At 42.3% G+C, this 57,671-nt stretch carries 48 protein-coding genes, 1 tRNA gene, 1 pseudogene and 1 riboswitch (2 of these 51 cut by a window edge); of the genes and pseudogenes, 27 read left to right on the forward strand and 23 right to left on the reverse strand.

The annotated features are described in order from the left end of the window. Both metH and W03_RS03155 read left to right on the forward strand, forming a co-directional pair. Window positions 1-792, forward strand: the end of a protein-coding gene (gene metH / locus W03_RS03150; RefSeq protein ID WP_244071323.1) for a methionine synthase. 2,919 nt of this gene lie to the left of the window's left edge; only the last 792 of its 3,711 coding nucleotides appear in the window; its start codon lies beyond the left edge, outside the window; its stop codon occupies window positions 790-792. Window positions 793-1,003: 211 nt separating this feature from the next. Then, the gene (locus tag W03_RS03155) at window positions 1,004-4,759 is read left to right on the forward strand and encodes an ATP-binding protein (RefSeq protein WP_244071325.1); all 3,756 of its coding nucleotides are present in this window, start codon (window positions 1,004-1,006) and stop codon (window positions 4,757-4,759) included. Between the two features lie 98 nt (window positions 4,760-4,857). Here W03_RS03155 and W03_RS03160 read toward each other — a convergent pair whose 3' ends face one another. Next, the gene (locus tag W03_RS03160; RefSeq protein WP_244071327.1) at window positions 4,858-6,093 is read right to left on the reverse strand and encodes an EAL domain-containing protein; all 1,236 of its coding nucleotides are present in this window, start codon (window positions 6,091-6,093) and stop codon (window positions 4,858-4,860) included. Between the two features lie 527 nt (window positions 6,094-6,620). Next, window positions 6,621-6,735, forward strand: a riboswitch (guanidine-I (ykkC/yxkD leader). A gap of 63 nt (window positions 6,736-6,798) precedes the next feature. On the opposite strand from W03_RS03160, the gene W03_RS03165 reads away from it, so the two are divergent. From W03_RS03165 to W03_RS03200, 8 genes are all read left to right on the forward strand, one after another. Then, window positions 6,799-8,235, forward strand: a complete 1,437-nt coding sequence (locus W03_RS03165; RefSeq protein ID WP_244071328.1) for an APC family permease — start codon at window positions 6,799-6,801, stop codon at window positions 8,233-8,235. A gap of 22 nt (window positions 8,236-8,257) precedes the next feature. Continuing rightward, a complete protein-coding gene (locus W03_RS03170) occupies window positions 8,258-8,983 on the forward strand; it encodes an urea amidolyase associated protein UAAP1 (RefSeq protein WP_244071330.1) in 726 nt (241 codons plus the stop codon). Continuing rightward, the gene (locus W03_RS03175; RefSeq protein WP_244071332.1) at window positions 8,980-9,648 is read left to right on the forward strand and encodes an urea amidolyase associated protein UAAP2; all 669 of its coding nucleotides are present in this window, start codon (window positions 8,980-8,982) and stop codon (window positions 9,646-9,648) included. Before W03_RS03170 ends, W03_RS03175 begins: the two co-directional genes overlap by 4 nt. Window positions 9,649-9,708: 60 nt before the next feature. Next, the gene (gene uca / locus W03_RS03180; RefSeq protein ID WP_244071334.1) at window positions 9,709-13,332 is read left to right on the forward strand and encodes an urea carboxylase; all 3,624 of its coding nucleotides are present in this window, start codon (window positions 9,709-9,711) and stop codon (window positions 13,330-13,332) included. Window positions 13,333-13,821: 489 nt separating this feature from the next. After that, window positions 13,822-14,553: a response regulator transcription factor gene (locus W03_RS03185; RefSeq protein ID WP_244071335.1), complete on the forward strand. Its 732-nt coding sequence runs from the start codon at window positions 13,822-13,824 to the stop codon at window positions 14,551-14,553. A 411-nt stretch (window positions 14,554-14,964) separates the two neighbouring features. Then, window positions 14,965-15,897, forward strand: coding sequence for a multicopper oxidase domain-containing protein (locus W03_RS03190; protein WP_244071336.1), 933 nt, complete (start codon window positions 14,965-14,967; stop codon window positions 15,895-15,897). Window positions 15,898-15,934: 37 nt separating this feature from the next. Beyond that, window positions 15,935-18,682: a multicopper oxidase domain-containing protein gene (locus W03_RS03195; RefSeq protein WP_244071338.1), complete on the forward strand. Its 2,748-nt coding sequence runs from the start codon at window positions 15,935-15,937 to the stop codon at window positions 18,680-18,682. A gap of 240 nt (window positions 18,683-18,922) precedes the next feature. Next, a tRNA-Lys gene (locus W03_RS03200) sits at window positions 18,923-18,998 on the forward strand. Between the two features lie 25 nt (window positions 18,999-19,023). Here W03_RS03200 and W03_RS13445 read toward each other — a convergent pair. Then, window positions 19,024-19,236, reverse strand: a pseudogene (locus W03_RS13445) (site-specific integrase); the annotation flags it as partial. Between the two features lie 76 nt (window positions 19,237-19,312). Then, a complete protein-coding gene (locus tag W03_RS03205; protein WP_244071340.1) occupies window positions 19,313-19,453 on the reverse strand; it encodes a hypothetical protein in 141 nt (46 codons plus the stop codon). Between the two features lie 214 nt (window positions 19,454-19,667). Here W03_RS03205 and W03_RS03210 point away from each other — a divergent pair, with 214 nt between their 5' ends. Beyond that, window positions 19,668-20,147, forward strand: coding sequence for a prepilin-type N-terminal cleavage/methylation domain-containing protein (locus W03_RS03210; protein ID WP_244071342.1), 480 nt, complete (start codon window positions 19,668-19,670; stop codon window positions 20,145-20,147). Window positions 20,148-20,167: 20 nt separating this feature from the next. Continuing rightward, window positions 20,168-23,008: an EAL domain-containing protein gene (locus W03_RS03215; protein WP_244071344.1), complete on the forward strand. Its 2,841-nt coding sequence runs from the start codon at window positions 20,168-20,170 to the stop codon at window positions 23,006-23,008. A gap of 48 nt (window positions 23,009-23,056) precedes the next feature. On the opposite strand, the gene ubiB is transcribed toward W03_RS03215, so the two are convergent. The 8 genes from ubiB to W03_RS03255 all read right to left on the reverse strand — a co-directional run bounded on the left by ubiB (window position 23,057) and on the right by W03_RS03255 (window position 32,428). After that, complete coding sequence (gene ubiB, locus W03_RS03220) at window positions 23,057-24,571, reverse strand: ubiquinone biosynthesis regulatory protein kinase UbiB (RefSeq protein WP_244071348.1); 1,515 nt, start codon at window positions 24,569-24,571, stop codon at window positions 23,057-23,059. Window positions 24,572-24,591: 20 nt separating this feature from the next. Continuing rightward, complete coding sequence (locus tag W03_RS03225; protein ID WP_244071349.1) at window positions 24,592-25,179, reverse strand: SCP2 domain-containing protein; 588 nt, start codon at window positions 25,177-25,179, stop codon at window positions 24,592-24,594. 528 nt (window positions 25,180-25,707) lie between these two features. Continuing rightward, on the reverse strand, window positions 25,708-26,646 hold the full coding sequence (locus tag W03_RS03230; RefSeq protein ID WP_244071351.1) for a septal ring lytic transglycosylase RlpA family protein: 939 nt from the start codon (window positions 26,644-26,646) through the stop codon (window positions 25,708-25,710). Window positions 26,647-26,677: 31 nt separating this feature from the next. Then, window positions 26,678-27,805, reverse strand: coding sequence for a rod shape-determining protein RodA (gene rodA / locus W03_RS03235; RefSeq protein WP_244071353.1), 1,128 nt, complete (start codon window positions 27,803-27,805; stop codon window positions 26,678-26,680). 39 nt (window positions 27,806-27,844) lie between these two features. After that, complete coding sequence (mrdA, locus tag W03_RS03240) at window positions 27,845-29,743, reverse strand: penicillin-binding protein 2 (RefSeq protein ID WP_375792708.1); 1,899 nt, start codon at window positions 29,741-29,743, stop codon at window positions 27,845-27,847. Between the two features lie 9 nt (window positions 29,744-29,752). Beyond that, the gene (gene mreD / locus W03_RS03245; protein WP_244071355.1) at window positions 29,753-30,304 is read right to left on the reverse strand and encodes a rod shape-determining protein MreD; all 552 of its coding nucleotides are present in this window, start codon (window positions 30,302-30,304) and stop codon (window positions 29,753-29,755) included. After that, on the reverse strand, window positions 30,301-31,173 hold the full coding sequence (gene mreC, locus W03_RS03250) for a rod shape-determining protein MreC (RefSeq protein ID WP_244071357.1): 873 nt from the start codon (window positions 31,171-31,173) through the stop codon (window positions 30,301-30,303). The genes mreD and mreC overlap by 4 nt, the downstream gene beginning before the upstream one ends. A gap of 196 nt (window positions 31,174-31,369) precedes the next feature. Beyond that, complete coding sequence (locus tag W03_RS03255; protein WP_244071359.1) at window positions 31,370-32,428, reverse strand: rod shape-determining protein; 1,059 nt, start codon at window positions 32,426-32,428, stop codon at window positions 31,370-31,372. Window positions 32,429-32,568: 140 nt separating this feature from the next. On the opposite strand from W03_RS03255, the gene gatC reads away from it, so the two are divergent. Genes gatC through gatB form a run of 3 tightly spaced genes read left to right on the forward strand, consistent with a single transcriptional unit; the run spans window position 32,569 to window position 35,799 of the window. Further along, entirely contained in the window at window positions 32,569-32,856 is a 288-nt protein-coding gene (gatC, locus tag W03_RS03260) for an Asp-tRNA(Asn)/Glu-tRNA(Gln) amidotransferase subunit GatC (protein ID WP_244071361.1), read from the forward strand. A 14-nt stretch (window positions 32,857-32,870) separates the two neighbouring features. Further along, the gene (gene gatA / locus W03_RS03265; protein WP_244071363.1) at window positions 32,871-34,319 is read left to right on the forward strand and encodes an Asp-tRNA(Asn)/Glu-tRNA(Gln) amidotransferase subunit GatA; all 1,449 of its coding nucleotides are present in this window, start codon (window positions 32,871-32,873) and stop codon (window positions 34,317-34,319) included. Between the two features lie 37 nt (window positions 34,320-34,356). Continuing rightward, entirely contained in the window at window positions 34,357-35,799 is a 1,443-nt protein-coding gene (gatB, locus tag W03_RS03270; protein ID WP_244073684.1) for an Asp-tRNA(Asn)/Glu-tRNA(Gln) amidotransferase subunit GatB, read from the forward strand. A 27-nt stretch (window positions 35,800-35,826) separates the two neighbouring features. On the opposite strand, the gene W03_RS03275 is transcribed toward gatB, so the two are convergent. Together W03_RS03275 and W03_RS03280 are read right to left on the reverse strand one after the other, a co-directional pair. Further along, window positions 35,827-36,936, reverse strand: coding sequence for an acyltransferase (locus tag W03_RS03275; protein ID WP_244071365.1), 1,110 nt, complete (start codon window positions 36,934-36,936; stop codon window positions 35,827-35,829). Window positions 36,937-37,130: 194 nt separating this feature from the next. Next, window positions 37,131-38,330, reverse strand: a complete 1,200-nt coding sequence (locus W03_RS03280; RefSeq protein ID WP_244071367.1) for a hypothetical protein — start codon at window positions 38,328-38,330, stop codon at window positions 37,131-37,133. A gap of 263 nt (window positions 38,331-38,593) precedes the next feature. Here W03_RS03280 and sucC point away from each other — a divergent pair, with 263 nt between their 5' ends. The 5 genes from sucC to W03_RS03305 all read left to right on the forward strand — a co-directional run bounded on the left by sucC (window position 38,594) and on the right by W03_RS03305 (window position 43,744). Continuing rightward, window positions 38,594-39,757 carry an ADP-forming succinate--CoA ligase subunit beta gene (gene sucC, locus W03_RS03285; protein WP_244071369.1) on the forward strand — a complete coding sequence of 388 codons (1,164 nt, stop codon included), beginning with the start codon at window positions 38,594-38,596 and terminating at the stop codon, window positions 39,755-39,757. A gap of 40 nt (window positions 39,758-39,797) precedes the next feature. Then, complete coding sequence (sucD, locus tag W03_RS03290; protein WP_244071372.1) at window positions 39,798-40,673, forward strand: succinate--CoA ligase subunit alpha; 876 nt, start codon at window positions 39,798-39,800, stop codon at window positions 40,671-40,673. A gap of 87 nt (window positions 40,674-40,760) precedes the next feature. Beyond that, complete coding sequence (locus W03_RS03295) at window positions 40,761-41,045, forward strand: hypothetical protein (RefSeq protein ID WP_244071374.1); 285 nt, start codon at window positions 40,761-40,763, stop codon at window positions 41,043-41,045. Window positions 41,046-41,055: 10 nt separating this feature from the next. Beyond that, on the forward strand, window positions 41,056-42,519 hold the full coding sequence (gene dacB / locus W03_RS03300) for a D-alanyl-D-alanine carboxypeptidase/D-alanyl-D-alanine-endopeptidase (protein ID WP_244071376.1): 1,464 nt from the start codon (window positions 41,056-41,058) through the stop codon (window positions 42,517-42,519). Window positions 42,520-42,574: 55 nt separating this feature from the next. Continuing rightward, window positions 42,575-43,744, forward strand: coding sequence for an NnrS family protein (locus W03_RS03305; RefSeq protein WP_244071377.1), 1,170 nt, complete (start codon window positions 42,575-42,577; stop codon window positions 43,742-43,744). 81 nt (window positions 43,745-43,825) lie between these two features. Here the strand turns inward: W03_RS03305 and W03_RS03310 are convergent, their stop codons facing one another. Beyond that, on the reverse strand, window positions 43,826-44,146 hold the full coding sequence (locus W03_RS03310) for a hypothetical protein (protein WP_244071379.1): 321 nt from the start codon (window positions 44,144-44,146) through the stop codon (window positions 43,826-43,828). Next, window positions 44,143-44,703, reverse strand: coding sequence for an EndoU domain-containing protein (locus W03_RS03315; protein WP_244071381.1), 561 nt, complete (start codon window positions 44,701-44,703; stop codon window positions 44,143-44,145). The genes W03_RS03310 and W03_RS03315 overlap by 4 nt, the downstream gene beginning before the upstream one ends. Window positions 44,704-44,729: 26 nt before the next feature. Here W03_RS03315 and rimO point away from each other — a divergent pair, with 26 nt between their 5' ends. The 3 genes from rimO to W03_RS03330 all read left to right on the forward strand — a co-directional run bounded on the left by rimO (window position 44,730) and on the right by W03_RS03330 (window position 47,889). Next, window positions 44,730-46,067: a 30S ribosomal protein S12 methylthiotransferase RimO gene (gene rimO / locus W03_RS03320; protein WP_244071382.1), complete on the forward strand. Its 1,338-nt coding sequence runs from the start codon at window positions 44,730-44,732 to the stop codon at window positions 46,065-46,067. 40 nt (window positions 46,068-46,107) lie between these two features. Further along, window positions 46,108-47,238, forward strand: coding sequence for an elongation factor P maturation arginine rhamnosyltransferase EarP (gene earP / locus W03_RS03325; RefSeq protein ID WP_244071385.1), 1,131 nt, complete (start codon window positions 46,108-46,110; stop codon window positions 47,236-47,238). A gap of 87 nt (window positions 47,239-47,325) precedes the next feature. Continuing rightward, complete coding sequence (locus W03_RS03330; RefSeq protein ID WP_244071387.1) at window positions 47,326-47,889, forward strand: elongation factor P; 564 nt, start codon at window positions 47,326-47,328, stop codon at window positions 47,887-47,889. Window positions 47,890-47,908: 19 nt separating this feature from the next. On the opposite strand, the gene W03_RS03335 is transcribed toward W03_RS03330, so the two are convergent. The 8 genes from W03_RS03335 to iscR all read right to left on the reverse strand — a co-directional run bounded on the left by W03_RS03335 (window position 47,909) and on the right by iscR (window position 54,774). Further along, window positions 47,909-48,469: a NifU family protein gene (locus tag W03_RS03335; protein WP_244071389.1), complete on the reverse strand. Its 561-nt coding sequence runs from the start codon at window positions 48,467-48,469 to the stop codon at window positions 47,909-47,911. A 56-nt stretch (window positions 48,470-48,525) separates the two neighbouring features. Further along, window positions 48,526-49,014 (reverse strand): Fe-S cluster assembly sulfur transfer protein SufU, encoded by a 489-nt coding sequence (gene sufU / locus W03_RS03340; RefSeq protein WP_244071391.1) that lies wholly within the window; start codon window positions 49,012-49,014, stop codon window positions 48,526-48,528. Next, a complete protein-coding gene (locus W03_RS03345; protein ID WP_244073685.1) occupies window positions 49,011-50,273 on the reverse strand; it encodes an aminotransferase class V-fold PLP-dependent enzyme in 1,263 nt (420 codons plus the stop codon). The genes sufU and W03_RS03345 overlap by 4 nt, the downstream gene beginning before the upstream one ends. Continuing rightward, complete coding sequence (gene sufD, locus W03_RS03350) at window positions 50,273-51,583, reverse strand: Fe-S cluster assembly protein SufD (protein WP_244071393.1); 1,311 nt, start codon at window positions 51,581-51,583, stop codon at window positions 50,273-50,275. The genes W03_RS03345 and sufD overlap by 1 nt, the downstream gene beginning before the upstream one ends. Further along, complete coding sequence (gene sufC / locus W03_RS03355) at window positions 51,580-52,374, reverse strand: Fe-S cluster assembly ATPase SufC (RefSeq protein WP_244071395.1); 795 nt, start codon at window positions 52,372-52,374, stop codon at window positions 51,580-51,582. The genes sufD and sufC overlap by 4 nt, the downstream gene beginning before the upstream one ends. After that, on the reverse strand, window positions 52,371-53,807 hold the full coding sequence (gene sufB / locus W03_RS03360; protein ID WP_244071397.1) for a Fe-S cluster assembly protein SufB: 1,437 nt from the start codon (window positions 53,805-53,807) through the stop codon (window positions 52,371-52,373). The genes sufC and sufB overlap by 4 nt, the downstream gene beginning before the upstream one ends. A 131-nt stretch (window positions 53,808-53,938) precedes the next feature. Then, on the reverse strand, window positions 53,939-54,286 hold the full coding sequence (locus tag W03_RS03365; RefSeq protein ID WP_244071399.1) for an iron-sulfur cluster assembly accessory protein: 348 nt from the start codon (window positions 54,284-54,286) through the stop codon (window positions 53,939-53,941). Window positions 54,287-54,312: 26 nt separating this feature from the next. Next, a complete protein-coding gene (gene iscR, locus W03_RS03370) occupies window positions 54,313-54,774 on the reverse strand; it encodes a Fe-S cluster assembly transcriptional regulator IscR (RefSeq protein WP_244071400.1) in 462 nt (153 codons plus the stop codon). 370 nt (window positions 54,775-55,144) lie between these two features. Here iscR and W03_RS03375 point away from each other — a divergent pair, with 370 nt between their 5' ends. The 4 genes from W03_RS03375 to recG form a co-directional block, all read left to right on the forward strand. Continuing rightward, a complete protein-coding gene (locus tag W03_RS03375) occupies window positions 55,145-55,645 on the forward strand; it encodes a hypothetical protein (protein ID WP_244071401.1) in 501 nt (166 codons plus the stop codon). A gap of 63 nt (window positions 55,646-55,708) precedes the next feature. Further along, complete coding sequence (locus W03_RS03380) at window positions 55,709-56,299, forward strand: response regulator transcription factor (protein WP_244071402.1); 591 nt, start codon at window positions 55,709-55,711, stop codon at window positions 56,297-56,299. A gap of 41 nt (window positions 56,300-56,340) precedes the next feature. After that, window positions 56,341-56,733 carry a RidA family protein gene (locus W03_RS03385; protein ID WP_244071403.1) on the forward strand — a complete coding sequence of 131 codons (393 nt, stop codon included), beginning with the start codon at window positions 56,341-56,343 and terminating at the stop codon, window positions 56,731-56,733. A 65-nt stretch (window positions 56,734-56,798) separates the two neighbouring features. Further along, window positions 56,799-57,671 carry the start of an ATP-dependent DNA helicase RecG gene (recG, locus tag W03_RS03390; RefSeq protein WP_244071404.1) on the forward strand. It continues 1,170 nt past the right edge of the window, so 873 of the gene's 2,043 nt are visible here — the first part of the coding sequence; it begins with the start codon at window positions 56,799-56,801; the stop codon falls past the right edge of the window.

Raw genomic sequence — 57,671 nt, forward strand, 5'->3', positions numbered from 1 at the left:
GACGAAGTTGTTGGTGAAACTGCTCGCCAGCTTTTTCACGATGCACAAACTATGTTGAAAAAAATCATTGAACAAAAATGGCTCAGCGCAAATGCAGTAATCGGCTTATTCCCAGCCAATGCAGTTGGTGATGATATCGAAATCTATACCGATTCAACACGCAGCAAGCTTGCCATGACTTATCACTGTTTGCGACAGCAAGATCAAAAACCTTCCGGCAAGCCTAACCGTTGTTTAGCTGACTATATTGCACCTAAAGATACTGGTATTCAGGATTATATCGGGATGTTTGCTGTGGGTGCGGGGTTTGGCATTGATGAGCGCATTCAGGCATTTGAAGCAAATAATGACGACTACAGTGCGATTGTGCTGAAAGCACTGGCAGATCGTCTAGCCGAAGGTTTTGCTGAACATATGCACGCACGTGTGCGACGGGAATTCTGGGGCTATGCCAAAGATGAGGATCTTACCAACGATCAACTGATTGATGAGCAGTATCTGGGTATCCGTCCAGCGCCAGGCTATCCAGCCTGCCCAGATCATACCGAAAAAGGCGAGCTATTCAGTGTGCTGAATGCAACTCAAAACGCCGGCATCGTCATCACCGAGTCATTTGCCATGGTACCCACTGCTGCTGTATCCGGATTTTATTTTTCGCATCCGCAATCCAGTTTCTTTGCAGTAGGAAAAATTGGCAAGGATCAAGTAGAAGATTATGCGCGCCGCAAAAACTGGACATTGGAGCACGCGGAACAATGGCTTTCGCCCGTACTGGCTTATGAAAGAGAATAAAAGGAAGCAATCATTATGCAGTCTAGAAATATGAGAATTATCCATGATTCCGCCCTTGATAGCGTGCATCATTTCTTTATGCTGTGAAGCTCCGGATTCCTTGAAAATCAGCCGGCATCGGCCGGGTGATTCTTCTGCCAGAAGTGCTTGTGGTAAGCTATTGCACAGGCGGCGTCGGTGGCGACCGTAAGTCGATCAAGGAGAAATTGTGATGAAATTCACTTCACTTACGCAGCGCTTTGCTGTTTGGTTTACATTGGTTTGCTTATTGCCAATATTGGTTATTGGCAATAGCCTGCTGCATACCTTCGAAAAAGAAATTAAAAACTCCACCATTCAAAATGTTTCTGCGATCGCTGATAAAAAGATTGAGCAAATCGATAGTTACTTAAAGGAACGCTTTCTTGATTCCAGCTTAGTGCGTGATTCCAGCACAACACACGAAGCTCTCATAAAATTTTCCAGAATCTATGAGCAAAGTGGCGTGGAATCGGATGAGTATCAGCAACTGGATGCCAGTTATCGCGAAAATTTTAAACGCTTTATTGAAGAAGCGAAATATTACGATATCTTTCTGATTTCTACTAAAGGCGATATCGTTTACACGCAAGCCCATGAATCAGATTTTGCAACTAATCTATTTACAGGCCCCTATCGTGATACCGGACTCGGCAAAGTTGCTCGCTATGCACTGAAAAATTTAAAAAGCAGTATTTCTGATTTTGAACGATACGGACCATCCCATAATGCAATTACCGCATTCGTTGCAACGCCGGTAATAATAAATGGCGAGATTAAAGGCGTATTAGCGTTACAAATTTATAGTGAACGCGTATTCGCAGTGATCGCGAATAACGTAGGACTTAGCGATAGTGGCGAAACCTTTGTGGCGCGTCGCGAGGATGACTTCTTCGCATTGGTAATGGCGCCGCTAAAATACGATCCCGATGCGGCTTTAAAGCGCAGGATTCCTCTTAATGAACTTTCCGCCGATAAGGCCGTGCAGAGTGCTTTGGATGGTAATTCTGGCGCCGCACTGACGTTAGATTATCGTGGCAAAGAGGTAGTAGCCGCATGGCGCTACTTGCCACTTATGAAGTGGGGCATCGTAGTGCACATTGATGCCGATGAAGCATTTGCCTCAGTGTACAAATTGCATTTTATTGGCTTGGTAATCTTGGTTTTGACATTAATAGCCGCTCTATTGGGGGCTGTTTTGTTTAATCGGCGTGTTGTGGATCCTCTGAAACATTTGAATCAAAGTGCTTTGGAAATCTCGGAAGGCAATTTACACCAACGTATTGCGATTGAAGGTTGGGACGAGATGAGGCAACTCGCAAATACTTTCAATAATATGATGGAACGGTTAAATGCCAGCGATCAGCAGCGCAGCAAAGCCGAAAAAAAGCTACTGCAACTTAATCAGGAATTGGAATGCAGGGTTACCGAGCGTACCCATGATTTGCAACGCGCAAACACAGCTTTAGCTATCAAAGAAGAAGAAATGCGTTCTGTTGTTGAGCATATGGTGGATTGCGTAGTTACTACCGATGAAGTAGGTACGATTCTTTCCGCTAACTTGGTGATGGGAAAACTATTCGGTTATAGCCATGATGAAATGATTGGGCAAAACATCGCTATCATCGTGCCGGAACCAGATCGTAGTAAGCATGCTAGTTATATGGAAAATTATTGTCGCACGGGACATGGCCAGGAATATATCGGACGACCTTATTTATCCAATTCCCACGGCATTGGTAAGGGACGGGAAGTAGAAGGTGTGCGCAAGAATGGTGACCGCATTGAATTGTATCTAGCGGTCAGTGAATATTTTGTTGGTGAGAAGCGGCACTTTACTGGAGTGATGCGTGATATTCGCGAGCATGTGCGTATTATGAAGGATCTAAAACAAGCCCGGATCGAAGCGGAGCAAGCAAGCAGAGCTAAATCTTCTTTTCTTGCCGCAATGAGTCATGAGATTCGCACACCGATGAATGGTGTGATTGGCATGATCGACGTACTCAGGCAAACCAGTTTAAGTGGCTATCAAATGGAAATGGCTAGTCTGATACGTGATTCCGCTTATGCGCTACTTGCAATTATTGAGGACATTCTCGATATTTCAAAAATTGAAGCAGGTAAGCTGGAAATCGAAAAAATCCCAATGCAACTTACTCGCGTAATCGAAAATGCTTGCGGTATGCTGGCGCATTTGGCACTGAGTAGTAAGGTGGAATTGACCTTGTTCATTGATCCTAAAATTCCGGAAAATGTTCTTGGTGATCCGCTGCGGCTTCGCCAGGTATTAGTGAATATCGTCAATAATGCCATTAAATTTTCGAGTAAACAGAAAAAGCAAGGTAAGGTATCGGTGCGCGTTCTATTAGCCGAGTCCAATTCTGAACAGGTACTGATTACTTTTCAGGTTGCTGATAATGGCATCGGTATGGATAAAGAGACCCAAGGAAAATTGTTCAAATCTTTTTCGCAGGGCGATCCTTCTACTACACGGCGTTTTGGTGGAACCGGGCTCGGCCTAGCGATTTCTCATTATTTGGTGGAATTGATGGATGCAGAAATGACGGTGCGAAGTGAGCCGCAACAAGGTTCGACTTTTACCATACAAATGCCTTTCAAGCCATTATCGCCCACTATCGATGGGAACCGCCAGATGGTCGAAGAGCTAGATCTGGATGGCATGAATTGCTTAATATTTGGTGACGACGATAGCTTAAGTGGTGACCTTGCCGCTTACTTGAAGAGTGCTGGTGCAAAGATTAAACAAGTATTTGATCTTGATGAGGCCGATCAATTTATTCAGGATATTGCTCCAGGTTTATGGCTTGTTGTTATTGATGCAGAACAGCATGCATCCCTAATTAAGGAATTACGTGCTGCATTTAATGCGCGCTCTAAAAAAACACAGAATACATTGCAACTTAACACTGAGCCGCGCTTTGTTGTGATCAAGCGTGGTCGCCGCCGGCAAGCGCGCATTGAGGATATTGATATCGTTACGTTGGATGGCGATGTTATGTACCGTCAATCTTTACTAAGAGCGATGGCGATTGCGGCTGGCAAGATGGAAGCCAGTACGGAAACTATGTCGCTTGACAATTCATTTAAGCCGACACCAGTGCCAATGTCGCGTGACGAGGCGTTGCGACAAGGAAAACTTATCTTGGTAGCAGAAGATAACGATATCAATCAGAAAGTCATTCGCCAGCAACTCAATCTGCTCGGTTATGCTGCAGATATTGCAAATGATGGTCGAGAAGCGCTGAATCGATTACAAAACTGTAATTATGCATTGCTACTAACCGATTTACATATGCCGGAAATGGATGGCTTTGAGCTTACAAAAGAGATTCGCTCTACCGAATCAGACCAGAAGCATATTCCAATTATCGCGTTGACTGCAAACGCGTTGAAAGGTGAAAAGGAGCACTGCCTTAGTGTTGGTATGGACAATTATTTGAGTAAGCCGGTGCAGCTTGAGGATTTGCGTCTTGCGTTAGAGCGGTATCTGTCTGTTGACAAGTCGGAAGATGAATTAGAATCAGCTACTCGTGCAACTACGAGCGGAGCAAAAGCAAATACAGTGGCGATCAACGTGCATGTATTGGAAGAACTGGTCGGTAACGATCCGGCGATGATTCAAGAAATGCTGCTGGATTTTCGTGCCAGTGCTGAAAAGATAGCGATAGAATTGCGTGCAGCATTTCAATCTGGTCAGTTTGCCACAGTCGGCGCGCTGGCGCATAAGTTGAAATCATCTTCGCGTTCGGTGGGTGCTTTGGCATTAGGTGAATTATGTGCGGCACTGGAACAAGCCGGAAAGAATAACGATGTGGAAGAATTGGCGGCACTGCTACCGAGATTTGACGCGCAGATGATTGAAGTCAAAACTTACCTGGATACTTTATACGCAAAAGATGGAAAGAATTCCCCGAGAAGCACTGAATAATCGTTTGCGCAAGCGATTTACCGCATTAAGTGATGGTTGGATTTAATTAATAGTAAAAGATATATTTGGTTTCCTGTGTTCTATCCAATGTGAATTGACTAAGATGCAGGAGAATCATCCCGTAGCTCGGTGCGTACCCTGCTTTGCCATTCCTCCATCCAGTGCGGCAAGTCGTCGGGTAAGAGCGGTTTGGATATAAAATCTCCTTGTGCCATATCGCACTCCGTTTGGCGTAAAAGCTCCCAGTCATTACGATCTTCAACTCCTTCCGCCACGATATCCATGCCCAGTTGTTTTCCCATTGCTAAACTGGCGTCGTAGATGACGCGTAGCGTATCATCGCTGTAGGCGCGATGCACAAAGCTCTGATCAATTTTGAGCTCATTAAATGGAATATCGCGTAGCTGCGCCAAGGATGAATGTCCAGTGCCGAAGTCATCAATGGATAAATGAAATCGTTTAAGGCGCAAGCGGGTTAGAATTTCCAGTGGAATTCGCGCATCCGGCCCCATAACCTGGCTTTCGGTAATTTCGATGACGATTTTTTGTGGTGGTAGATTGTTCTCATGGACGAGATTGACCACCATGTCTTGAAAATCGAGTGAAGCCAAATTATCCATGGTGACATTGATTGATACGCGCAATGTTTGTCCGCTTCGGTGCCATTCCCCTGCTTGGACAATTGCTTGCGTCAATACCGAGCGTGTCAAGTCATCGATCAAATGGTTTTTTTCCGCGATGTCGATAAACCGATCCGGCATAATCAGACCATCTTTCGGATGATGCCAGCGAACCAGCGTTTCAACACCAATTACTTCCCCGGTTGCTACCGATACTTTGGGCTGGTAATAATTTACCAATTCTTGATTAGCAATGGCCGATTTAATATCGTCCGCGCTATAGGATTTGTCGTTGACTGACAATGGATGAGCCAATCCATCAGCCTCCCATCCCAGTAAAATTTCTGATAACTTATCAGGATTCACTGGCTTGTGCAAATAACCGAGCATCGGTATTTTATGTGCATGAACCAATTTCTCAGCGGTTTTTAACATGCGTTCATCTTCGCCGCTCACTAAAATCAGCTTGCCATGGTACTTCCGATCCACCAGATAGCGCACAAATTCAATGCCGTCCATATCCGGCATATTCAGGTCAAGCAAGATCAAATCTGGACATGTGTCAGCGTGATCTACCTTCTGAAGAGCGTCTGAGCCATTGTCGCAGGTGGTGATAGTAGCATAGCCCAACTTCGCCAGCATTCGTGACAGAAGCTTGAGCATAAAGGTATCATCATCAAGGATCAGTATTTTAATTTTAGATGTGCTATCCACGGCTTTTTTATTTTAGGAACAGATCGGATATCAAATCGCGGTGATTTTATGAATATCTACACATGATCATACACTGTGTAGAATGAAGATGATAATAATTGTTCTTCTTGAATGAGGCCGCCCAAAGGAAGTGAGCATGATGTTTCATCAGTCAAGACTGAGAATTACAGAACTAAGTGCTAGTGTAACTCTATTTTAGAGATTTTCCGTTTCTTTGATATAACAAACTGAATAAATTAATGTTATTAGACTTATGATAGATGTAAAATAGAATGCCAGAGTGTAATGTTTATTTAGTTATAAATATCAATTACTAAAGTAAAATACTTCTGTAAGGTTGCCGTCATGGCAAGAAGCACGATGTTGTTTTTGTTGGTAGGCATATTCATGCAAACAGTCAAATCATTCTTAAACAAGCACTGAAAGCATTGCTTTTTTAAAAGAGTCCATTTAGAATTCAAGCCAGTATTTGCATTTTTATAAATCTTCGTTAATCGATTGAGAATTTAGGTGCGAGTCAAAGTAACATAATGGGAAACTAGGGTTCCGGTTTGTTTAGATGTGTAATGAACAAGCGACTGGTCCAAGAGTTTCCGGTCTCGTGATAACGAGACTCCACGGAGGGAGAAAAGCCCGGGAGGTCAGGGTGTAATGTGCCAGAGTACGTTACAATCTCGGTAATTTCTTTCTGTATGGAGACTTGTTATGTCAGGTTCTACAAAACCAATTGCTTCGTTGCAAGAAGCTCATGTAACGGGAGATATACTCAACCGCAGCATGAGCGTGTGGCATAGCTTTACGCTGGGTTTTGCAGTTGTCTCGCCGGTTGCCGGGCTGTATGCGATTATTGGTGTGCAAACTACCGTTGCCGGTGGTGGCTGGTTTGCTGCATTGGCTGTCTGTTTGGTGATGCAATTATTGGTGGCCACCGTGTATGCAGAATTGTCGTCGCAATTCCCGATCGCTGGCGGTGCTTATAAATGGGCACGGCAACTCGGAGGCATTATCGCCGGAAACTATGCAGGTGTGATTTATACCTGTTCCACTATTGCCATGGTCACGACAACGGCTTATACCGGTGGTTTCTGGCTTGCAACTTTCAGTGGGTTACCCAGCGAAGGCGGCGGAGTGATGGTGTTTTGGGGGGCATTATTCTTGCTCCTTTGCACATGGCTTAATTTGGCGCCTGTCAGTATTTTCAATTGGGTGATTAAACTGGGCGTCTATGCAGAAGTTGTCGGTTCATTCGGCGTGGCGCTCTTGTTGTTTTTTTTCTTTCGTCAGCATCCGTTCGCGGAATTATTCCAGCACATGGGCACTGGAACTGCCCCCAGTGAAATGGCTGCTTTTTTTGCAGCACTGGCGATTTCTGGTTGGGCTTTCATCGGTTTTGACGCGTGCTCCACGACTGCGGAAGAAACGCATCAACCTAAACGCATGGTACCACGTGCAATTTTTATGTCTTTAATGGTAGTTGGTACGGTGGTTTTGTTTAATTCGGCAGCACTGATTTTGGCTTTTGAGCATGACACATTGCGGCATTCCAGTCATACATCCGATCCGGTTACGCCTTTGATTGCTAGTAGCATTGGAGCGTGGTTTGAAATGCCCTTTCTGACGATTGTAATGACGGCTTTTCTGGCTTGCGGTGCATCAATGCTCAAATATACTTCGCGGATAGTATATTCAATGGCACGAGAAGGCAATATGCCAACGATATTAAGCAAAGTGACTGCCAGTAAAACACCGCGCAATGCGATTTTGTTTACCGCTCTGCTAGCAGGCTGCGGATTGATTTTTGGACTCAACGATGATGCCGTTGCCACTATTATTGCTTTTGGTACTGGCGGTTTATATGCCATGTTCTCATTCACAACGGGATTTGCATTGTTTGCTCGCCTGACAGGTCGATGGAATCCTCAACTCGGTGAGTTAAAACTCGGAGTATGTGGGTTGATCATCAATGTCTTGGCATTCCTTTGGTCGGTATTTGAACTCGTCAACATTGCCTGGCCGCGCCCGTATGCTATTTCGGTTGACGCTCCTTGGTGGCAGTTATGGGCTACACCACTGGTTCTGGGCAGTATTCTTACTGTTACGACTCTGTACATCCTTTGTAAAAAATGGATGAATGTTAAGTAACTTTCATATGGAGAAATTTATTATGAATCAGAAAAATGCATTGATTTGGAAGCAATCCTTGCCTGGCGGGTGCCATTGGTCAGGCGTCATTCGTCGTGATACAACATTGCGGTTGATAGATGTGAACGGTGGCGCCAATGCTGCAGTACTCTTCTACAATCAGGAGGAAAAACTCGAACGCTACAACATGGCGGATACGCTTAAATCGCAGCACACGTTTCGCCTGACCCAGGGACATGCTTGTCATTCCGATATGGGGCGTATTTTTTGCTGTATCACAGCCGACACGGCTGGTTGGAACGATACGGTATGCGGGTTAAGCGATAGTAATCTGATTCAGCAAAAATATGGCACCGCTCGTTATCAAGAACATCGTAACCAAATGTTTCGCAGCGGTTTGGATGGAGTGTTGATCGAATTGGGAAAATGGGGTTTGGGGATGCGCGATGTCGTCTCGAACATCAATTTTTTTAGCAAAGTTACTGCCGACAAAGCGGGTGAATTGATATTCCATCGCAATCATAGCAAAGCAGGCGATTATGTCGAGCTAAGTTTTGTAATGGATACGCTGATGGTATTGTCTACAGCTCCTCATCCTTTGGACCCTAGACAACCCTATCAGCCAGGGGCTGTTGACTTGGAGTTATTTAATACGCCAGCCGAAGCTGCTAATCAATGCTTGCAAATCGCCGAGAATATCCGCGCATTACAAAATGCTAAAAACTTCTATTGTGAGGGTAAGTCATGAAAACTATTGATCTTCATATTAGCCAATTAAACCCCGATCATGCGGTGATTAACGAAATCTGCGCAGCCGGGGAACCCTGGAGCAAAATCGTTAAGCGTGGTCAAATTTTCCGTATCGTTGATTTGGAAGGCAATCAAGCGGTCGATACGTTATTTTTCAATGCGCATCATGCGGTTGAGCGTTATAGCGCTATCCGTACTATCCGTATGCAAAATAATCTATATCTGACGACGGGTAGTAAGCTTTGTTCCAATTTAGGGAACGTGATGCTGACGATCATTGGAGATACTTGCGGACGACACGATACACTAGGTGGGGCATGCGCGGCAGAGAGCAATATGGTACGTTATGCGTTGGAAAAATTTCCGATGCATAGCTGTCGCGATAATTTCTTGCATGCGTTAGCGCATGACTCGGTGTGTGAGCATTTAGGTATGAGCAAGCGGGATATACCCAGTAACATTAATTTTTTCATGAATGTACCTGTTACTGAAGAAGGGGAGCTGGAATTTGTTGATGGGATTTCTGCACCGGGTAAGTATGTTGAAATGCAGGCTGAAATGGATGTGCTGGTATTGATTTCAAATTGTCCGCAACTTAACAATCCTTGTAATGCTTATAATCCGACGCCGATCCGCTTATTAATCTGGGATTCTCCTCAATAAACGGCGCTGGAGTATCGGCTCCATTTTGTAGAGAATTGTCTTTCAGAAAAGGATATCACTATGTTCAATAAAATCCTGATTGCCAATCGCGGTGCTATTGCTTGTCGCATTATCCGTACTTTACGCCGCATGCATATTAAGAGCGTTGCAATCTATACTGAAGCGGATGCCTTATCGCAGCATGTCGGCGCTGCGGATGAAGCCTTTTGCATTGGCAAGGATGTTGCATCGCAAAGCTATTTAAGTACGGATAAAGTTTTGGATATCGCAAAACAAAGTGGTGCTCAAGCGATTCATCCTGGCTACGGTTTTCTCAGTGAAAATGCCGATTTTGCCGAAGCATGCGCCAAACAAGGTATTTGTTTTATTGGGCCTACACCGCAACAAATGCGGGCGTTTGGCTTAAAACATACAGCACGTGCCTTGGCGTTGGAGAACCAAGTGCCATTGTTGCCTGGCTCCGATTTGTTGGAGAGTGTTGAGAGTGCTTGTCAGCAAGCGAGCCACATTGGCTACCCCGTGATGCTGAAAAGTACCGCGGGTGGCGGTGGTATCGGTATGCGTCTGTGTTGGAGCCAGAGCGAATTGGTCGGTGCCTACGAATCGGTCAAGACATTGGCGCAAAACAATTTTAAGGATGCTGGCTTATTTCTGGAAAAATATGTCGAACGGGCGCGCCACATCGAAGTACAAATTTTTGGTGATGGCAAAGGTCAAGTCGTTGCATTGGGGGAGCGCGACTGCTCGATTCAGCGTCGTAATCAAAAAGTGATTGAAGAAACACCTGCACCGAATTTAACGCAAGCCATGCGCCAAGCGTTACAAGATACTGCGGTGCGTTTGGGTAAAGCCGTTCATTATCAGTCTGCGGGTACGGTCGAGTATGTTTTCGATGATGCGAATCAGCAGTTTTATTTTCTCGAAGTCAATACGCGCTTGCAGGTTGAGCATGGTATAACAGAAGAAGTAACCGGCGTTGATCTGGTCGAATGGATGGTACGGCAGGCCGCAGGTGATTTGCCTTCGCTCGATTCGTTTACTATTCAACCCCGTGGTTGTGCGATTCAAGCCCGTGTCTATGCGGAAAACCCCGCAAAAGCATTTCAGCCGTCAACAGGTGTACTTACGGAATCTATTTTTCCTGATAATGCACGAGTGGAAACTTGGGTAGAGCGCGGTATCGAAGTTTCGGCATTTTATGATCCGATGTTGGCGAAAGTGATTGTACACGCTGCCGAACGATCGGCAGCCATCGGTCGACTGCTGACGGCTTTGGATAATACCTCGTTACAGGGTATTGAAACCAACTTGGATTATTTGCGGCAAATTTTGCAGAGTCACGTTTTCCAGGGCGGACAGTTTTCTACACAATTTTTGAATGGATTTCATTATCAGCCACATACCGTTGACGTGATACAGCCCGGTGTGCAAACGACGATTCAAGATTATCCGGGACGTCTTGGATATTGGGATGTTGGTGTGCCACCTTCCGGGCCTATGGATCATTTAGCTTTCCAGCTTGCCAATCGATTGGTCAACAATGAACAAAGATGTGCCGGGCTTGAAATGATTGTAGCCGGACCGACATTGCATTTTAATTGTGATAGTGTCATTGCGGTTTGTGGCGCTACGATGGAGATGTTTCTCGATGGCAAACCATTGGAGCTATGGCAATCGCATACTGTCAAAGCCGGATCAGAGTTACGATTTGGGAAAATTACTCAAACTGGTAGTCGCACTTACCTTGCTGTTCAGGGTGGTTTTCAAGTACCCGATTATCTTGACAGTAAGTCTACATTTACGCTAGGCCAATTTGGCGGGCATGCAGGGCGAGCACTGCGGCTTGGTGATGTACTGCATGTTCGCGCGCTCGAATCTTTGCAGGCATTTATTCCTCAACGCATAGCGCAGCAGTTTATTCCACGTTATGGTGATCATTGGGATATTTACGTGTTGTATGGCCCACATGGTGCGTCAGATTTTTTTACTGCAGACGATATAACACAATTTTTCTCGACTGATTGGAAAGTACACCATAACTCCAGTCGTACTGGGGTGCGATTGATTGGCCCAAAACCCCAGTGGGCTAGAGCCGATGGCGGCGAGGCTGGTTTGCATCCTTCCAATATCCATGATAATGCCTATGCTATTGGTGCGGTCGACTTTACCGGTGACATGCCCATCATCCTGGGGCCGGATGGCCCGAGTTTAGGGGGGTTTGTATGTCCGGTTACGATCGTTCATGCGGAGTTGTGGAAAATTGGGCAACTCAGGCCCGGTGACCGGATTCGTTTTCATCCCCTCACATTGGAACAAGCGCTTGCACTACAAAGTCGACAAGATCAATCCATCGAGTTGTTGCAACCGAATCTGGAGTCGCCTGCTTCCACATCGCTTTCGAATCTGGGAAGCCCTATTCTGCATAGTATTCCTGGGGAAGATATACAAATTCCGGTAACTTATCGCCAATCAGGTGATCGTTATATATTGATCGAATATGGAGATGCCGTTCTTGACCTGAGCTTGCGTTTTCGTGTCCATATACTGATGATTGCACTACAACAGGCAATCGAGCAAAAAAAGTTATCCGGTATCGTTGATATGACACCGGGTATTCGTTCATTACAGATTCATTTTGATCCACGTATTCTTCTTCGCGAGCAATTGTTAGATTTTTTAGCGCAAACTGAAAATCAATTGCCAGCGGTTGAAACGATGGAGATACCATCCCGTATCGTGCATTTGCCATTATCTTGGGACGATAGTGCAACGCGGTTGGCTATTGAAAAATACATGCAATTGGTACGCCATGATGCACCCTGGTGTCCCAGTAATATTGAATTTATCCGCCGCATGAATGGCTTGAATAGCGTCGATGAGGTAAAACAGATTGTATATCAAGCAAGTTATCTGGTAATGGGACTAGGGGATGTTTATCTTGGAGCGCCAGTTGCGACTCCTCTGGATCCACGCCATCGTTTGGTGACAACAAAATATAACCCGGCGCGTACTTGGACGCCGGAAAATGCGGTTGGAATTGGCGGTGCATATCTATGTATCTATGGTATGGAAGGCCCTGGAGGATACCAATTTGTCGGGCGTACGGTGCCAGTATGGAACCGCTATCATCAAAGCGTGGATTTTAAAGAAGGTAAGCCTTGGTTACTGCGTTTTTTTGACCAGATACGTTTTTATCCAGTCAATGAAGATGAATTACTGACGCTACGTAAAGACCTCTTGACCGGACGTTTTCAATTGCGGATAGAAGAGTCGACATTCAATCTGAAACACTATCATGCTTATCTGCAACAACATGCGGCCGAAATTACTGCGTTCAAAGCGAAACAACAAGCTGCGTTTGATGCTGAACGCCAGAGTTGGAAAATATCTGAACGATCTGCTGCAATGGATGAAGACATGCTCGATTCGGATTCTTTCCAAACGGAATTGAGCTTGCCTGAAGGCGTGCAAGAGATTTGCGCGCATATCACCGGTGTGATGTGGAAATTGTTCGTACAGGAAGGTAGTTCGGTTAAGCAAGGAGACGTTGTCGCTATTATTGAATCGATGAAAATGGAATTTTCAATAGAATCACCAATTAATGGAACTGTTGTCAAGGTTTTTGCAGGGCAAGGCAATACCGTGTCAACAGGACAAGCTTTAGTATGGATTTCTAAAGAATGAGCTATAACGTTATTCAACAGCATTTTGAAGCAAGATGGGAATTTTTTCTGCCGACCTACCCTTCTTTTTAGAACTAAAATTGTTCTAAAACCAATCTATTAAAGAGATCAATCAATGCTCTGTTGCAGGCGACGGGGCATTTTATTTGAAACAGAGTTTCTCATTAAGCAGCTTTTTACAAATAAATATCTTTATAATCACTATCAACTGTGTTTAAGAATCGTAATATCTTACCTTTGAAGGTCTTGATAACTATTGATTTTATGGAATAAATAGCACTTTTTGCTTGTAAGGCGAGCTGGGTAAGATTGTCTCTGATAGATTTAATGAAGCGGCAGTAATTTGCTTCGTTACTTCGTTACTCGTTAGCTTATTCTTTGCTTTTTCTGTTGCTGCGGTATTGATAAGGTGCTATTTTAAAAATAAATGGCTCAAATAATAATAATTTGAACCTAGTATCTGGTTTTATTAATTGATCCTAGAGTCATAATGAATAAGCAATTTTCTAACGAAATTAGTGTACTGGTTGCAGAAAGTTTTGAGCTGATACGGCTTGGCTTTCGTTCATTATTTAGGGATCATGCCTCAGTACGATTAATTGCCGAAACAGATTGCATAGAAGATATAGTAGGTTTGACGCTACAGCACCGACCAAATGTGATTTTGTTTGATTTACAATTAAATAATGGTGATTGTATTGATTACATCGCTAAATTATTAAGTACCTGTCCACAAAGTAAAGTGTTGATCTTATCGAATAACCACTGTGAGCAAATTTATTTGCAAACATTTCGATTGGGAGCGGCGGGCATTATCGACAAACATCATACCGCCAGACTGTTCTTCAAAGCGATATATAGCATTCATGCGGGAAAAGTATGGTTTGATCGAGAAATTATGGATCTGCTTTGGCAAGCGCAGTTTAATAACCATCAAGCTCCAAAAGCACCTGTTCATGCTGATTCTACCGAACTGGATCGACTGAAGCTAAGTGAGAGTGAGCGGAATATTGCTTACCTTGCTTGCAAAGGCTTATCTGCTAAAGAAATGAGCACACAACTCCATATATCAGAAAAAACCATTAGAAACCAATTATCTATAATTTATAGAAAAATCGGTGTCAAAAAGCAAGTCGAGTTATGCTTAAAAGCGCCACATTATAACTACTTCAATATTCCCTGCGCATCCGGGACAAATTACCCAGAAATTCCTGACAAATAACCCGTTCTGCGAGACATTCTCGGGACAAATTCCTAAGAAATACTGGCATCACTATCGGGATAATTCACATCTATTTTCCTGATAATCGCTTTGATAAGATCGTTTCTTCGCTTAACTGAATAGATTAAACAGCTAGCGTATTTTTTGCTGCGGTTTATTTATTCCAAAGCGAATTTCCGAGAAGTTTAGGCCATAGAAATAATGCTTGTGTCAAAAAACTAAAATATTCTCTTGACTTTTACTGGCTCGATACACTTTTTACAAAAATAGGAGGGAAAGTAAGAAATGTTTATTAGATTAGATCAATGACATAAAAGCTTTGGCTTCTCTGAAGATTCAGGTGTTATATCGTATGCGTCATACCAGGTCATCGCAGTCATGGCGTCATTGTTTTTGTTCTGCACATTGTATATGGCATATAAATCTCTATTAAAACAATTGTTTATCGCATTATTTGCGGGATTGGTTTTGTCATTTCTGATTTCTGGAAAAAGTATTGCGGCGAATCATGAAATTCAATTATCAGCGGAAGAAACGCGCGATGATGGGTTTGGCAATAAGCTGCTGGCATACAAGATGGAAAAACATATACGTGATAACAAGGATATTACCGATCGGTACAGTCGTGATGCCACCATTCCAGGACCTACCATAGAGTTGACCGAAGGCGATACAGTCAACATATCGATTAAAAATGAAATTCCCGATAATGGAACACCGGTACCGGGAGTCAGTAAACAGGTCAGTATACATGTGCACGGCGTTCACTATAAGATTACCAGCGATGGTACGCTCAAAGTCATCAATATGGAGAAGGACGAAGGGTCCGGGGCTGGATTGGCAGAAACCCATATTGTTTATGATTACGAGTGGAATGTTGCAGTGGGAACCGCTGGTACATGGGCATACCACGATCATAACTTTGAAACGCATAATGGGTCAGAACATAGAGGTCTGTTTGGAGCAATTATTGTAAATCCTATTAGCGCTCCAAGCTATGCCAAAGAATATGTGTTGTATTTGGGAGATGACGCTTTCTGGGGTATGGAAATCGATGGCAGCTCCAAAAAGCAATCGCAACACGGCCCTAATCCGACCTTGTCTGCGCAGGGAAATACGGATGTCCGATTCCACTTAATCGCTTTAGGCACGGATTTTCATACTTTCAAACTCAATGGTTATCAATGGACTGATCCAGGAACCAATAATCGTATCAACACAGTAGCAATTGGCCCACTCGAGAAGCACGTATTTAGCATAAAAGCTAAGCACAGCGCTCAGTATGAGGATAAGAATCTTTCTAACAAACTACTGGGTATGCGGGGTGAATTCAATGTTCAATAAACGCGAAAACATTCTCATAGGTGATAAGGATAACAATATGAATAGCAGAGAAATTTTCAACTTAAAAGAGCCCGTTAGGCGATTAATGATATGCATTGTGATTGCGGCGACATTATTGACCTCATCCATGGTATTCGCGGCTGTTCATAATGTGACACTGACCGCTAAAGCATTACCGAACGGTCAATTGGGTTATGCTTTAGGTGACAACGAAGCAGCGATCCCAGGGCCCACGTTATTTGTGAGAGAAGGGGATACAATCAGCGTAACACTCAATAACAATACAAAAACAAGCGTAGGGTTTAAGATTCCGGGCCTACAGCAAAGCTCTGCTAAAGTTAAGCCAGGTCAATCCAAAAACTATAGCATTCAAGCAAAAAAAGTTGGTACTTACGCATACCATGGCAATATGGATGGTAAGGAATTACTGGGTTTGTTTGGTGCGTTGATAGTTGAAAAGGTAAATGGTCCGGTTGATCGCTTCATAGAAGCGAATGGTAATGTCACTCCTGTTATGCAATCCGATATCACCAAGCAATTTGTTTTATTCATGGTGGGGTCGACTTTCTGGGGAACTGAAATAGCAAGTGACGGCACACAAAAACCACTGTGGGCCAATCCACATCCGGGTGCAGCTGTAAACGATATTGTGCGTTTTCATATTCTTTCAGTAGGTCCTGGACATACATTTCATTTGCATGCACATCGCTGGCTTAAAACCGACGCAAATCAAGTAATTGATACCAAATTACTGACAGAAGGCTCGGATACTCATTCCTTTACCGTTAAAGCTGGAACTGGTGTGGGTGCTGGAAATTGGCAATATCACTGTCATCTGATTGCGCACATGGAAGCAGGCATGCATGGCAGTTTTATAGTGGGCGGAGATGGCGCTAGCGTTGTCGGTGCATCGCCCTATGGCGGCATATTGTTGGGGCCGAGACAGAGCGAGCTTGGCTTAGTTACTTTTGAAATTAGCGATGAACCGGCCAGTTGGTTTAGAAGTGCGCGTGGCGATTCAATTGTTGAGCTTAGTAAGCCGAGTGCAGAAGGTTCTCCTCTTAAAGGTGCGGATATTAAAACCAAATCCTTAGAAGTGATTGCTCCGGGCAGTAGTGTCAACTTTATCATGTCCGATACCAATGGTGTGCACACCATCAGCTCGCTGTTATGGCCGACCGGTGCGCAGCATATGCCTTTCGATCAAACCAGCGCATATCGTGGCGGTGGGTTCGTTACATTGGATACGCCTGGGTTGTATGTATTTACCTGCAAAGTGCATCCATACATGTTTGGTGCAGTTATCGTGGATGATCCAAGCACTACTGGTGGACTTGATTTAGGTGATTCTCGAAGCAACTACACCATTGATTTGGTCACAGGCATTAAAAACTTGCCTACCAGTAGCGATTTGGCGGTGCGACTACTCAAGACATTTTTCATCGCAACTGCACCTGACAATTGGCAAGATTATTCATCCGGCCAGTGGAACGTAAAGTATCCTAATTTGCCGTTGCTTACTACGAAAGGATCTGTCAACTTATCAACGATTAATATAGACAGGCAAACACTTTCTTTAGGATCGGCGCCAGAAAAATTCGGTGTAGGGGAAGTATGGGTCAATACGCAATTCGAGAAAACGGCTGGTAAGTATAAACCAGGAACATCTACCGTAGTCGACGCTAGTACTTGGACAGTCAAACGGAAAGTTGCGTTACCGCAAATCAACAACAATAATCCGCATAACATGTGGTCAAATCGGGATCAGTCCGTGATTTATCAAACGCAGTGGTTTGATAATAAATTTTCGATGATTAATCGTGAAACCGGTGAACTCATCAAAAACATTACGGTAGGTTATTCACCTTCGCATGTTATGACATTACCAACCAACGATGATATCACGATTGCAATCAATGGAGAAAATGGCGTTTCGGTGATTCCAGCTGGAACAACGGATGTGACCAAAATGATGCCGACGCAGGCGCAAGGGCATATTTCTGCCAATCCGCACGGTCATTGGATCAGTGCCGATGGCTCAAAAATTGTAACTCCCAACATCAATACCAGCGACATCGGTATCTATAAATCTGAAGGTGGCATACTTGCTCGTACACCAACTGGAAATAATGCGCCGGGTGCTCATCCGATTGCTATTGGCATGATGCCGGATTCTAGCAAAATCTATGCAGCCAATCTGCTGCATCACACATTGACGGTATTGAATGGGGAAACGGGTGCTTTGATTAAAACCATCGATTTGATTGCTGACTATGATCCGATAAGTGGGGATTTTAAAGATAATGATGGAAATGGCGATCCGGAAGCTTATGGCATACTGCCTATTCAGTCGCCTGTTTCTCCGGATGGTAAAGCCGTAGTGATTGCCTCAACAGGTGGACAGATCGTCATTGTCGATACGAAGACTGACAAAATTGTCAAATCACTACCTTGTGATCCGGGTTGCCACGGTGCAAATTTTGGTGCTAAGAAGGATGGCGGATACTATGCCTATGTCACGACCAAATTTGGTAACAGGCTCACAGTAGTGGATATCGATCCGGACGGTAATGGCGATATTAGCGATGCCAAAATAGCCGGTTATGTGTCATTGGTGGACACTGCCAGCACTGCCAAGGATGACAGTATAAGCGGCTTGCCAGGATTTGGCGGCCAAGGTGTTTTGGCTATACCTATTGTTTACAATGGCTGGGTACAAAACCTTCCAGATGTTTGGAAAGATGTATTGACAAATAAACAGAAAGATCCATGGGTCAGTAATTAGTTAGTTTAAATTTACTATAAGAATAATTGTTTTCCTAATCACGGCTACCAAAAAATTTTACTGGTAGCCGTTTTTATTCTGATTTGAACGCTATTTGCTGTAAAAAATCACCAATATATTTATTATTGATGATTACTTTTATACAATCGATTTGGTTTCTTTAATTTAAAGTTTTATATCTAGTTTGCGGCGCCACTTCATATCGCTCGTTAGATCAGGTATAATCTCGCACTTTGATTTGGGTCGTTAGCTCAGTCGGTAGAGCAGCGGACTTTTAATCCGTTGGTCGGCAGTTCGAATCTGCCACGACCTACCAAATAGAATAAGGGGTTAGTTAAACACTAACTCCTTTTTTCTTTTTGAACGTGACAAAAACGTGACAGATTCACAACATTCCCGCCACGTCCATCCTCGACTCTAGCCGCTGCAATCCGTAAATGCTCAGTAGCATACTTCGCGTAGCGATCCACCATGATCCTGGATTTCCAGTCGCCTAAAACCTTCAATTCATCGCAGCATGTGCCAGCCTGACGATGCCATGAGGCCCAAGTATGTGTAACGCGCCGCGCTATTTGGGACTGTTTTTCGTTTTATTTGGTACTGGGGATTTACTGATTTAACGGTTAATTTTTAAAAATTTCTGATAATCAATTCGCTGCGCTTTGCTCTTTTATCACCACCACCAACCGTATAGAAAACTTCCGCTGTATTAATAGTCAGTCCATCGAATGCTTCATGCATTTCTGGGATGTCGTTTACTGAAATAATCATGCTTCCTTTGATGGATTTAGCCAACTCTGCCAATTTGGTGGTATTGATCTAACCCGAACTCGACGCCATAGCCCTCTGTGCCGTAATACGGCGGATCGCAATAAAATAACGTGTGATCCCGATACGCACTCCTGCCATGCAAGATGCTTTCAAGCGTTTCAAATTTTGGTCGTTATAATAATTTCCCCCGAGTGCCTACATCTTATAAGAGGTTATGAGCAGATTGAAGGTTAATTTTCATTTTCAGCGAGCTTTTACGCTGATTGAATTGCTAATTGTTATGGCAATCATCAGTGTTCTTGCTGTCGTTGCTGTGCCTGTTTATAGCGACTATATAGATCGTGCTAGGGCCGTGCAGGCAATTACAGACATCAGCGCTATTGCAAAAAGCTTAGTTATTTATCAAATGAGTGTTGGGAAGCTTCCCGCTACTTTAGTCGAGGTTGGCGCACAAGGTTATTTAGATCCTTGGAAAAATCCGTATCAATACCTCAATCTATCGGATCCAAGCGATAAAAACTCAAAAGGTAAGGCACGTAAAGATCATAATTTAGTTCCGATCAATTCGGATTTTGATCTATATAGCATGGGGAAAGATGGAAGAAGTGTTTCTCCATTAACCGCTAAAGCAAGTCGGGATGATATTGTGCGTGCTAATAATGGACGCTATGTCGGATTGGCATCCGAGTACTAATCCTTTCTCCTTTCTGTACCATGCAATTCGACAAGAGCTTCCTGCGTAGTAAAGTTGCCCGAAGAATGTTGGGTTTTTTTCTGCTGGCTGCCTTTATTCCGATTTTATTATTAGCTTATTTGTCTTATTCGGAATCGACTCAATTTTTGGTTAAGCAAACAAATATTCGCTTAGATGCAGCCAGTGATGTTTATAAGAAATCTATTTATGAAAAACTCTTGTTGGCAGATCAACTGCTTTACGATGTAATACAACGCTCTTCTGAATACGAATGGCCAAGCGATATAGAAGAACAACTGAGTAAAAGATTTAGTGGTTTAGGGATATTACAGCTAGATGGCAGCATGACTTCCATATTCGGAAATGCAGCAAAATCACCGCAATTGAGTGATATTGCCAAAAAGCATTTATATAGTAATCAACCGCTATTGTTGACGCAATTTAACGGTGATGAAGCCCGTGTGTTGATACTTTATGCACGAAACTATTCGTCTCCTGATAAGGGAATTGTGATTGCACAACTTAATTCGGAATATCTTTGGGGACAAGCAGATGTTTTTGCTATGGATGTAAATTTGTGTGTGTATAACGAAGATTATCTCAAAATGTTTTGCACGCAGTCGCAAATTTATCCGCCTAAAAAGAAAATCCAGGATGAAGCGCATTCCGTCAAAGGTAATTTTTTATGGAATGAAGATCGAATAAAATATTTTGCCAATTATCATGAGGTTTTTCTGCAAGCTAAATTTCTAACACCTCGTTGGCTGGTGATTGCAACACAACCTGAAATAGATGCTTTGGATTCGCTGAAGAAATTCAATACAATTTTTTGGGGTAGTGTGATTTTCACGGTACTTTTGATTCTGTTGATCAGTATGGTTCAAATTCGCCGTGTTCTGATTCCACTCGAAAAATTGGTTGATGGTATACATCGACTGGAAAGTCGCGATTTCAATACAAAAATCCCTATAACCAGTAGCGATGAATTTGGTGAATTATCAAAATCTTTCAATGCGATGAGTGAAAAATTGGGAGATCAATTTCAGACGCTTTCAGCACTCTCAGAAATTGATCGTGAGATTTTATCGTCGCTAAGTATTGATAAAATTGTTCATGCTGTACTGGTTCATTTACAAAAAGTAATGCATGGATGCACCGTCAATATTTCAATTATTAATGACAGTTCAACGGATAGTGTGGATGTTTATGGTATTGATAATAAGGGGGAATTGTTGACTCTGCAGCGACAGGGTTTGCCAAGTAGCATCAAGCACCTTCCTGCACAGAAACCGAAAGGAAATTGGTTTATAAGAGAAATGATTCCTTTCCTCGGTGATGCTGAAAAAATAAATACAGCTGCAGCGAAACAATTTGTATTGCCACTTATTTGGAAAGATCAAACATTAGGTTATCTAATGTTATTGATTCCATTAGAGAGTGAGCAGGATATGAATAATAAAGAATTTGTGCAAGATTACGCAGATCGGGTTGCTGTTGCTTTGTTCACAAAAAAACGTGAACTAATGCTGATACAACAAGCTCGCATTGATGCTTTGACCGGATTACCGAATCGATTGCTTTTTATTGAGCAGTTACAAAAAGAACTAGCACAGGCTGAGCTTGCACATCAAAAATTGGCGGTGCTTTATATCGATCTTGATCACTTTAAAAAAGTAAACGATAGTTTTGGTCATTCTACCGGAGACCAATTATTATGCGATGCCGCAAAAAGATTGCAAGACAGTATCCGAGGAACCGATACGGTTGCAAGGTTGGGCGGAGATGAATTCGCAATTATTGTTCCTCAGTTAAATTCTACACATCAAGCTAGCAATATTGCTACCCAAGCCATCAATACTTTGTCAACACCTTTTGTAATTCATGGTGAAGAAAATATTGTTGCAGCAAGCATCGGTATTGCTATATATCCACACGATGGCGAGGGTGTTACTGATTTGATGCGTAATTCGGATATCGCTATGTATCGAGCCAAAGAAAAGAATGGAAAACAATATGTTTTCTTTGAGGAAAGCATGAATGCTGAAGTTGTTAACAGGGCTACGATTGAAAGGGAGCTTAGGCGTGCCATCTCAGAGCGCCAATTTGTTTTGCACTATCAACCGCAAATTGATCCTGAAACCAATATCATTCATGGGGTTGAGGCGCTAGTACGATGGCAACATCCTGAAAAGGGCCTTCTTTTGCCAGGATACTTTATCGGGATTGCTGAAGATTCTGGGTTAATTGCAGAAATAGGTCAAATCGTATTGACTGATGCTTGCGCACAGTATTGTATCTGGCGAAACGAAGGGATTCTCTTGGATTATGTGGCTGTTAATGTTTCGGTTAAGCAATTTCGCCATAAAAATTTTTTACAACAAGTAAAAACTGTGTTGAGAAATCATGCGATCCCTGCGCACTGTCTGGAGTTGGAAATTACTGAAAGTGTTCTAATGAATGACGAGCAACAAGTCCCTGAAGTATTGGAGAAATTGAAAGCATTGGGAGTTCAGCTTTCTATTGACGATTTTGGTACCGGATATTCCTCAATGTCTTATTTGGAGCGACTACCTTTTGATACATTAAAGATTGATCAATCATTTGTCAGTAAAATTGATAAACATGCCAAAGGGGGAGTTATAGCCGGAACGATTGCAGCAATGGCGCATGCGCTCGGGAAAAAAATTGTAGCAGAAGGCGTTGAAACACAAGCACAATTAGATTTCTTAAGGAGTCATCGTTGCGAGCTCATTCAAGGTTATTTTTTTAGCCAACCTTTGCCAGCTTACGAATTTTCTGAATTGTTTAGGAATCAAAATTATTCTATAAAATTCGGTCGCTTGTTTGAGTCTTCTCGGTAATTTAGGTATGTTGTAGGAAGAGTTATTTAGGATAATAACGAGTGTTATTCATTGGGTGAGGAACCACCCGAATAGCGTGATGAGCATGATCGCAATAATAATCAGAAAACGATTCTTTCGTTTTTCTTCAGCTATCAAATTATCTATTTTCTTTTCCAAAGTATGATTGCGATTTTCGGTTAGAATTTGGTGTATTAGTCGAGGAAATTCCGGAAAGATAACTGCCCAGTTGGGTGCTTCTTTTTGTATGCGACTGGTTAAACCACTAAATCCGATTTGTTCTGCCATCCAACGCTCCAAGAACGGTTTGGCAGTTTTCCAGAGATCAAGATTGGGATCGAGATCGCGCCCAAGTCCTTCGATATTCAATAATGTCTTTTGCAATAACACCAATTGTGGTTGGATTTCAACGTTAAATTGTCTCGAGGCCTGAAATAGCTGGAACAGTACACGACCAAATGAAATTTCTTTCAGTGGTTTATCAAAAATAGGCTCGCATACAGCACGGATTGCCGCTTCAAAATCATCTACACGGGTATTTTTTGGTGCCCAACCAGCTTCGATGTGAGCTTGTGCAACTCGACCGTAATCACGGCGGAAAAAAGCCAAGAAATTTTGCGCCAGATAATTTTTGTCCTGATCGCTCAATGTACCCATAATACCAAAATCTACCGCGATGTACCGCCCATCAGGGCCGACAAAAATATTTCCGGGGTGCATATCTGCATGGAAATAGCCATCTCGAAATACTTGTGTAAAGAAGATTTCTACTCCCATGCGCGCGAGTTGAGGAATATCAGTGCCTTGCTTTTGTAATTGATCAACATGACTGATTGGAATGCCTTTCATCCGTTCCATTACCATTACACTATTGCGACAGTAATCCCAGTAAACTTCAGGTACCATTAATAGCGGAGAATTCATAAAGTTGCGCCGTAATTGACTGCAGTTGGACGCTTCGCGCATCAAATCTAATTCTACATCCAAATGTCTTGCGAATTCTGAAACTACTTGGCGCAGTTTTAACCTTTTTCCATCAGCCCAAAGCGCTTCAGCTAACCAAGCCCCTGTATCCATAAGGGCAATATCGTGATTAATGATGGGTGCCAAATTTGGACGTAATATTTTTACCGCTACTTCGGTGCCGTCGTGTAATTCTGCAAAGTGCACTTGAGCAACAGATGCGCTGGCAGTTGGTGTCAGGTTAAACTTGAAAAAAACTTCATGAACTTTTTTTCCATATTCATGCTCAAGTATTTTGATTACTAGATTTGAAGAAAAAGGCGGAACTTGATCCTGTAGTTTTGCCAATTCATCGGCGATATCTTGCGGTAGCAGATCGCGTCTGGTTGAGAGCATTTGACCGAATTTAACAAAAATAGGTCCCAATGCTTCCAAAGAAAGCCGTAATCGTTCTCCGCGTGGTCGATGTAGTTTTCTCCAAGGAGTAATCTTTCTAATGAGTTGCTGCAAATGCTTAAGCTTGTTGTGACCTAATGCAAATTCATCTAATCCATGTTGGAAAGCAACACGGAGTATTTTAAAAAGTCGGAATAAGCGCATGAAATTAGATAAAAGAGACGCTAAGAATCTCTTTGTAATAGTTGATTGATACGTGATTCCATTTGATCAGTGCTATTCTTCAGTTCATTGGTTTCTTGAGAAAAAATATTAAAATCTGCTGATTTTATGAACAAATTTTTCTCTTCAGTACAAAATTCAAAGAATGATTGTGTGATTCGCCTGCAGTTATTTTGATGCCATTGATGTAATAAATGGTTGGATTGCATAATGCGATGCGTAGGAATATCACCAATTATCTTACTGAGTTCATGCGCCAAAACATATTCAATGTTAACTTGTTGGATAATAGTAATGATTTCACCGCCAAGAATATGATTACCAGAGATTTTTATAATTTCTGAAGCATTATTGTTTGGTATCAATAACTGAGGTAGTTTCCATGATGGGATAGAGAGGGTGGTATCGATTTTGTGATAATTGCCTGTGGAACGAAATTTGCCTTCTTCAGTAATACACAGCGTAAATTCTATGATGGGAAGTATTTGTACACAGACAATTCGACCCGAATAACACTTTAATTGTTCACGAATTTGAATTTTATGGTCGAGAACATGATTGATCGGATCGGTTGCAAGTGATGTTAGCATTTGTAGTTAGTGTTTTTATACTATGCACTTAAAATAAGTCATTACGCTTGGGTTTCTTAGTGTAAATAGAATTTATAATAATTTAAAGATTAGCGGAATTGTATCTAAAATTTCGTAGGATTCTGATCAATTGGGTTGTTTAGTCACAAATAGCTCTCTTTGCCAAGCGAGTATAACACTTTAGTTCGATGCAATAACACAAGACTCTGTCGTCAAGTTAGGACCGTTTTTTATGTTGAAATAAATAGATTGATCATATTGGTAATTGTGGGAAAACTCACATTGATTAGTTGAATATAAGGGTATATTTCATTTCTGTTTTCATCTTCAAAACATCAGGTAAGTATTATAGTAGAGTCAGTTATCGCAGTGGTTCTGAGGTGAAAACCGCAGGGCAAGAATCGAAATGTGAAAATGTAGGAATGCTTGCTAAGGAAGGTGATTCGCATGATTCGGTAAGCCGCGATAAATGGTTTTATGACGAGGCCCTTTAATCCCTATTGCTTGCAATAGGGATTTTTTTTTCAATTAGTCATAAACCAGGATGGGCTTTATCGCAAGTTCCTGTCGGATTGAAGATGCAATACGTTCTGCATGGGATGAATCGGAATAAGGGCCGGCGTGTATTTTATGTAAGCCACCATGTTCGATTACCCGTATTGGGTCTTGAAACCAGGCTAGCCTGTCTTTTACGTGTGCCATGAAGTAGTGTGCATTTCCTTGTGAACCAAATGCACCGAGTTGCACGTATATTTTGTTTAGAACTGGTGAGGTGGCCGTATTACCCGGTACAATAGTAAGATTACCTATTTCTTTTTGTTGGCGTGGAGTGACTAAGGGTTTGAATGTGGTTGCTTGGCCGGATAAATGATATTGCGTCGGTAAAATAGTTTCAACTTCAACTTGGCCGCTACCATTACTGAGTACTCCTAGTTTGTAAGCAGCCGTATAAGAGAGATCGATAAGACGATTCCCTAAAAAAGGTCCTCGATCATTGATACGTACAATCACGGAACGACCATTTTCAACGCTGGTGATGCGTGCATAACTAGGTATTGGTAAAGTTGGATGAGCAGCCGTCATGGCATACATATCATAAGGCTCACCCGATGCGGTGCGGCTACCGTGATAGCGGCGTCCATACCACGATGCTACCCCACGTTCTTTATAGTATTGCAATTCGGTCATGGGCCGGAAATGCTTGCCTAATGCGAAATAGGGCCGCATATTTGCAGTACGTAGAGGTTCAGTTTTAGGTATTGCATCTGGAACTAAATGCAAATTTGGTGGTGGATTGTCGTCTGGGCCATCGTTTAAATAATATCCTCCTCCTTTTTTTGTGATATTCGAATTTATTATCGAACCACTTGGTTTTTGATTGATTAAATGATTGCTTGGAGTGTTACTACACGCTGTTAGCAACGCTACCATGAAGGCTATCCAGTAATATACGGACGGAAGATTCATGATGTTTTATCACCCTCCCAAAAACCATTGGTCATGTTCTAATGAATTTAGGACGAGTATGAATACTCATTAGAATACCAAATCCAATTAACATAGTTACCATAGATGTACCTCCATAGCTGATTAATGGCAGTGGCACGCCAACAACGGGAAGAATGCCACTGACCATACCCATATTGACAAAAATATAAGTAAAAAAAGTTAAGGTAATTGAACCGGCAATCAGGCGATTGAATTGAGAGGAAGCACTGGCAGTGATCACAACGCAACGCCCGATAATGATTAAGTACAACAATAGCAGAAGGGTGTTACCCATTAATCCGAATTCCTCGGAAAAAACAGCAAAAATAAAATCTGTACTTTGTTCTGGTAGAAAATCTAAATGTGTTTGCGTACCATTCTGCCATCCTTTTCCCGCAATTCCGCCAGAGCCGATAGCGATAGAGGATTGAATGATATGATAACCGGCCCCAAGCGGATCCTGTGTCGGATCGAGTAGTGTCATCACGCGCTGACGTTGATAGTCGTGCATCATTCCCCAAAGTATCGGCAAAGAAGCAGTTCCTAATGCAGTTAAGCCAATAATAATGCGCCAAGATAGCCCTGCGAAGAATAATACATAGAATCCACTTGCAGCAATCAACAAAGCTGTTCCTAAGTCAGGTTGCTTTAAAATAAGCAGTACAGGAATAATCAGTAGAAACGTTGCTCCGATATAGTCCCTTAAACGTAAGGTAATTTCATGCTTATCAAAATACCAAGCCATCATCAGAGGAATCGCAATTTTCATCAGCTCTGAAGGTTGAATTCGGGTAATGCCAATGTTTAACCAGCGTCGTGCGCCGTTATAGATTTCACCAAATAATGCAACGCCGATGAGTAATGCAAGCCCGATCAAATAAATCGGTAAAGCGATACGTTTTATTTGTTGCATGGAAGTATTGGCAATTACCCACATGAGTATGAGAGCAATCGCAATATTAATCGCTTGACTATTGACTTTGCCGATATTTCCACCACTTGCGCTATACAAGACCATTAAGCCTACACCCATTAACACCAAAATGAAGGTCAATAGGAAACCATCAATATGTCGCGTAAAATAATACCAAATCTTTCCGATATCAATCTTATTCTGGGTGAGCTTCTTACTATTCATGATGAAATGACACAGCGTATAAATGAAGAAGACACATTATTAATGGGGACGATCATGTTCGTCGATACTGTCGTCTAAAGAACTATCTTCAGCTTCCGGGGTGTTTCCTAGCAAATAATAATCAAATACTTGTCTAGCGATAGGTGCGGCCGTTGAACCTCCTGTTCCGGTATTTTCAACTAATACGGCTAAAGCGATTTTGGGTGATTCTGCAGGTGCATAGGCGATAAACATAGCATGGTCGCGATGTCGCTCATCAAGGAGTTTTTCATTATAGCGTTCACCTTGCTTAATTCTTACAACCTGTGATGTTCCTGTTTTTCCAGCAAAAGTATATAAAGCATTGGCACCGGCTTTTGCTGCAGTTCCGCCAGGCCGGGTGACATCAATTAAGGCATTTCTAATGACTTCCAAATTTTTAGGTTTGAAGTTGGCGGTGTACAGTAAGTTTTCTGGGATATTTGTGATTTCACCAGATTTACTACTTTGTATTTGTTTAACAAATCGAGGCGCATAAGCTTTTCCGCCATTTGCAATCATCATCGTGGCAAAAGCCAATTGTAGTGGTGTTGTAAGATTGTAACCTTGCCCGATCGCGGCGGATATGGTGTCACCGGCATACCACTTTTGTTTGTGCTGCGCCATTTTCCAGGCAGACGAAGGGAGTAATCCAGATACTTCATTTTCAATATCGATACCAGTTTTTTTACCTAATCCGAATTGACTGATGAAGTTGTGCATATTATCAATTCCCAAATCATTACCCAGGCTGTAATAAAAGGTATCGCAGGAAACTACGAGTGATTTATGCAAATTGACTCTTCCATGACCTCCTGCTTTCCAATCACGGAAACGGTGCTTTACTCCCGGTAAAGAAAAGAACCCGGGATCAGCCATACTGTATTCGGGAGTGCGTTTTCCTAGCTCTAGTCCGGCAAGTGCCATAAATGGTTTAAAAGTTGAGCCGGGAGGATAGACGCCGCGTAGTGCCCTGTTGTTGAGAGGGCGATCAATCGAGTTATTGAGCATATTCCAATTTTCGTGATCAATACCTCCAATGAAAAGATTATTGTCATAGCCTGGCTTGCTGACAAATGCCAAAATTTCTCCATTGTTCGGATCAAGTGCAACCAACGCGCCACGACGATCACCAAAAGCTTTTTCGACTGCTTCCTGTAAACCAAAATCTAACGAAAGGATGAGATTGTCACCAGATATTGGCAAAGTACGCGATAGCACACGAATGGATCGCCCGGCGGCATCTGTTTCGACTTCTTCGAATCCAGTGATTCCGTGCAATTGTTTTTCATAACTTTGCTCGATACCAATTTTACCGATATGTTGCGAGCCACGATAATTATTCAGCTCGTTGTTTAATTCTAGAAAATCGAGATCTTTATCGTTGATGCGACTGATATAGCCAATCACATGCGAAACCAGTTCTTTTTCTGGGTATTGGCGAAAAACTCTTGATTTGATTTCTACTCCTGGGAAGCGGTAGCGATTGGTTGCGAAAGTCGCTATTTCGATTTCGTTGAGACGGTTTCGTATGGGCAGGCTTTTAAAACGACGACTTTCCTTCATTAGCTTCATGAATCGTTGGCGGTCGGTAGGTGTTATTTCAATGAAAGCAGCTAGTTCATCTAGTGTAGATTCAATATCTGGGACTTTACTGGGAGTGATTTCCAGTGCATATGCTGAATAATTTTGTGCTAGGACTCTGCCGTGACGATCAAAAATCAGACCGCGATTAGGTACCAAAGGTAAAATCGATATACGATTGACTTCTGCTAAAGTGGAATAATGATCTTGTCGCGTGATTTGTAAATAATAGAATCGTACGTATAGTATGGAGAATAGCACCAAAATAAAAATGAGGCTAATCGCCAAACGGATGCGAAATTTTTGTAATTCTATGGGTTGATCGCGTAATTCCACTTTGATGTATTAGAGCGCATTGGGATCGGTTTTTTGTTTTAAGGGAACGCTTAATAGTAGCGAAACGGGAATCCACGCAAATGAACCAGATAAGGTAGCAAAATAATATTCCCATCCCGGAAATCTGAAGCCCCCTAAAACAGCAATTAAAATCATGGTTGTTTGCATTACGAATAAAATAAAACCGATTTGCGGCGCTTGCTTCCATGTATTGAATAAGCGCAAGCGTCTACATAGAATCAATGTGAGGTACACTGCAATGCAATATGCCAGTGCATGCTGACCGAGTATGTTGACATTAGCGACATCCATCATCAATCCCATGATAAAAGCCACGCTCATGCCCATTTTATGGGGATACTGAACACACCAATAAAGAATCGTTAGTACGACAAAATCAGGGCGAAGTAATAAAATATAGTTCGGTAATGGTAAAAAATTCAAGATCAATGCAAGTGCCAATGTTAGTGCGATATATCCATTACTGGCTATGTCATACACATCCTGCTTTAAATAATCATCGGCGCTTAATCTTTTATCGTTTGTACTGTCGCGATTCAATTTTTTGCCTCAGCAGGAATTTTTACAAGAGGTTGTACCATTGACAAGATTAGCACTTGGCGATTGCGGTCAACGCCGGCAACCGGATTGCTGACAATTCTTGAAAAATCATCTGATGGATTATGTTCAATTTTTTCTACAACTGCAACGGGGATACCCGGTGGATAAACTCCGCCAATTCCTGAAGTGACTAATAAGTCTCCAGGTTGAATATCAATATTAATCGATAAGTAGCGTAATTCCAATTCGTTGTTTTTCCCTGTACCTGAAATCACTGATCGTAATGAATTACGCAATACTTGTACAGGAACAGAATGGTTTTTATCAGTGAGCAGTGTCACTTCTGAGGAAAAGGGGTAAATACGCGTTATCTGACCGATGACGCCTTTATCATCAATAACCGCTTGTCCCAGTTGAACTTTGTGATAAATGCCTTTATTCAGTGTTATTTTATGACTGAAAGGATCACGTGGTGTATATAAAATTTCTGCTAGAACAGTTTTTGTTTCTGTGCTTTTCTCGATTCTTTCAATAGCACCAAGCAATTCACGCAATTTAGCATTTTCAGCTTCTAGTGCATGGAATCGTAATAAATATTCTTGATTTTCTAAGAATTGCTGTCTTAGTTTTGCATTCTCTTCCAGCAAATTAAAATGCACGATAAAGTTTCTTACTTCATCATAAATGAATGTGGGTGTATAAGCGATTCTTTGTAAAGGGAAGATAACAGTACCGATGATTTGCCGTATTTCATGAAATCTCTTGACTCGTAAATCTTCGACAATCAGCAAGCAGGATAAGCATGTGAATAAGATCAACTTAGCAAAAGGCCCCGGGCCATGCCTAAAAAATGGGGGGGCTATCTTCATGATTTCCAGTTTTGAGTTTTCTGAGACTTTACAAGCTGTTGAATAGCTATTTGCGTTGCTACCGAAATATTGGAATTAGACTCAAAATGCGTATTGATCGAGCATTGATTGTGCCCGTTTGTCTCTTTTTGCCCCGCATTGGCTGTTTTAAATATGTTTTTCAACGGCCTGTGAAGTTTTCGTTACTGGTTACTGTCTAGTCGCGTGCAAAAATACCGATTGAACGATCCATATTCGCTAAAGCAATGCCAGAGCCACGTACGACGCATCTTAAAGGGTCATCGGCAATGATAACTGACAAACCGGTTTCTTCCATTAATAAACGATCAATATCTCGCAGCAGTGCGCCACCTCCCGTCATTACCATTCCTTTCTCAGCGATATCGGCCCCCAGTTCCGGAGGCGTATGTTCTAAAGCAGTTTTAACTGCACTGGTAATGCTATTGATTGGTTCGGTCAGCGCTTCCAAAATTTCATTACTGGAGATGGTAAAGCTACGTGGAATGCCTTCAGCAAGATTGCGGCCTTTAACTTCAATTTCTCGTACTTCAGAGCCAGGAAATGCTGAGCCTATTTCCTTTTTAATCATTTCAGCAGTCACTTCTCCGATTAACATGCCATAATTACGTCGAATGTAATTGATGATCGATTCATCGAATTTGTCACCTCCGACTCGCACTGAATTCGAATATACAATTCCACCTAGTGAAATAACGCCTACCTCCGTGGTGCCTCCGCCGATATCCACAACCATAGAACCAGTGGGCGATTCTACCGGTAGATCAGCGCCTAAAGCGGCCGCCATCGGTTCCTCAATCAATTCAACTTTACGTGCGCCCGCTCCATAAGCTGCTTCACGTATAGCACGGCGTTCTACTTGCGTGGAACCATAAGGGACGCAGATGACAATACGAGGATTGGCAGAAAATAATCGCGGTGGATTTACTTTTCGGATGAACATCTTTAGCATTTGTTCCGTTACGGTAAAATCCGCTATCACGCCATCTTTCATGGGGCGGATCGCAGTGATATTGCCGGGGGTGCGACCGAGCATCTGTTTTGCTGCAAGACCGACCTGTTGAATCATCCTTTTTCCATTTGCGCCGCTTTCTTCGCGAATGGCTACTACGGAGGGTTCATCGAGTACAATACCTTGGCCAGTAACATAAATGAGCGTATTGGCCGTGCCCAAGTCAATCGCCATATCGGTTGAGAAATAGTTTCCAAGAATATTGTTGTTTAAGAAATTAAACATAGTGGCAAAATCCGTTATTAGTCATTATGATTTAAGAGGAGTACAAATAAATAAAATAAAATCATCAAAAAATATCACGGCTAAGCCGGGCATGATACCCTAATACGCACTTAAAGATAATAAATAAGGCTACCTTTCTCATGAATTTATCGTTAAAAGATATTAAACACGTTGCAGATTTAGCTTATATCGAGATCGATGAAAAACAAGCTGAGGCTACATTGGCTCAATTATCAAATATATTCAGTATGATAGAGACGATGCAGTCGGTGGATACATCCGATATTAAACCAATGTCGCACTCTCAAAGTGTTTCGCAACGGTTGCGCGAGGACATCGTTACTGAAACTGATCAACGTGAACTCTTTCAATCAATAGCACCACAGGTGCAAGAAGGGTTGTATTTGGTTCCTCAGGTTATTGAATAAAAAAGACAACAAACATGCTTAACGCCAGCCTTAGAGAACTTTCCAAACAACTTGCCGAGAAAAAACTATCCAGTGTCGAATTGACCTCATTTTTTTTGCAGCGAATTAAAACGCTTAATCCAAATTACAATGCGTTTATTACAACCAATGAAGAAATAAGCTTAGCTCAAGCTGCCGCTGCCGACAAAATGCTGGCGATAGGGAAGGGGGGAGCGCTGACTGGGATTCCAATCGCGCAGAAAGATATCTTTTGTGCAAAAGGTTGGTTGACGACATGCGGGTCAAAAATGTTGTCAAATTTTGTTTCACCCTATGATGCTGGTGTAATTGAACGGTTTAATCTCGCCGGTGCGGTGAATATTGGTAAGACCAATATGGATGAGTTTGCGATGGGCTCTAGCAATGAAACATCCTATTACGGCATTGTGAAAAATCCATGGGACACTAAAGCAGTACCAGGTGGCAGCTCGGGAGGAGCGGCATGTGCGGTTGCGGCTCGACTTGCACCCGCGGCAACTGGAACGGACACTGGAGGTTCTATTCGTCAACCGGCAGCATTATGCGGTATTTCGGGTATCAAGCCGACTTATGGATTAGTGTCGCGTTATGGCATGATTGCATTTGCTTCTAGTCTCGATCAAGCGGGACCTATGGCAAAATCAGTGGACGATTTGGCGTTATTGCTTAATGTCATGGTGGGTTTTGATGCTCGTGATTCGACTAGCTTGCAACGACCGCAAGAAGATTATACGTCGGATTTAGAGAGACCTTTGTCGGGATTACGAATTGGATTGCCGAAGGAATATTTTGCCAAAGGCATGAGTCCCGATGTGGAAAGTGCAGTAGATAGCGCATTGGCAGAATATCGCAAATTGGGTGCGGAAACAGTAGAAGTGGCACTTCCTAATGCTTCGTTGTCAATCCCTGTTTATTATGTGCTTGCGCCGGCTGAAGCTTCGAGTAATTTATCGCGTTTTGATGGTGTGCGATACGGGTATCGTGCGCAATCGTATAGTAGCTTGACAGATATGTACCGTAAGTCGCGCGCGGAAGGCTTTGGTCCTGAAGTAAAGCGTCGCATATTAATCGGTACTTATGTGCTATCGCAAGGTTACTATGATGCATACTACATTAAAGCGCAAAAATTGCGTCGCTTGATTGCCCAGGATTTTACAGAAGCGTATCAGCAATGTGATGTTATTATGGGTCCGACGACGCCGACAGTTGCTTTTAATCTAGGCGAAAAGAGTACAGATCCGATTCAAATGTATTTGTCGGATATTTATACCAGTGCTGCAAATCTAACCGGCATGCCAGCAATGTCTATTCCGATTGGCTTCGGTGATAAGAATCGTCCTGTCGGATTACATATCATCGGTAATTATTTTAAGGAAGCGCAGTTGTTAAATGTTGCGCATCAGTATCAGCGGATCACAGACTGGCATTTGAAATCGGCTGTATAATCAATTATTTTTATTAAGATTTTTGGAATACTTAATGATGCAGTGGGAAATAGTGATCGGCCTGGAAGTGCATGCACAACTTTCAACACAATCTAAAATTTTTTCTGGAGCGTCGACCGCTTATGGCGCTGCACCGAATACACAAGCCTGTGAAATCGATTTGGCTTTACCAGGGATTCTACCTGTATTGAATAAAGGTGCTGTTGAACGGGCTATCAAATTTGGTTTATCCGTTAATGCGAAGATTAATTCGCCTTCTAAATTTGCACGAAAGAATTATTTTTATCCTGATTTGCCGAAAGGCTATCAGATCAGTCAGTTGGCATTTCCAACCGTGCAAGGCGGCTGCATTTTGGTGCAAGTCAATGGCACAGAGAAAAGTATTCGCTTGACCCGTGCACATTTGGAGGAAGATGCCGGTAAATCGTTGCATGAAGATTTTTATGGTATGACCGGAATTGATTTGAATCGGGCAGGAACCCCTCTGTTGGAGATTGTTTCCGAACCTGACATGCGCAGCAGTATTGAAGCTGTTGCCTACGCTAAAACATTGCATACGTTGGTGCGCTGGATTGGCATTTGTGATGGCAACATGCAAGAAGGTTCGTTTCGTTGCGATGCAAATGTATCCGTACGGCCTGTAGGAACTGAGAAATTGGGTACTCGTTGCGAAATAAAGAATCTAAATTCATTCCGTTTTTTAGAGAAAGCAATTGATTTTGAAGCGCAACGACAAATTGAAATTTTGGAGGAGGGGGGTACAATCCAGCAGGAAACTCGCTTGTACGATGCCGATAAAGACGAAACTCGCACTATGCGTACTAAAGAAGACGTCAATGATTATCGTTATTTTCCAGATCCCGATTTGTTGCCATTAGAAATTTCTGCTGAATGGATCGAACAAATTAAGCAAACATTGCCGGAATTACCTCAAGCACGTCGAGATCGTTATATGGCTGAGTTCGGGTTATCGGCTTATGATGTATCGGTATTAACCGCTTCGCGAGAAATGGCGGATTATTTTGATGCCACTGTCAAATTGCTTCCGACACAAGCCAAGCTATGTGCAAACTGGATTATGGGTGAAATTAGCGGACGATTAAATAAAGAAGATATGGAAATTTCCGATTGTCCGGTTAAACCTGACGATCTCGCAGCCTTACTTGTTCGTATCAGCGATGGCACTACCTCAGGAAAAGCGGCGAAGACTATTTTTGAATGCCTATGGCTTGGTGAGTACGGAAAGAATGTCGATGCTATTATTGAAGCCAAGGGCCTGAAGCAAATTTCCGATGATGATGCAATTGAGAAATTAGTGGATGACGTATTATTAGCTAATGTGCAGCAAGTCACTGACTATCGTAACGGTAAAGAAAAGGCTTTTAATTCGCTCATCGGTCAAGTCATGAAAGCGGCGCAAGGAAAAGCCAACCCAACACAAGTCAATGTAATCCTAAAGAAAAAATTATCGGGAAAGTAGGATTGAAAGTTACATACTTTTTGTGTGCTAATGTTTTTGGTTGCTTGTGATTCGCTGTATCAATTTTTCTGAATTACTTGTAAATTTATTTAGATGATTTCTCATGGTTTTTGCAAGAGGTTTTTCAACATAAATGTGGATCGTATAGGCAAGCATTAATATTCCGATAACTAATCCCCAAAATAATGCATGTGGATTGAATGCGGTATATGTGGTGTTATAAATCATAAAGCCGATATTTTGGTGGATGAGATAGAGTGGGTAAGTGAGTGCGCCAATCCATGCCCAATTTAAATGCCCAAGCACACCGGTGCGTTTGAATGAAACCAACAACATCACAGCAAAAAATGTACTGATGATTGAAGCAATGACATAGGGACTCAAATCATTTCTGATGCGAGCTTCAACTTCGTGTACTTCATCTGTTGTTAGGTAAACTGCGTAGATCCAAGTTATAGCGATTACTGCGCTTCTTATCCAAGTGATTCCTTTAGCCCAAATTAAGAAGAACGCAGCTCCTGCAATAAAAAATACCGCATAATCAGTGATAAAAAAATATCGTAACCAGTAATTGGGAAAAAATTCCAATGTAATTACAGCGATCAACCAAAAAACGATAAAAAATTCTATTTGATGAATTCTGCCAAATATTAACAAAATAATAATCAAAGCATAAAACCTAAGCTCAACAAATAATGACCAATAAACTCCGTCCATCGGAGGCACACCGAAGAACTCACTTAGCATCGTCATGTTAATGAGATATTGACGCAAGGTTGCAAAATATTCCGGCGCCCCAATTGCTAATGTAATTACAAATGTGATGGTGCAGCATACCCAAAAAGCTGGATAAAGCCGTACCAATCTGGAAATTGTAAATTTCTTTAGGCTTCCGTTTGATGCGGTCATCAGTATTACGAACCCACTCATGATAAAGAAAAGCTCAACGCCAAGATAACCGTATTTGGATATGGAGGCGAGCGATGAATAAGGCATGATTGTCATCGAATCAATAGCAAATCCATCCAGTGAAAAATGATGGAAAACCACAGCAAGTGCGGCAAGGAATCTGAATAAATCCAATTCATTGATTCTGGCGTAGTTTGTGTCAGATTGCTTCTCACTATATATAGTCATGGTGGAATATTACGTTAATTGTTTAACTGATAAGACATGTCAATAAGTTATTCTGTTTATAGATTTTGATAAAAATTATCATGAACTTCGGTAAATTAATCCGAAGAAATGATATCGATATAATGCGATAATTCCAACAATTCAGTCGCTAATGAAGAGTTAGGCAGATGCTTCTCGAAAAATATTTCAAAATATTAAGAAGAAGGTTGTGGAGGTACTCTGATCCAACCCATTGGGCACTCTTTAACCGTAGGGTAGTAACCTTCCGGGTTACGACAGAAATACCAATAATTATTATTGTTTTGCACCGGAGCTGGTCGTGGTGACGTTACTTGTGCTGGGTTTTGTTGGATATAGGTTGGTGGTGAAGATAGTAAAGGTGCAGAGACCACTCCAACCGGATATCCTCCTAATGGATAGCTTCTGCTGAAACGCGGATAGGGTCCAAAAGCATAGCTATTGTAGAATCCTCCTCCCCAGCCCCAACTACTATACATTCCCCATCCGGATCCCCAACCCCAGCCCCAGCCCCATCCGGGCCCCCAACCCCAGCCTGGTCCCCAGCCCCAACCCCATCCGGGCCCCCAACCACCCCAGCCCATACCAAATCCTACAACAACTCCATCGTTATGGTGATGTCCATGATGATCGTGGTCATGGTGGTTGGTATCCGTTGTGTTATTGACAACATTGTTATTTTCAATGTTGGTGTTCTGAGTGGAGTTTCCATCATGCGTAGCGCTATTGGTGTCCTGCGTGGTTGCATCGACTGTTGTGCCATCCGTATTCTGTGCTGTTGTATTATCCTGATTATTATCAGTTTCTGTTCCTGTGGCTGCGTTTTGCGCATTTTCGGAATCGATTGCATCAATAGTAGTAGCTTCTCCTGCTGAGGTTGTCGAATTCGCATCGGTTGGTTCGGCAACAACTTCTTTGCTTTGTGCGGATTCTGAACCAGGGTCAGTCATGCTGTCTGTAGTAGGAGTGTCGGCATGGTTAAAATCGGCAGGCTGACCGATGTTATCCATTTGCCCCGGGTCGCTGGTTGAATCAAATTCACCGGGTTGATCTACCATATCGTTGGAATAGAACGCATCGCCCTGATCATAACCATCTTGGCCGCCACCCTGGTAGTAATCACCGCTTTGATCGTATCCACCACCATTGTCATAATGGCCACCGTCATAGCCGCCATCGTATCCACCACCATCAAAGCCGCCACCATCGAACCCACCGCCATCGAACCCACCGCCATCGAACCCACCGCCATCGAATCCACCGCCATCGAATCCACCACCATCAAAGCCACCACCATCGCCTTCGGCAATTACTAGATTAGCTGAAAAGATTCCACACAGGGCGATAGCCAAGTACGTTTTTTTTAAATTATTCATATACCCCCCCGCTTTTTTTTGTTTCATGATGATTGTGATCATATCTAAAAGAGTCTGAATCAATACTGAATAAAAAACAATTTTTGATAGGGTAAATCTGTATACGTAAGGTTCAATGTAATAAGGGCAGTTATCTTCTTAAATTGTCATATTGTGGATCTTTTCAAGATAGATGCCGAGAAAAAATTGATGAGTGGGGTTTAGGTTATACTACGTTGGAAAATATAGATCACATCCATAATTTTACAGATGGAGAGGCATTAATGAAAATTCATGAGTATCAGGCTAAAGAGATTTTTCGAGAATACGGTATTGCAACGCCAAAGGGTATCGCTTGTTTTAGTGTTGATGAAGCTGTAAATGCTGCCCGTCAGTTGGGTGACCAATTGTGTGTGGTAAAGGCGCAAATCTATGCGGGAGGAAGAGGGAAGGGAGGGGGCGTAAAAGTGGCGCATTCCTTAGAAGAAGTGCGTCAGCATGCTAATGCAATTTTGAATATGCGATTAGTGACGCATCAAACCGGACCAGAAGGACGGATTGTGCGGCGATTGCTGGTTGAGCAGGGCGTACAAATCGAAAAAGAATACTACATAGGATTGGTTGTGGATCGACGTCAGCAACGTGTGTGCTTAATGGCAAGCTCGGAAGGCGGTATGGATATCGAGAAAGTTGCTGTCGAAACACCAGAGAAAATTCATAAAGTGGTGATAGATCCAGTGGCTGGATTACGTGAGCATGAAGCGTACGATGTGGCGCAAAAGATTGGTATTCCGAGTGATGCCATGCAACAAGCTTATGAATTACTGCGTGCGTTATATCAAATTTTTGACGAAAAGGATGCGTCGTTGGTAGAAGTTAACCCATTGGTGTTAACTGGAGATAAGCGGTTGATTGCGTTAGATGCAAAAATGAATTTTGACGACAATGCGTTGTTTCGTCATCCTGAGATTGTTGAGCTGCGTGATCTGGATGAAGAAGATCCAATAGAAACTGAGGCTTCAAAGCATGAGTTATCGTATATTCCGCTCGATGGAAATATCGGGTGCTTGGTGAATGGCGCAGGTTTGGCGATGGCAACCATGGATATCATCAAGTTATATGGAGGAAATCCAGCTAATTTTCTGGATGTTGGCGGTGGTGCTACGGCGGAGAAAGTGACCGAGGCATTTAAGCTGATGCTAAGAAATTCTAAATTACAAGCGATTCTGGTTAATATCTTTGGGGGCATCATGAAGTGTGATGTCATCGCCCAAGGTGTGGTGGATGCAGCTCGGATTGTGGAACTATCGGTACCTTTAATAGTGCGATTGGAAGGTACGAATATGGAATTGGGCAAGAAAATTCTGAAGGAATCTCATTTAGCAATTATTTCCGCAAATGACATGGCGGATGCTGCAGAGAAAGTGGTAGCGGCTGCTAACACCTAACCGAGCGAACACAAATCAGTTTTGAAAGGAGTTGCTGACAATGTCTATTTTAGTCAATCGAAATACGCGTGTGATGACACAAGGTATAACCGGAAAAACCGGACAATTTCATACGCGCGCTTGTAGCGAGTATGCTAACGGTAAGTACTGTTTTGTTGCAGGCGTTAATCCGCGCAAACCAGGTGAGGATGTTGAAGGTATTCCTGTTTTTGCCACCGTTAAAGAAGCTAAACAACAAACTGGCGCTACGGTATCGGTTATCTATGTGCCACCGCCTTTCGCGGCTGCAGCGATTGACGAAGCAGTGGAGGCTGAGCTTGATCTGGTTATCTGTATCACTGAGGGAATTCCTGTTCGAGATATGATACGCACGCGATATAAAATGCAGGGTAAGAAAACTCTCTTAGTTGGACCAAATTGTCCCGGTGTTATTACGCCGGATGAAATCAAAATTGGCATCATGCCAGGCTACATTCACAAGAAAGGACGTATTGGCGTGGTTTCGCGCTCAGGCACATTGACATATGAGGCAGTTGCGCAATTGATGGCGCTCGGCTTGGGGCAATCCACATGTATCGGTATTGGCGGCGATCCGGTCAATGGATTGAAACATTTGGATGTATTAAAATTATTCAATGATGATGATGAAACCGATGCCGTATTGATGGTTGGAGAAATAGGTGGTAGTGACGAAGAAGACTGCGCGCTTTGGGTAAAAGACCATATGCGTAAGCCTGTAGTAGGTTTTATTGCCGGCGTAACAGCGCCACCAGGGAAACGAATGGGGCATGCTGGGGCGATTATTTCCGGTGGCAAAGGGACAGCGCAAGAAAAGCTAGAGGTATTGGAATCATCTGGCATTCATGTGACGCGCAATCCTGCGGAGATGGGCAAGCTACTGAAATCTATTTTGTGATGGCGTTGTTGTTAATTTTCTACTCCATTAAAGGTACTTGCTATGAATGATCGATCGTTTATAACTTTTTTGATTTTGCTGCTTATAATGTCGGCGTGTAGTAGTGTGCCGCAAAAGCAAGATGTGCCTTTACAGCCTGAGGATCCCTCACCTTTACAAACTGAACGTCCTGCTGGTCCATTGCCTCCTAGTGCAAGACCTAAATATAACTTGAGCGGATATCCGCTCAACACACAGCAGGGTTATATTGATGGATGTGAAACTGCTAAAAATAGCAGTTGGGCGTTTAAAGATTTAAACCGCTATGACAGGGATGATCAGTATCGTATGGGATGGGACGACGGTTTTGCATTATGCAAAATGACCAAGTAGCTTGGGTAAAATGATAAGCTATTGGTGTTGGAAAGATTGTTGGTATGTTTTTCTGATTCTGTTTTTTTATTGTTTTCCTACGGCGCTCTCGGCAACCAATGAGTTGCCATCAAGCGTTAAGCAGAAGTTGCTGCGGTCCGGGGTACCGCAACATGCTATTGGTGTGTATGTACAAGAGATTGGAGCTGTCAAGCCGACTTTAACTATCAATGCAGATCAGGCAATGAATCCGGCTTCGGTGATGAAATTACTCACTACTTATGCCGGATTGGAGTTACTGGGGCCTGCGTATACTTGGCCTACGCGAATTTTTACGCATGGCAAATTAAGCCAAGGTATTTTGCAAGGTGATTTGGTAATCAAAGGCTATGGCGATCCCAGATTGGATCTCGGTCATTTTTGGTCATTGATTTACCAGCTAAGGCAAGCTGGATTGCAAAATATACAGGGAAACCTGATCCTGGATCGCACGCATTATGAGATTCCTCATCATGATCCAGGAGATTTTGATGGCAAACCTTACCGCAGTTACAATGCGCTTCCTGAAGCGCTTATGGTGAATTATCGAGCGACAACATTACATTTTTTTCCGCAATCCGAAAATAATACCGTGCGCGTGGTACTTGATCCTGAATCGAGTTCTTTACGCATTCAAAGTCATTTGCAACTGACTCAAGGTTCTTGTGGCGATTGGCGCAATGCTGTGACGACGGATATACTACCCGACGAAGCTAACAAAAATCATTTTACAATCATTGCCGGTGGCAAGTTTTCCACTCAGTGCGGAAAGCAGTCTGTTATGTTGAGTCTACAAGATAGCGTTACCTATATTCAGGACGTGTTCAAACGATTATGGGCTGAACAAGGCGGTAAGTTTAGCGGTTATGTGGTCGAGGCATCAACACCGCACGGTGCAATATTGTTGGATACATATTCATCGCTACCTTTGGCAGAAATTGTTCGGGGTATCAATAAGTATAGTAACAATATTGCAGCTCGACAGTTGTACTTGGCATTAGGTACGGGTAAGGATATGTTGAACAATTCGCCAGCAACCTTAGAAAAATCTCATTTAGCCATGCAGAACTGGCTGCATGACAAGCGATTGAATTTTCCTGAATTGGTGGTAGAAAATGGTTCCGGATTGTCGCGTAAGGAGCGTATTAGTGCGCGGCATATGGGTAAAATCTTGACAACAGCATATCAGAGTCCGGTTATGTCAGAATTCATGTCATCCCTTCCTATAGCGGCTACCGATGGAACATTGAAGAATCGCTTTGCTGATACTGCGGCCAAAGGTCGTGCGCATCTGAAAACAGGCGCTTTAGATAATGTGCGGGCATTGGCCGGTTATGTATTGGATCGTATGGGCCGTCGTCATGTAATCGTTTTCTTCGTTAATCATAGCCATGCGGAAAAATCACGTAGCGTTATGGATGCTTTGGTGCAATGGATTGTAGAGCGGCCGCAGTAGTTAATTTAGGTAATTTTTCAGTACTGCCCCTTGAAATAATTTTTACTGCGTAGCAATGAACTACATATTTTTTCAATGGTTCCTGGCGGAAACTAAAACTTATTCGCATCAATGGTTTTTTACTGCGGCTTGTGCATATGCAGCGCTAATGGTACCGATGGCAATGCTGGCGCGATATGGTTATGGGCCGGCGACACTTGCGATGCCATCTGGGCACGCATTTGAAATGTTGTTCGGTTTTATCCTGGCACTCATCGCGGGTTATTTGCTTGGGCCGATGCCCAGGTGGCGTGTTGTGTTATTAATGCTTTTCTGGTTATTGGCGCGAATTGCAGGCTTGTTCACAGAAACAAGTGGATTGGCGCTAATTGGTAATAGCATATTTATTTTTCTTTTGGCGCAGAATCTGTTACCGAAGCTATGGGTTGCTAAAAAGTGGCGTAATAGGATGTTGGTTCCGTTGCTTGGGTTAATATGCGCAATGGCAATAGTGACTGCTGTGGCCGATCGGTTTGATTGGTATGTGCTGCAACATTATTTGTTGCGAGAAAGCGTGCAATTGTTTGCTTTGCTCATGCTGTTCATGGGAGGGCGCATGTTGGCGCCGGCTGTTGCAGGTGAATTCTATCGTCAAGGTAAAGAACTTGAAGCTAGAGTGCAACCCAATATAGAAGCGGCTTTGATTGTTGCCATTGCGGGTGCATTTCTATGCGCACCCATTTCACTTTCGGTATCGGGTGTTTTGTTGATCCTGAGTGGCCTGCTAGCCGGTATTCGTTTGTTTCGTTGGCAGTTATGGCACTGTATGGAGAGGCTTGATCTGATTTGTCTTGGGGTTGGATATGGCTGGCTAGCGTTTGGATTGATATTGCTTGGTTGGGTTAAACTCAATGACGGCGATTATTTTGTGACAGCGATTCATGCCGTAACGGTAGGTGCGCTTGGTACGCTTGCTGCTAATGTCATGATACGGGTGTCGCTTCTGCATGTGAAACAATATCCTTCACACATGCGACAAATTGTAACGATTACCATACTCATGGCGGTTTCTGCTGCCTTGCGCATAGTGGCAGACATTAGTACCTATCGGGAGCTTTGGCTGATAATTGCAACGATGGCTTGGAGTGTTGGTTTTTTAATGGCGCTGGTCATTGTATTAGAGTGCTTATCGAAGAAAAGAAACATAGCATCCGGTGGTAAACAAAATCCACCAGTGGTCGATTAGGAGTCAATTTTCTATATTAGATTGCTTCCTAAAAATGTTTTCTAACCGCCTGTTAAAGTAGCACGTTGGGAGTTAAAAATGTCATGAGGAGGAGATGTGTCGTTGCCATGACTGAACTGCGGTTCTAAATAAGGATAGCGGTATTCTTTCCGGTTGGTCTGTTCCATCTGAAAATTCTTCTTCAATTTCGGCGTATTCTGGAAAAAGACGTAAGTAATAAGCATTGCCGATACGTTCCCAGTTTGGTATTTCTCGCTTGCTGATTGCATCAATTTTTTGTAAAAGATTGTTTGTTTCCTCAATATTTCTTTGGATATCAACAGCTAAATATGCAGCGACCAGGCGATGCGATGTCTCCTCAGGCTGATAACCTTGCCAACTAAAAGTATTGTCGTTGTTCATTCAAAAATAGGGAACGCAGTATTGACTTTGTTATTGTCATCGAATGCAACGCCAATTGTAAAGAGGTTATTATTGTAGTTACAAAACTGTGGGTTTTCTTTTTCAGTGGTAATAGATGGCTTATTCTGCCCGCATTGGAGCCAGTTGGGAGAATTCGAAGGGCATCGAACTGTATGTCGAGCCGCATAGCGAATCGAGTTTAGAACCTGCTGTTTTGTGCATTGATCTGGAAACATTGAAGAAAATTTTTCTTTTTTGGGGTTACGAACATGTGACCATCGAACGGTATAGATTCCAGCTTTATTAGGCTTGCTTTGTATCGATAGCCATGCGATCGAGGTAGGGTTCTTGCCATCCGGTCGTGAATGGAAGCCTTTTGGGCGATCGCGATGCCATTCGCCACAGAAAATATGTTGTTGATTAATGAATGGATTTTCTTGTGGAGAGACTGTGTTTGGTAGTGCATCACAATTAATTTGAGCAAATAGCGATAGAGGGGTAAGTACGAGTAGGTGTAAAATGATGCGCGACGCACACTTAATCCGATGTTTGTTCATAATCTATTTTTATTTCACTTTCTTACATGCCATCCAAAAAATCAACGTTACAAAAAGTTGGCTTCGTTTCGCTGGGTTGTCCTAAAGCACTCGTTGATTCAGAGCAAATCTTAACGCAATTACGCGCGGAAGGATATGCAATTTCGCCGTCTTATCAGGATGCTGATCTGGTCGTAGTCAATACTTGCGGTTTTATAGATAGCGCCGTGGAAGAATCATTAGATGCGATCGGTGAGGCTCTGGCTGAGAATGGCAAAGTGATTGTCACTGGATGTTTAGGCGCGAAGGAGAATGGTGCTATCGTTAGGAAAGCACATCCTCAAGTACTGGCAGTAACAGGACCACAAGCTTTGCCGGAAGTCATGTTAGCCATTCACACGCACCTGCCGCAACCGCATGATCCCTATACCAGTCTAATTCCCCCTCAAGGTGTACGACTAACACCGCAGCATTACGCCTATATTAAGATATCCGAAGGATGTAATCATCGCTGTACGTTTTGTATCATTCCTTCGATGCGAGGTGATTTAATCAGCCGCCCAATTCATGAGGTGATGCAAGAAGCTGAGCATTTGGTGAATGCAGGCGTTAAGGAGTTACTGATCATTTCTCAGGATACCAGTGCCTATGGGGTAGACATTAAATATCGCACTGGTTTCTGGCAAGGGAGGCCGATCAAAACCCGCTTGACAGAATTGGCGCAAGCATTGGGTTCATTGGGTGTATGGGTGCGATTGCACTATGTTTATCCTTATCCGCATGTTGATGATGTTATTCCGTTAATGGCTCAAGGCAATATATTGCCTTATTTGGATGTTCCATTTCAGCACGCTAATTCACGCATATTGAAGAGTATGAAACGTCCCGCAAATGCAGAAAATAATTTGGCACGAATTCAACGTTGGCGAGAGATATGCCCTGATATCACATTACGTAGCACATTTATCGTAGGATTTCCGGGGGAAACTGAAGAAGATTTTGAAGAATTGCTTGCGTTTTTGCAAGAAGCGCAATTGGATCGCGTTGGTTGTTTTGCGTATTCTCCAGTGGCGGGTGCTGCTGCGAATGCGCTTCCAAATGCGGTGCCAGATGAAGTTAAAGAGGATCGTCGCGAGCGGTTTATGCAGGCACAAGAAACAATCAGCCGGAAACGGTTGGCTGACAAAATAGGAACAACAATGACCGTGATGATTGACGATGTGGTAGATGGGCAAATCATTGCGAGAAGCAGCGCAGATGCACCAGAGATTGATGGTGCGGTATACATTCAGGAAAAGAATTTTGGTCAATTAGGAGATTGGGTTACCGTTAGAATCACGGATTCCAATGCGCACGATCTTTTTGCAACGCTTGTTGAGAAATAGCTTTCCAAAAGTGTGGTGAATATTCTTATCTACTTCATACATGCGTCGCCGTTGGGATATATTTTGCACTGTCATCGATAATTTTGGCGATATTGGTGTGTGTTGGCGCTTAAGTCGACAGCTTGCGCATGAATATGGACAATTGATTCGATTGTGGGTGGATGACTTACATAGATTTTCTTGCTTAGAATCAACTATCAATACCGAATTGCAGTATCAAACGATCCAAAACATCGAAGTTTGGCATTGGCAAAAGGATACTAAAGCGTTCGAACAGATTGAACCGGCAGAGGTTGTCATCGAAGCTTTTGCCTGTGAATTACCTGAAGATTATCTGCAAAAAATGTTTCTGCGAGATATTCAAGTTGTTTGGATTAACTTAGAGTACTTAAGTGCTGAACCTTGGGTTAGAAATTACCATGCGGTGTCTTCTCCACATCCTCGTTCTGGATTGATCAAGACGTGTTTTTTCCCAGGTTTTGAGCCAGATACTGGTGGCTTGATTCGCGAGAAAGGCTATAAGTTACAGCAAGATAATTGTAGTAAACAGACCATTTTGCAAGAATTAGAAAACCCGTTTGATCGATATCATGCAATTCGAATTTCATTGTTTTGTTACGATAGCGCACCTGTTGAGAATTTAATAATATTGCTATCCGAGCTGGCAATGCCCATCTTACTGATCGTTCCACAAGGTAATGTTGCTCAACATATTATCGCTTTGCTCGGGTATCCTCGCAATGAAACCAAAATGCAATTTCAGCAAGTGATGGTACTAATCATCCCGTTTCTGGAGCAGACTGACTATGATCGGCTGCTTTGGAGCTGCGATATCAATTTTGTTCGCGGTGAGGATTCTTTTGTTCGCGCTCAGTATGTAGCTAGGCCTTTTGTTTGGAATATTTATCAACAGGAGGAACTGATACATTGGCAAAAACTGGATGCATTTCTTGATCTCTATACAGCGAGCATGCCAATGCAAATAAAAGATGTCGTGCGTGAAATATGGTACTGCTGGAATGGTCGGGGTTTGATGACTAGAAATACTTTATTAAAGTTTTTTTCGCTTGCTGAGTCTATAGAGCAATATAACAAAATGTGGCTTGCGCAATTGGAAAAGCAGAATGATTTGGCCTCTAATCTGGTGCAATTTGTCGAGAATCGGCTATAATCTAGCGCTTTCTGTCATGATGCTCAATCTATAACTGCACAGTTATAGAGGTAGTGTCAAAGATCTTTTTACTTTGGAATTGAAACTATGAAGACTGCAATGGAACTACGCTCGGGTAATGTGGTAATGGTTGGTAATGATCCTATGGTGGTACTTAGGGCGGAATTTACCAAATCTGGCCGTAATGCATCAGTAGTCAAAATGAAATTGAAAAACTTATTTTCTAGCTCTACCGCTGAAGCAGTTTATAAAGCTGATGAGAAATTCGATTTGGTTGTGTTGGATAAAAAAGAATGTACCTATAGTTATTTTTCTGATCCACTTTACGTTTTTATGGATGTAGATTACAACCCGATTGAAGTCGAAGCGGAAAACATGGCGGATGTGATTAATTATCTTGTTGATGGCATGGAAGATGTTTGTCAAGTTACTTTTTATGGCGATAAAGCCATTTCTGTCGAGCTACCCAATACCATTGTTCGTGAGGTGGAGTATACTGAACCGGCAGTAAGGGGAGATACAACAGGGAAAATCATGAAGCCGGCGCGACTTCTTGGTACAAATTTTGAAATTCAAGTACCAGCATTTGTGGAAATCGGCGATAAGATCGAAATTGACCCACATAATAACGAATTTAGAAAACGTATCTAATATACAAGATTATTGAGTTTCAAACGGCAACTACTTGTATATCGGGTTCGAGGGTTTTTAGCATATTTTCGATACCCCTGAGTGTGCCTGATATTGAGCTTGGGCAAGTTCCGCATGCACCCTGGTAGTGGATGCGAAGGATATTTCCTTCAAGTGCCAGAATATGAAGATCTCCACCATCGTGTTGTAAATAAGGGCGTACCTCTTCATTCAATAAAACATTTATTTTTTCTAAGCGTAATTGATCTTCCGGGCTTAAATTGGCCAATGCGCCGTTGGCTGCAGCAACAGTTTCTGCGGATTGTGCCGAAGCAGCAGGTGCCGCGCGGATAGGATCGGCAATTTCTCTAGCCAAATCCTGCCAATTGGCATTGCCGTCCTGAGTTACAGTAATCCATTGATCAATATAAAATACATTGGTGACATGATCAATGTCAAACAAGGCAGAGGCAAGGGGATCATCTTTTGCTGATTCAGCATTGTCGTAGGAGCGTGCGATACCCCATGTGAGTGGTTCTTTAAGAATGAATTTCAATGCATTCTTATTAGGTGTTCCTTCAATGTCGGCAATTTTAGGCATTTGAATAATTTGTTTTGCTGTATTCTCAATGTGATGAAAAAATTAGTACTAGAAATTTACGCGGAGTTTCTATTTGCAGAGATAGTAGAATTTTTATTCGTTTCAGTAGATACAGTTGCAATAGAATTTAACGCAGCATGCAAGGTGTGCCAGGGCAAAATGGCACACTTCACGCGGGTGGGTAGATCGCGGATACCAGAAAAAACAGTCAACCGACCCAGTTGATGGGGCTTATTGCTATCCAGCTTACCGGTGGCAAGTTCACGAAATTCATGAATAAGTGTCTCGGCATGTGAAGGAGATTGATCTTTAACGGCTGTTGTCATCAGTGAAGCAGAGGCTTTGCAAATTGCGCAAGATTCACCTTGGAATGCAATAGCGTTAATTTGATTATCATGAATATGCAAAGTGATCTCTAAACGATCTCCACACAATGGATTATGCCCAGTTGCTTGATGGCTGGGTTGTTCTAGTTTGCCGTAGTTACGAGGCTTTTTGTTGTGATCCAGTATGACTTCCTGGTATAGAGAATTCGTATGTGTCATTGAAAAACCTTTTGTACGGTTCTAATTCCATCAACCAAAGCGTCAATTTCAGTTTTTTTATTATAAAAAGCAAACGATGCACGGGATGTGGCGGGAACACTAAAATGTTGCATTACCGGTTGAGCGCAGTGATGGCCAGTCCGAACGGCGATACCTTCTTGATTCAGAATTGTACCGATATCATGTGGGTGGATTCCCTCAACGGTAAAAGAAAGTACTGCGGTTTTATGTTTGGCCGTACCAATGATTTTCACGCCGGGAATTGCGCTGATCAATTCGGTAGCATAATGGAGTAGCTCAGATTCATAATGACCAATATAATCAATTCCAATTGATGTTAAATAATCGATAGCAGCGCCAAAGCCGATAGCGGCAGCAATGGGTGGTGTTCCGGCTTCAAATTTGTGCGGAATTTCGTTGTAAATTGTTTCTTCAAAAGTAACGGATGTGATCATGTCGCCACCACCTTTGAATGGTTGCATACTTTCCAATAGGCTGGCTTTGCCGTACAAAATACCGATTCCCGTAGGCGCACACATTTTATGGCCCGAGAAGGTATAAAAATCGCAATCCAGTTCTTGAACGTCAATAACCATATGAGGTGCAGCTTGCGCTCCATCAATCAAGACAGGAACATTGTTGTATTGATGAGCAAAATCAATCATTTCTTTAATGGGATTGATCGTGCCAAGGGCATTGGAGACGTGTATGAGACCGACAAATTTCGTGCGGCTATTAAACAATTCTTTGTAAACGTCAAATTTCAATTCACCCCGGTCATTAATAGGCACTACACGGATTTTAATACCCTTTTCTTCGGCAAGCATTTGCCAAGGTACGATATTGGAGTGGTGTTCCAGTGTGGTTAAAATAATTTCATCACCCGCTTGCAGGAATTTCCGGCCATATCCGTGCATGACCAGATTAATGGCATCCGTCGTACCGCTGGTAAATATCACTTCCCGATCTTCTCGTGCATGAATAAATTGCTGAAGCACGCCGCGAGCCCGTTGATATTCCCGAGTGGCTACTTCAGACAAATAATGAACGGCGCGGTGAATATTTGCGTGCTGTTCAGTTTGGTACTTTACGAGGCAATTAATGACCGTTTGAGGCATTTGACTGGATGCGGCATTATCCAGATAAATCAGAGGCTTGTCACCCACCTTGGTATTTAGGATAGGAAAATCAGCGCGAATCTTATCAACATTAAGAGCGGATGAAATTTGAGACCGTAATGTAGCGATAGGTGAGCGCATCATGAAACACCTTGTGTTTGATTAAGAACAATTTGCTCTAATTGTTGTTTAAGCGAAGTAATTGGGATACTGCTAATAACATCAGCAGCGAATGCATAAGTCAATAAATTACGCGCAGTAGCATTCGACAAGCCGCGACTCTCTAAATAAAAAATTTCTTCAGAATCCAATTGCCCCACTGTTGCACCATGAGCGCATTTAACATCATCTGCAAAAATTTCTAACTGTGGTTTGGTATCCACTTTAGCGGTACTGCTCAGTAATAAATTTCGACTGGATTGGGATGAGTTTGTTTTCTGAGCTTGTGGTCGTACTTTAATTTTGCCATTAAACACCGCATGCGCTGTGTCATCAACAATACACTTGTGTTGTTGATGGCTAGTGCAATTGGGTTTTACATGGTCGATACTGGTATGGGTATCGGATAATTGCTGACCGGAAATCAAAGTTAATCCATCGATTGTGCAATTACTATTTTCACCAGTTAATTGTACCTCCAAGTTGTAACGTGAGATTCGCGCTCCTAGCGAAACGCAGATCGATTGATATTGACTGGAATCTGCCAGCGAAACCGCACAGTTTGCTAAATGGTGCGCTTGTTTGCTATCACGTTGAACACGAACATGTTTAACTTGTGCATGGGCCGCTAAGTGAATTTCAGTCACCGCGTTGGTGATATAGGGTGATTGATTGATCGATACATAGTCTTCGATAAATGTTACTTTACTATCAGGGCCGCTGATAATTAGGGAACGTGGATAACTACTGACCTCTTGTTGTGATGCAATGAACAATAAATGTATCGGTTCTGTAATGTGTGTTTTTGCAGGTACGATAATCAATGCACCATCATGAAGAAAAGCTGTATTCAGAGCGGCAAAGATATCGTGATCAAATTTCGCGTAATGACCAAGATGAGATTCAATCGTCGATGCATGAGATGGCATCTGCGAATGCAAATTGCCGAGAATTTGTATTTGGGAGCCGGCAATATTCGACAGATCTGGAGAATAATGATGGTCTATAAAGACCAGTCGATTGGTTGCGTTTTGTAAACAAAACTTTTCGATATCGCTAAGCTGTAATCCCGATTGCCGCTGTGAGGGTGGGTAAGTTAAGCGTGTCAATGGGGAGATATCGGTGAAACGCCATTCTTCATCGTTTTTATTGGGTAGTCTTTTCGTGCTAATAGAATCAATTGCGCTTGCACGTAATTGGTTTAATCCGGTCAGTTCGCTAGCTGATTTTGCTGACCAAGATTTAAGTAAGTATTGAAGATAGTCATTACTGCTTTTTACGCTGTTACTCATGCGCTGACTCCTGTAGCCAAACGTTGATCGGCATTGATCCAGTCGTAACCACGAGTTTCTAACTCCATCGCTAGTTTTTTATCGCCAGTGATTACAATGCGACCGGCTTGCATAACGTGCACAAAATCAGGAACGATATAGTCTAATAAGCGTTGATAATGTGTTACCAGTATGATGGCGTTATCTTTATGAGCAATTTGATTCACGCCATTGGCGACGATTCTCAGTGCATCAATATCTAGACCCGAATCGGTTTCATCCAGAATGCTAAGTTTGGGTTCAAGCAATGCCATTTGTAGAATCTCATTGCGCTTCTTTTCGCCACCCGAGAAACCTTCGTTAACGCTACGGTCAAGGAAATCTGGTTTCATATCGAGCAACTTCATTTTTTCACGTACAAAATCATCAAACTCAAGCGGATCGAGCTCATCTTTTCCACGTTGCCCCTGTATCGTATTGTAAGCAAGCCGGAGAAATTGTGTATTCGCAACACCTGGTATTTCTATGGGATACTGAAACCCTAAAAACAAGCCTGCCCGAGCACGTTCTTCCGGAGGTAACGCTAAAAGATTTTTGCCCTCAAATTCTATAGTTCCTGCTGTAACTTCATAGGCTGAATGGCCTGCGAGTACTTTTGCTAGCGTGCTTTTTCCAGATCCATTTAATCCCATGATGGCATGGATTTCACCGCTTTTAACGGTTAAATTAATACCATTGAGAATCTCGGTAGCGTTAATGCTGGCATGCAAATTTTTGACCGAAAGTAATGTTGTGCTATTTTTGTCGATCATCCGACGCTCCCTTCTAATTTAAAACTCAATAACTTAGTGGCTTCTACCGCAAATTCCATCGGCAATTGCTGAAACACTTCCTTGCAAAAACCGTTGATGATCATCGAAACTGCTTCTTCCGCACCAATACCACGTTGCGATAAGTAGAACAGTTGATCTTCACCAATCTTTGATGTGGAAGCTTCGTGTTCTACTTTTGCCGTGTTGTTTTGTACTTGAATATAGGGAAAAGTATGTGCACCACATTGATCGCCGATGAGCATCGAATCACACTGTGAGTAATTCCGAGCGCCATTGGCTGTCGGTGTAATGCGCACTAGGCCACGGTAGCTGCTATTTGAGCGGCCTGCTGATATGCCTTTGCTAATGATGGTACTTCGAGTATTTTTACCAATATGAATCATTTTGGTACCAGTGTCTGCTTGCTGAAAATTGTTTGTCACAGCAACGGAATAGAATTCGCCTACAGAGTTATCGCCTCGTAAAATACAGGAAGGATATTTCCAAGTGATTGCGGCACCAGTTTCTACTTGGGTCCAGGAGATGCGAGAGTTAACACCTTTCGCTAAGCCACGTTTGGTTACGAAATTATAAATACCACCAATACCATTTTCATCGCCGGCATACCAGTTTTGCACGGTTGAGTATTTGATATCTGCGTTATCTAATGCAATCAATTCAACCACGGCAGCATGTAATTGATTGGTGTCAAATTGGGGGGCTGTGCATCCCTCTAGATAAGAAACTGATGCGCCTTCTTCAGCGATTACCAGCGTGCGTTCAAATTGACCAGATCCTTCGGTATTGATGCGGAAGTAAGTGGATAAATCCATGGGGCATTTTACGCCTTTAGGGATAAAGCAAAAAGAACCATCGGTAAACACTGCTGAATTTAAGGCGGCAAAAAAATTATCGCCAACTGGAACCACTGATCCAAGGTATTTTTTAACTAATTCAGGGTGATTGTGCACAGCTTCAGAAATAGAACAGAAAATGATACCGACCTCGGCTAGCTTTTGCTTGTAAGTTGTAGCTACAGACACACTATCAAAAATAACATCGACAGCTACACCTGCTAACGCGGCGCGTTCATGCATTGGTACGCCAAGTTTCTCAAAAGTACGCAATAATTCAGGATCGACTTCATCCATACTTGCTAGCTTATTCTTTGGCTTGGGAGCTGAATAATAGCTGATATCCTGATAATCTATTTTAGAATAATGGACATTTTGCCAATCGGGTTCGGACATGGTTATCCATTTTCGATATGCATCCAGACGGAATGACAAGAGCCATTCAGGTTCGTTCTTTTTGGCTGAAATTAATCGAATCGTGTCTTCATTGAGCCCTTTAGGAGCGACATCTGATTCAATATCTGTTACGAAGCCATGCTTGTATGGCTGATTAACCAAGCTTTGCAGTACTGCGCTCATTTGGTTTCTTCCTTTTTTCTTAATGTACGATGCAAAGCAAGAAAATTTATTTTTATGTTGTTTTATTGCCTTGCTTTTTGAATTATTTAATTATTATCATTTAGATAACTGACTGAAACTGAACATAAGATCTAATTATGCTCAATTGCTTTTTCTTTGACACTAAAGCTATCGCCGCAACCACACGTGCTATCAGCATTCGGATTATTAATTTTAAGCGTGTTATTGAGTCCATCTTTTACGAGATCCACTTCAGATCCAACTAGAAAAGATAGAATATCTGAAGCAATCGCAACTTTAACATTCTGAGATTCAAATATTTGATCGTTGGATTGAATGTCTTCGGTATAATCGACGATATATGAATTTCCAGAACATCCGGATTTTTTAACACCAATACGCAACATGGTACCTGGCTTCATTTTTGCAAGCTGTTGTTGGATATATTTTCCAGCATTTTCCGTTAATGTAATAGACATATATGCAGTCAGCGAATGATTTGTTTTCAGGCTACGGTTGTTTCACGCATATCGATCAATGGAGCGATATCTCTTGATTTTAGATTTTTCTGATTATCAACAAGTTCCTTTAAGGTGACAGCGCCAAGATAATCAAAAATGATTTCATTGAGTTTTGCCCATAAATCATGAGTCATGCATTTACTGTCATTATGGCAATTTTCTTTCCCACCACATTGCGTAGCATCAATCGGTTCGTCAACTGCAAGGATAATATCTGCGATAGAGACTTCACCGAGATCTTTGGCCAAACAATAACCGCCTCCAGGACCCCTTACGCTATCGACTAATTCGGATTGACGAAGTTTTGCAAATAATTGTTCTAAGTAGGAGAGTGAAATTTTTTGCCGTTGACTAATGTCTGCTAAAGTTACTGGGTTACTACTTTGTTGCAGAGCAAGATCAAGTAATGCTGTTACTGCGAACCTACCTTTCGTTGTGAGTCTCATAGAATAATCGCTCCTGTTTAAATGAATTAAAACTAATACTTGATTGAAATTCTCGCTAACCTGATTCGACCCTAATAACCGATCATTTTAGTCGACTATACAATACCCGATTGATTCAGTCAACTATAAGGTAAGTTTCCACAGTACGGAAGGCTTTTGCGGGGATATTTAGAAACCAAATTGGATGTCTTACCCCGGTAAATTTTAGCTTACACAGCGCTATACTGCTCAAGTCATCAATGAATTAAAATCACATGTAAAATAATCATTTTTGAAGATAGATTTTCTATGGCGATAAAGTAAGATGAATTACCAGGGTTATTATGCCGAATTATTGTTTATAAATATTAAATGCTTGAAGGAGAGATAGATGCAACCAATTACTATAATGGTTGTTGAAACTGGTCAGAATCAAGCTATATCGATACAAGATTTTGAAGGAAACAGCGATATTAGAGTCTTAGATAGAAGTAAATCGAATGATTGCGACTTAGCTGAACCGTTGCTACAGGAACAAGAAATTACTGTTGATTTTATCGAGAGCACGTTAGAAAAAATAGATCGTCTAAATCCTAAAACAGTTCTAATCAATGCCAACTCAACCGTTCAGGAGTACTACGATTTACTGGTTGCTATGCACTACCAGCGACCGAACACTCAGGTGATTTTGGTTGTTAATGATTCCATCTCGGAAGATTGTATTCTTAAAGCTTTATCTTGCGGAGCCCAAGGTTTTATAACGAATGAATTAAGCGCGCTTGATTTTATAAAAGTTGTCAATGCAATCGATCAGGGTGAAATTTGGGTGTCACGCAAAATTCTTACGAAAGCGATGGATCAAGTTTTTCTTCTTAATAATTTGGCTTCTTGAGAATTGATTTTGATCATCCTCGCTAGTATCAATAAAGAAACTTTATTCTGTTGGAAATCTGCGTTGTCAAAAATAGCCTTTTTGAATTCGTATAATACTTTCTCAGTACTTAAGAAAAATCTACAACAGCTAAATCCTCAATTGATTTTAATTGATTGCGAATTACCTGGATTTATGGGGTATCAGTCCATCCAAGAATTATTAGCTATCAGTAAGCAAGCTAAAATCGTGCTTTTCGGACCGAATCTATCAGATGAGGTTGAATGGGGTTTTTTTAAAGCAGGAATCAAAGGATATTGTCCAGGCAAAATTTCTACCGAGCAACTTAACAAAGTTATTAGCGCTATTTTACAAGGAGAGTTATGGATACGTCGCACATTAACACACCGTATTTTGGATGAGCTAATTAAAACAACACATGAAGAAAAACGTACAAAACAGTTTATTCAAAATGCAATAGCAAGCTTGACTCATCGTGAAAACGAAATAGCATTATTAGTGGCCCAAGGAGAAAGTAATAAAGATATCGCATACCGGTTAGCGATTACTGAGCGCACCGTGAAAGCGCATTTAACAGAAATCTTTAAAAAAATGCAGGTTACGGATCGCATTAAAGTTGCACTTATAATTAAAGATCTCATTCAGTCACGATAATTTCTTGGAAATATTAAGGACAATAGCAATAAGGAAATAACATGATTAAACAAGTAATTAAAACCACCAATGCACCTCAAGCCATCGGTACTTATTCACAAGCCATACGAGTTCGGAGCGGTGGAGATACCGTTTATTTATCGGGACAGATTGGATTAGATCCAGATACGATGCAAATGATCGATGGTATCGATGCACAAATTCGCCAGGTTTTTAATAACTTGCAATCGGTCGCAACAGCCAGCGGTGGTGATCTGGGTGATATCGTCAAGTTAAATATCTTTCTAACAGATTTAGATAATTTTGCATTGGTGAATGAAATTATGGCAAGTTATTTTTCTCAACCTTATCCAGCGCGAGCAGCAGTGGGGGTCAAAGCGCTTCCGCGTGGCGCACTAATTGAAATGGATGCAATTATGGTCGTTCAAGGCTGAGCGATAGCCACTTGTATTCTGCTTCATGCCGTCCATCTGGAATGTATTGACTATCCAGAATGATAATGACTATTAATAGCGGTATTCGAGAGAAACTATCTCGGTTAGGTATTAGAAACACACTGGACTTGATTTTGCACTTACCTATTCGCTACGAAGATGAAACGCACTTACTTCTAATAGGAGATTTGTTGCCTGGAAAAACTGCCCAGATTGAGGGAACCGTTATTCATAATGAAGTGATTATGTGCCCAAGAAGGCAATTGTTATGTCAAGTTGAAGACAGTAGTGGTTCTTTAGTGATGCGTTTTTTGCATTTCTATACTAGTCAAATCAAAGCCTATGCGGTGGGCAAGCGAGTCAGATTGCTGGGGGAAGTGCGCGATGGGTTTTGGGGAATTGAAATGGTGCATCCCAAGTGCCGGGTAATTGAGCAGCAGGGAGAGATGCTTGCGGGTGCATTAACACCGATATACGCTACTACAGTAGGCTTAAGTCAAAAGACACTAAGTAAATTAATTGCACAGGCTTTGCATGATGCCGAACAATCGCGGATTCTGATCGAAACTTTACCTAATTCTATTATTGAGAAACATGGCCTTGTAGGTTTGTGGGAAAGCATTTCAACTTTGCATTATCCGTTGCCTGATGTTTCACTTGAAATGTTACATTCGCATTCACATCCAGCCTGGCGCCGTATCAAATTTGATGAATTACTGGCGCATCAATTGTCGATGCGTATGCACTATCGTAAACGGCGATCTAGTTCTGCTCCTGTATTATCAAAGAAAAATCATTTGATTCAGAGATTTATTGAGGGATTACCGTTCACATTAACATCAGCGCAGCATAAGGTCATTGCAGAAATCAGTCAAGATTTGTCGGTAGCATGTCCTATGCATCGCATGCTGCAAGGTGATGTTGGTAGTGGTAAGACC

Source organism: Nitrosomonas sp. PY1, from assembly GCF_022836435.1.
GTDB lineage: Bacteria > Pseudomonadota > Gammaproteobacteria > Burkholderiales > Nitrosomonadaceae > Nitrosomonas.

Excerpts from the sequence above, each read along its gene's own strand:
- W03_RS03155 (WP_244071325.1), top strand. The coding sequence starts at position 1,004 with ATGAAATTCACTTCACTTACGCAGCGCTTTGCTGTTTGGTTTACATTG.
- W03_RS03165 (WP_244071328.1), top strand. The coding sequence starts at position 6,799 with ATGTCAGGTTCTACAAAACCAATTGCTTCGTTGCAAGAAGCTCATGTA.
- W03_RS03170 (WP_244071330.1), top strand. The coding sequence starts at position 8,258 with ATGAATCAGAAAAATGCATTGATTTGGAAGCAATCCTTGCCTGGCGGG.
- W03_RS03175 (WP_244071332.1), top strand. The coding sequence starts at position 8,980 with ATGAAAACTATTGATCTTCATATTAGCCAATTAAACCCCGATCATGCG.
- uca (WP_244071334.1), top strand. The coding sequence starts at position 9,709 with ATGTTCAATAAAATCCTGATTGCCAATCGCGGTGCTATTGCTTGTCGC.
- W03_RS03185 (WP_244071335.1), top strand. The coding sequence starts at position 13,822 with ATGAATAAGCAATTTTCTAACGAAATTAGTGTACTGGTTGCAGAAAGT.
- W03_RS03190 (WP_244071336.1), top strand. The coding sequence starts at position 14,965 with ATGGCATATAAATCTCTATTAAAACAATTGTTTATCGCATTATTTGCG.
- W03_RS03195 (WP_244071338.1), top strand. The coding sequence starts at position 15,935 with ATGAATAGCAGAGAAATTTTCAACTTAAAAGAGCCCGTTAGGCGATTA.
- W03_RS03205 (WP_244071340.1), bottom strand. The coding sequence starts at position 19,453 with ATGATTATTTCAGTAAACGACATCCCAGAAATGCATGAAGCATTCGAT.
- W03_RS03210 (WP_244071342.1), top strand. The coding sequence starts at position 19,668 with ATGAGCAGATTGAAGGTTAATTTTCATTTTCAGCGAGCTTTTACGCTG.
- W03_RS03215 (WP_244071344.1), top strand. The coding sequence starts at position 20,168 with ATGCAATTCGACAAGAGCTTCCTGCGTAGTAAAGTTGCCCGAAGAATG.
- ubiB (WP_244071348.1), bottom strand. The coding sequence starts at position 24,571 with ATGCGCTTATTCCGACTTTTTAAAATACTCCGTGTTGCTTTCCAACAT.
- W03_RS03225 (WP_244071349.1), bottom strand. The coding sequence starts at position 25,179 with ATGCTAACATCACTTGCAACCGATCCGATCAATCATGTTCTCGACCAT.
- W03_RS03230 (WP_244071351.1), bottom strand. The coding sequence starts at position 26,646 with ATGAATCTTCCGTCCGTATATTACTGGATAGCCTTCATGGTAGCGTTG.
- rodA (WP_244071353.1), bottom strand. The coding sequence starts at position 27,805 with ATGAATAGTAAGAAGCTCACCCAGAATAAGATTGATATCGGAAAGATT.
- mreC (WP_244071357.1), bottom strand. The coding sequence starts at position 31,173 with ATGAAGATAGCCCCCCCATTTTTTAGGCATGGCCCGGGGCCTTTTGCT.
- W03_RS03255 (WP_244071359.1), bottom strand. The coding sequence starts at position 32,428 with ATGTTTAATTTCTTAAACAACAATATTCTTGGAAACTATTTCTCAACC.
- gatC (WP_244071361.1), top strand. The coding sequence starts at position 32,569 with ATGAATTTATCGTTAAAAGATATTAAACACGTTGCAGATTTAGCTTAT.
- gatA (WP_244071363.1), top strand. The coding sequence starts at position 32,871 with ATGCTTAACGCCAGCCTTAGAGAACTTTCCAAACAACTTGCCGAGAAA.
- gatB (WP_244073684.1), top strand. The coding sequence starts at position 34,357 with ATGCAGTGGGAAATAGTGATCGGCCTGGAAGTGCATGCACAACTTTCA.
- W03_RS03275 (WP_244071365.1), bottom strand. The coding sequence starts at position 36,936 with ATGACTATATATAGTGAGAAGCAATCTGACACAAACTACGCCAGAATC.
- W03_RS03280 (WP_244071367.1), bottom strand. The coding sequence starts at position 38,330 with ATGAATAATTTAAAAAAAACGTACTTGGCTATCGCCCTGTGTGGAATC.
- sucC (WP_244071369.1), top strand. The coding sequence starts at position 38,594 with ATGAAAATTCATGAGTATCAGGCTAAAGAGATTTTTCGAGAATACGGT.
- sucD (WP_244071372.1), top strand. The coding sequence starts at position 39,798 with ATGTCTATTTTAGTCAATCGAAATACGCGTGTGATGACACAAGGTATA.
- W03_RS03295 (WP_244071374.1), top strand. The coding sequence starts at position 40,761 with ATGTCGGCGTGTAGTAGTGTGCCGCAAAAGCAAGATGTGCCTTTACAG.
- dacB (WP_244071376.1), top strand. The coding sequence starts at position 41,056 with ATGATAAGCTATTGGTGTTGGAAAGATTGTTGGTATGTTTTTCTGATT.
- W03_RS03305 (WP_244071377.1), top strand. The coding sequence starts at position 42,575 with ATGAACTACATATTTTTTCAATGGTTCCTGGCGGAAACTAAAACTTAT.
- W03_RS03310 (WP_244071379.1), bottom strand. The coding sequence starts at position 44,146 with ATGAACAACGACAATACTTTTAGTTGGCAAGGTTATCAGCCTGAGGAG.
- W03_RS03315 (WP_244071381.1), bottom strand. The coding sequence starts at position 44,703 with ATGAACAAACATCGGATTAAGTGTGCGTCGCGCATCATTTTACACCTA.
- rimO (WP_244071382.1), top strand. The coding sequence starts at position 44,730 with ATGCCATCCAAAAAATCAACGTTACAAAAAGTTGGCTTCGTTTCGCTG.
- earP (WP_244071385.1), top strand. The coding sequence starts at position 46,108 with ATGCGTCGCCGTTGGGATATATTTTGCACTGTCATCGATAATTTTGGC.
- W03_RS03330 (WP_244071387.1), top strand. The coding sequence starts at position 47,326 with ATGAAGACTGCAATGGAACTACGCTCGGGTAATGTGGTAATGGTTGGT.
- W03_RS03335 (WP_244071389.1), bottom strand. The coding sequence starts at position 48,469 with ATGCCTAAAATTGCCGACATTGAAGGAACACCTAATAAGAATGCATTG.
- sufU (WP_244071391.1), bottom strand. The coding sequence starts at position 49,014 with ATGACACATACGAATTCTCTATACCAGGAAGTCATACTGGATCACAAC.
- W03_RS03345 (WP_244073685.1), bottom strand. The coding sequence starts at position 50,273 with ATGCGCTCACCTATCGCTACATTACGGTCTCAAATTTCATCCGCTCTT.
- sufD (WP_244071393.1), bottom strand. The coding sequence starts at position 51,583 with ATGAGTAACAGCGTAAAAAGCAGTAATGACTATCTTCAATACTTACTT.
- sufC (WP_244071395.1), bottom strand. The coding sequence starts at position 52,374 with ATGATCGACAAAAATAGCACAACATTACTTTCGGTCAAAAATTTGCAT.
- sufB (WP_244071397.1), bottom strand. The coding sequence starts at position 53,807 with ATGAGCGCAGTACTGCAAAGCTTGGTTAATCAGCCATACAAGCATGGC.
- W03_RS03365 (WP_244071399.1), bottom strand. The coding sequence starts at position 54,286 with ATGTCTATTACATTAACGGAAAATGCTGGAAAATATATCCAACAACAG.
- iscR (WP_244071400.1), bottom strand. The coding sequence starts at position 54,774 with ATGAGACTCACAACGAAAGGTAGGTTCGCAGTAACAGCATTACTTGAT.
- W03_RS03375 (WP_244071401.1), top strand. The coding sequence starts at position 55,145 with ATGCAACCAATTACTATAATGGTTGTTGAAACTGGTCAGAATCAAGCT.
- W03_RS03385 (WP_244071403.1), top strand. The coding sequence starts at position 56,341 with ATGATTAAACAAGTAATTAAAACCACCAATGCACCTCAAGCCATCGGT.